The organism is Streptomyces rubellomurinus, assembly GCF_000961885.1.
GTDB classification, from domain to species: domain Bacteria; phylum Actinomycetota; class Actinomycetes; order Streptomycetales; family Streptomycetaceae; genus Kitasatospora; species Kitasatospora rubellomurina.
In genome coordinates, this window is the sequence record NZ_JZKH01000015.1 from 1 (window position 1) to 56,116 (window position 56,116).

Annotated in this window: 49 protein-coding genes, 4 pseudogenes and 1 riboswitch (1 of these 54 cut by a window edge); of the genes and pseudogenes, 20 read left to right on the forward strand and 33 right to left on the reverse strand. The window is 72.8% G+C overall.

The annotated features are described in order from the left end of the window. From VM95_RS10005 to VM95_RS10015, 3 genes are all read right to left on the reverse strand, one after another. Positions 1–1,939: type I polyketide synthase (locus VM95_RS10005; protein ID WP_045694295.1), on the reverse strand; the 1,939-nt coding region annotated here is incomplete at its 3' end. 297 nt (positions 1,940–2,236) lie between these two features. Then, on the reverse strand, positions 2,237–3,001 hold the full coding sequence (locus VM95_RS10010) for a thioesterase II family protein (RefSeq protein ID WP_045694297.1): 765 nt from the start codon (positions 2,999–3,001) through the stop codon (positions 2,237–2,239). A gap of 33 nt (positions 3,002–3,034) precedes the next feature. Then, entirely contained in the window at positions 3,035–4,540 is a 1,506-nt protein-coding gene (locus tag VM95_RS10015; protein WP_107072909.1) for a DHA2 family efflux MFS transporter permease subunit, read from the reverse strand. A gap of 944 nt (positions 4,541–5,484) precedes the next feature. On the opposite strand from VM95_RS10015, the gene VM95_RS10020 reads away from it, so the two are divergent. Continuing rightward, positions 5,485–6,117, forward strand: coding sequence for an RNA polymerase sigma factor (locus VM95_RS10020; protein WP_244178703.1), 633 nt, complete (start codon positions 5,485–5,487; stop codon positions 6,115–6,117). A gap of 43 nt (positions 6,118–6,160) precedes the next feature. Here VM95_RS10020 and VM95_RS10025 read toward each other — a convergent pair whose 3' ends face one another. Continuing rightward, positions 6,161–6,427, reverse strand: a complete 267-nt coding sequence (locus tag VM95_RS10025) for a hypothetical protein (RefSeq protein ID WP_157882029.1) — start codon at positions 6,425–6,427, stop codon at positions 6,161–6,163. Between the two features lie 159 nt (positions 6,428–6,586). Further along, positions 6,587–7,240: a DUF7691 family protein gene (locus tag VM95_RS10030; protein ID WP_045694418.1), complete on the reverse strand. Its 654-nt coding sequence runs from the start codon at positions 7,238–7,240 to the stop codon at positions 6,587–6,589. A 215-nt stretch (positions 7,241–7,455) separates the two neighbouring features. On the opposite strand from VM95_RS10030, the gene VM95_RS10035 reads away from it, so the two are divergent. Together VM95_RS10035 and VM95_RS10040 are read left to right on the forward strand one after the other, a co-directional pair. Then, on the forward strand, positions 7,456–8,901 hold the full coding sequence (locus tag VM95_RS10035) for an alkaline phosphatase family protein (RefSeq protein WP_157882030.1): 1,446 nt from the start codon (positions 7,456–7,458) through the stop codon (positions 8,899–8,901). A 33-nt stretch (positions 8,902–8,934) separates the two neighbouring features. Further along, on the forward strand, positions 8,935–9,567 hold the full coding sequence (locus tag VM95_RS10040; protein WP_045694306.1) for a hypothetical protein: 633 nt from the start codon (positions 8,935–8,937) through the stop codon (positions 9,565–9,567). On the opposite strand, the gene VM95_RS10045 is transcribed toward VM95_RS10040, so the two are convergent. Continuing rightward, positions 9,483–11,120, reverse strand: coding sequence for a multicopper oxidase family protein (locus VM95_RS10045; RefSeq protein WP_157882031.1), 1,638 nt, complete (start codon positions 11,118–11,120; stop codon positions 9,483–9,485). The genes VM95_RS10040 and VM95_RS10045 overlap by 85 nt on opposite strands. 306 nt (positions 11,121–11,426) lie before the next feature. Here VM95_RS10045 and VM95_RS10050 point away from each other — a divergent pair, with 306 nt between their 5' ends. Together VM95_RS10050 and VM95_RS10055 are read left to right on the forward strand one after the other, a co-directional pair. Next, entirely contained in the window at positions 11,427–12,878 is a 1,452-nt protein-coding gene (locus tag VM95_RS10050) for an amino acid permease (protein WP_045694310.1), read from the forward strand. 158 nt (positions 12,879–13,036) lie between these two features. Further along, positions 13,037–14,308: a threonine/serine exporter family protein gene (locus VM95_RS10055; protein ID WP_052707256.1), complete on the forward strand. Its 1,272-nt coding sequence runs from the start codon at positions 13,037–13,039 to the stop codon at positions 14,306–14,308. Position 14,309: 1 nt separating this feature from the next. Here the strand turns inward: VM95_RS10055 and VM95_RS10060 are convergent, their stop codons facing one another. The 6 genes from VM95_RS10060 to VM95_RS42345 form a co-directional block, all read right to left on the reverse strand. Further along, entirely contained in the window at positions 14,310–15,023 is a 714-nt protein-coding gene (locus VM95_RS10060; RefSeq protein ID WP_045694312.1) for an IclR family transcriptional regulator, read from the reverse strand. A gap of 200 nt (positions 15,024–15,223) precedes the next feature. Then, positions 15,224–15,366: riboswitch (SAM riboswitch) on the reverse strand. Positions 15,367–15,506: 140 nt separating this feature from the next. Next, positions 15,507–16,628, reverse strand: a complete 1,122-nt coding sequence (locus VM95_RS10065) for an NHL repeat-containing protein (protein ID WP_045694315.1) — start codon at positions 16,626–16,628, stop codon at positions 15,507–15,509. Positions 16,629–16,876: 248 nt separating this feature from the next. Beyond that, positions 16,877–18,256, reverse strand: coding sequence for a phenylacetate--CoA ligase family protein (locus VM95_RS10070; protein WP_045694318.1), 1,380 nt, complete (start codon positions 18,254–18,256; stop codon positions 16,877–16,879). 52 nt (positions 18,257–18,308) lie between these two features. Then, entirely contained in the window at positions 18,309–19,232 is a 924-nt protein-coding gene (locus VM95_RS10075) for an aldo/keto reductase (RefSeq protein ID WP_244178708.1), read from the reverse strand. Positions 19,233–19,716: 484 nt separating this feature from the next. Further along, positions 19,717–22,479: an ATP-binding protein gene (locus VM95_RS10080; RefSeq protein ID WP_244178704.1), complete on the reverse strand. Its 2,763-nt coding sequence runs from the start codon at positions 22,477–22,479 to the stop codon at positions 19,717–19,719. Between the two features lie 126 nt (positions 22,480–22,605). Next, complete coding sequence (locus tag VM95_RS42345) at positions 22,606–22,764, reverse strand: hypothetical protein (RefSeq protein WP_157882032.1); 159 nt, start codon at positions 22,762–22,764, stop codon at positions 22,606–22,608. A gap of 12 nt (positions 22,765–22,776) precedes the next feature. Between VM95_RS42345 and VM95_RS40110 the strand changes: the two genes are divergently transcribed. Next, a complete protein-coding gene (locus VM95_RS40110) occupies positions 22,777–22,887 on the forward strand; it encodes a hypothetical protein (RefSeq protein WP_078859753.1) in 111 nt (36 codons plus the stop codon). 90 nt (positions 22,888–22,977) lie between these two features. Here the strand turns inward: VM95_RS40110 and VM95_RS10085 are convergent, their stop codons facing one another. Beyond that, complete coding sequence (locus VM95_RS10085) at positions 22,978–23,421, reverse strand: MarR family winged helix-turn-helix transcriptional regulator (RefSeq protein WP_045694320.1); 444 nt, start codon at positions 23,419–23,421, stop codon at positions 22,978–22,980. 115 nt (positions 23,422–23,536) lie between these two features. On the opposite strand from VM95_RS10085, the gene VM95_RS10090 reads away from it, so the two are divergent. Both VM95_RS10090 and VM95_RS10095 read left to right on the forward strand, forming a co-directional pair. Continuing rightward, positions 23,537–23,941, forward strand: a complete 405-nt coding sequence (locus tag VM95_RS10090; RefSeq protein WP_045694321.1) for a nuclear transport factor 2 family protein — start codon at positions 23,537–23,539, stop codon at positions 23,939–23,941. An 87-nt stretch (positions 23,942–24,028) separates the two neighbouring features. Next, positions 24,029–25,501 carry an FAD-dependent monooxygenase gene (locus VM95_RS10095; RefSeq protein ID WP_045694322.1) on the forward strand — a complete coding sequence of 491 codons (1,473 nt, stop codon included), beginning with the start codon at positions 24,029–24,031 and terminating at the stop codon, positions 25,499–25,501. On the opposite strand, the gene VM95_RS45125 is transcribed toward VM95_RS10095, so the two are convergent. The 6 genes and pseudogenes from VM95_RS45125 to VM95_RS10125 form a co-directional block, all read right to left on the reverse strand. Beyond that, on the reverse strand, positions 25,473–25,814 hold the full coding sequence (locus tag VM95_RS45125) for an L-rhamnose mutarotase (RefSeq protein ID WP_052707257.1): 342 nt from the start codon (positions 25,812–25,814) through the stop codon (positions 25,473–25,475). The two genes, VM95_RS10095 and VM95_RS45125, sit on opposite strands and share 29 nt — an antisense overlap. Next, positions 25,811–26,464, reverse strand: a complete 654-nt coding sequence (locus VM95_RS10105; protein WP_045694324.1) for a LutC/YkgG family protein — start codon at positions 26,462–26,464, stop codon at positions 25,811–25,813. Before VM95_RS10105 ends, VM95_RS45125 begins: the two co-directional genes overlap by 4 nt. Beyond that, the gene (locus VM95_RS10110; protein WP_045694327.1) at positions 26,461–27,999 is read right to left on the reverse strand and encodes a LutB/LldF family L-lactate oxidation iron-sulfur protein; all 1,539 of its coding nucleotides are present in this window, start codon (positions 27,997–27,999) and stop codon (positions 26,461–26,463) included. Before VM95_RS10110 ends, VM95_RS10105 begins: the two co-directional genes overlap by 4 nt. Beyond that, positions 27,996–28,736 (reverse strand): (Fe-S)-binding protein, encoded by a 741-nt coding sequence (locus VM95_RS10115; RefSeq protein ID WP_045694330.1) that lies wholly within the window; start codon positions 28,734–28,736, stop codon positions 27,996–27,998. The genes VM95_RS10110 and VM95_RS10115 overlap by 4 nt, the downstream gene beginning before the upstream one ends. Beyond that, positions 28,737–29,024, reverse strand: a pseudogene (locus VM95_RS10120) (aldo/keto reductase); the annotation flags it as partial. A 99-nt stretch (positions 29,025–29,123) separates the two neighbouring features. Beyond that, positions 29,124–29,384: pseudogene (locus VM95_RS10125) on the reverse strand (fuconate dehydratase); the annotation flags it as partial. A gap of 191 nt (positions 29,385–29,575) precedes the next feature. Here VM95_RS10125 and VM95_RS45130 point away from each other — a divergent pair. The 4 genes from VM95_RS45130 to VM95_RS10140 all read left to right on the forward strand — a co-directional run bounded on the left by VM95_RS45130 (position 29,576) and on the right by VM95_RS10140 (position 34,751). Then, positions 29,576–29,707 carry a hypothetical protein gene (locus VM95_RS45130; RefSeq protein WP_279616823.1) on the forward strand — a complete coding sequence of 44 codons (132 nt, stop codon included), beginning with the start codon at positions 29,576–29,578 and terminating at the stop codon, positions 29,705–29,707. Continuing rightward, the gene (locus VM95_RS10130; protein ID WP_244178705.1) at positions 29,704–32,601 is read left to right on the forward strand and encodes a helix-turn-helix transcriptional regulator; all 2,898 of its coding nucleotides are present in this window, start codon (positions 29,704–29,706) and stop codon (positions 32,599–32,601) included. Before VM95_RS45130 ends, VM95_RS10130 begins: the two co-directional genes overlap by 4 nt. A gap of 115 nt (positions 32,602–32,716) precedes the next feature. Further along, a complete protein-coding gene (locus VM95_RS10135; protein WP_045694337.1) occupies positions 32,717–33,820 on the forward strand; it encodes an alpha/beta fold hydrolase in 1,104 nt (367 codons plus the stop codon). 88 nt (positions 33,821–33,908) lie between these two features. Then, on the forward strand, positions 33,909–34,751 hold the full coding sequence (locus VM95_RS10140; RefSeq protein WP_045694340.1) for an alpha/beta fold hydrolase: 843 nt from the start codon (positions 33,909–33,911) through the stop codon (positions 34,749–34,751). A gap of 122 nt (positions 34,752–34,873) precedes the next feature. On the opposite strand, the gene VM95_RS10145 is transcribed toward VM95_RS10140, so the two are convergent. Continuing rightward, the gene (locus tag VM95_RS10145) at positions 34,874–35,872 is read right to left on the reverse strand and encodes a phosphotransferase family protein (protein WP_045694342.1); all 999 of its coding nucleotides are present in this window, start codon (positions 35,870–35,872) and stop codon (positions 34,874–34,876) included. A gap of 54 nt (positions 35,873–35,926) precedes the next feature. Next, the gene (locus VM95_RS10150; protein ID WP_045694345.1) at positions 35,927–38,665 is read right to left on the reverse strand and encodes an AAA family ATPase; all 2,739 of its coding nucleotides are present in this window, start codon (positions 38,663–38,665) and stop codon (positions 35,927–35,929) included. Between the two features lie 1,098 nt (positions 38,666–39,763). Between VM95_RS10150 and VM95_RS45590 the strand changes: the two are divergent. Beyond that, positions 39,764–40,180, forward strand: a pseudogene (locus VM95_RS45590) (N-terminal phage integrase SAM-like domain-containing protein); the annotation flags it as partial. A gap of 430 nt (positions 40,181–40,610) precedes the next feature. Further along, positions 40,611–41,015 carry a tyrosine-type recombinase/integrase gene (locus VM95_RS10155; RefSeq protein ID WP_045694346.1) on the forward strand — a complete coding sequence of 135 codons (405 nt, stop codon included), beginning with the start codon at positions 40,611–40,613 and terminating at the stop codon, positions 41,013–41,015. A 151-nt stretch (positions 41,016–41,166) separates the two neighbouring features. Here VM95_RS10155 and VM95_RS41375 read toward each other — a convergent pair whose 3' ends face one another. Together VM95_RS41375 and VM95_RS10160 are read right to left on the reverse strand one after the other, a co-directional pair. Continuing rightward, complete coding sequence (locus VM95_RS41375; RefSeq protein WP_107072911.1) at positions 41,167–41,301, reverse strand: thioredoxin domain-containing protein; 135 nt, start codon at positions 41,299–41,301, stop codon at positions 41,167–41,169. Positions 41,302–41,471: 170 nt separating this feature from the next. Then, positions 41,472–42,395: a nitrilase-related carbon-nitrogen hydrolase gene (locus VM95_RS10160; protein ID WP_208615432.1), complete on the reverse strand. Its 924-nt coding sequence runs from the start codon at positions 42,393–42,395 to the stop codon at positions 41,472–41,474. 280 nt (positions 42,396–42,675) lie between these two features. On the opposite strand from VM95_RS10160, the gene VM95_RS10165 reads away from it, so the two are divergent. The 4 genes and pseudogenes from VM95_RS10165 (at position 42,676) to VM95_RS10180 (ending at position 45,936) form a co-directional block, all read left to right on the forward strand. Beyond that, entirely contained in the window at positions 42,676–42,948 is a 273-nt protein-coding gene (locus VM95_RS10165) for a MerR family transcriptional regulator (protein WP_078859754.1), read from the forward strand. 177 nt (positions 42,949–43,125) lie between these two features. Then, complete coding sequence (locus VM95_RS10170) at positions 43,126–43,539, forward strand: ATP-binding protein (protein WP_208615433.1); 414 nt, start codon at positions 43,126–43,128, stop codon at positions 43,537–43,539. Between the two features lie 223 nt (positions 43,540–43,762). Continuing rightward, a complete protein-coding gene (locus VM95_RS10175; RefSeq protein WP_045694349.1) occupies positions 43,763–44,161 on the forward strand; it encodes a hypothetical protein in 399 nt (132 codons plus the stop codon). A gap of 475 nt (positions 44,162–44,636) precedes the next feature. Beyond that, a pseudogene (locus tag VM95_RS10180) lies at positions 44,637–45,936 on the forward strand (PP2C family protein-serine/threonine phosphatase). Between the two features lie 173 nt (positions 45,937–46,109). Here VM95_RS10180 and VM95_RS42350 read toward each other — a convergent pair. Next, positions 46,110–46,340 (reverse strand): hypothetical protein, encoded by a 231-nt coding sequence (locus VM95_RS42350; RefSeq protein WP_157882033.1) that lies wholly within the window; start codon positions 46,338–46,340, stop codon positions 46,110–46,112. A gap of 1,132 nt (positions 46,341–47,472) precedes the next feature. On the opposite strand from VM95_RS42350, the gene VM95_RS10185 reads away from it, so the two are divergent. Continuing rightward, the gene (locus VM95_RS10185; protein ID WP_107072915.1) at positions 47,473–47,754 is read left to right on the forward strand and encodes a helix-turn-helix domain-containing protein; all 282 of its coding nucleotides are present in this window, start codon (positions 47,473–47,475) and stop codon (positions 47,752–47,754) included. Positions 47,755–47,891: 137 nt separating this feature from the next. On the opposite strand, the gene VM95_RS10190 is transcribed toward VM95_RS10185, so the two are convergent. The 3 genes from VM95_RS10190 to VM95_RS10200 all read right to left on the reverse strand — a co-directional run bounded on the left by VM95_RS10190 (position 47,892) and on the right by VM95_RS10200 (position 50,554). Continuing rightward, positions 47,892–48,272 carry a CBS domain-containing protein gene (locus VM95_RS10190; RefSeq protein WP_045694352.1) on the reverse strand — a complete coding sequence of 127 codons (381 nt, stop codon included), beginning with the start codon at positions 48,270–48,272 and terminating at the stop codon, positions 47,892–47,894. Between the two features lie 160 nt (positions 48,273–48,432). Continuing rightward, positions 48,433–49,980: a DEAD/DEAH box helicase gene (locus VM95_RS10195; protein WP_045694353.1), complete on the reverse strand. Its 1,548-nt coding sequence runs from the start codon at positions 49,978–49,980 to the stop codon at positions 48,433–48,435. Between the two features lie 370 nt (positions 49,981–50,350). Next, complete coding sequence (locus tag VM95_RS10200; protein WP_045694354.1) at positions 50,351–50,554, reverse strand: cold-shock protein; 204 nt, start codon at positions 50,552–50,554, stop codon at positions 50,351–50,353. A 507-nt stretch (positions 50,555–51,061) separates the two neighbouring features. On the opposite strand from VM95_RS10200, the gene VM95_RS40125 reads away from it, so the two are divergent. Beyond that, positions 51,062–51,289, forward strand: a complete 228-nt coding sequence (locus VM95_RS40125) for a hypothetical protein (protein WP_078859755.1) — start codon at positions 51,062–51,064, stop codon at positions 51,287–51,289. Positions 51,290–51,811: 522 nt separating this feature from the next. Here VM95_RS40125 and VM95_RS42355 read toward each other — a convergent pair. The 6 genes in view from VM95_RS42355 to VM95_RS10225 are tightly spaced (at most 45 nt apart) and all read right to left on the reverse strand, a layout consistent with a single transcriptional unit that may run on beyond the window. Continuing rightward, positions 51,812–52,516: a TauD/TfdA family dioxygenase gene (locus VM95_RS42355; RefSeq protein WP_045694356.1), complete on the reverse strand. Its 705-nt coding sequence runs from the start codon at positions 52,514–52,516 to the stop codon at positions 51,812–51,814. Beyond that, positions 52,446–52,634 (reverse strand): DUF255 domain-containing protein, encoded by a 189-nt coding sequence (locus VM95_RS45440; RefSeq protein WP_078859756.1) that lies wholly within the window; start codon positions 52,632–52,634, stop codon positions 52,446–52,448. The genes VM95_RS42355 and VM95_RS45440 overlap by 71 nt, the downstream gene beginning before the upstream one ends. Positions 52,635–52,679: 45 nt before the next feature. Beyond that, positions 52,680–53,483, reverse strand: coding sequence for a methyltransferase domain-containing protein (locus tag VM95_RS10210; RefSeq protein WP_052706769.1), 804 nt, complete (start codon positions 53,481–53,483; stop codon positions 52,680–52,682). After that, positions 53,480–54,850 carry a cytochrome P450 gene (locus VM95_RS10215; RefSeq protein ID WP_045694358.1) on the reverse strand — a complete coding sequence of 457 codons (1,371 nt, stop codon included), beginning with the start codon at positions 54,848–54,850 and terminating at the stop codon, positions 53,480–53,482. Before VM95_RS10215 ends, VM95_RS10210 begins: the two co-directional genes overlap by 4 nt. Next, positions 54,847–55,905, reverse strand: coding sequence for a terpene synthase family protein (locus tag VM95_RS10220; protein WP_045694361.1), 1,059 nt, complete (start codon positions 55,903–55,905; stop codon positions 54,847–54,849). Before VM95_RS10220 ends, VM95_RS10215 begins: the two co-directional genes overlap by 4 nt. Next, positions 55,902–56,116, reverse strand: partial view of a transmembrane-type terpene cyclase gene (locus VM95_RS10225; RefSeq protein ID WP_045694363.1) — the 3' portion only. 481 nt of this gene lie beyond the right edge of the window; 215 of the gene's 696 nt are visible here — the last part of the coding sequence; its start codon lies beyond the right edge, outside the window; its stop codon occupies positions 55,902–55,904. The genes VM95_RS10220 and VM95_RS10225 overlap by 4 nt, the downstream gene beginning before the upstream one ends.

The following is a 56,116-nucleotide window of genomic DNA, read 5'->3' on the forward strand; positions in this document are numbered from 1 at the left end:
CGAACAGCGCCGGCTGGACCACGTCCACCCGCTCGAACGACGGCGCACCCGCCTTGCCGCGCAGCACGTCCTCCAAGTTCCAGTCCACGAACTCGGCCAGCGCCTCGCCGCACGCGGCGATCTCCGCCGCGAACACCGGCGAGGAGTCCAGCAGTTCGACGGCCATGCCGACCCACTGCGCCCCCTGGCCCGGGAACACGAACACCGGCTTGACGGCCGGGCCGCCGACCTGGCCCTCCAGCACGTTCGCGGCCGGCTCCGCCGAGCTGAGGTCGCTGAGCCCGGTGAGCAGGGCGCCCCGGTCGGCGGCCACGACGACCGCGCGGTGGTCGAGTTGGGCGCGCATGGTGGCGCGGGTGAAGCCGATGTCGAGGTGGTCGAGCTCGGGGCGGGCGATCATGTGGGCCCGCAGCCGGTCGGCCTGCTCGCGCAGCGCGGCCTCGCTGCGCGCCGAGAGCGGGACGAGCACCGGCGTCCGCACGCCGCCCGCCGGCACCGCACCGCAGTCGGCGCCGCCGTCGACAGAGGCCTCGGCCGGCTCCACGGCCGGGGCCTCTTCCAGGATCACGTGCGCATTGGTGCCGCTGACCCCGAACGAGGACACCCCGGCGCGGCGCGGCCGCCCCTCGACGACGGGCCAGTCCCGGGCCTCGGTCAGCAGGGCGACCTCGCCCGACGCCCAGTCGACGTGCGGGGACGGCGCGTCCACGTGCAGGGTGGGCGGCAGCGTCTCGTTGCGCAGCGCCATCACCATCTTGATCACGCCCGCGACCCCGGCGGCGGCCTGGGTGTGGCCGAAGTTCGACTTGATCGAGCCGAGCCACAGCGGCCCGTTCTCGCGGTTCTGGCCGTAGGTGGCGAGCAGCGCCTCGGCCTCGATCGGGTCGCCGAGCGGCGTTCCCGTCCCGTGGCCCTCGACGGCGTCGACGTCGGCGGTGGTCAGCCCGGCGCTGGCCAGCGCCTGCCGGATCACCCGCTCCTGCGACGGGCCGTTCGGCGCGGTGAGGCCGTTGCTGGCGCCGTCCTGGTTGACGGCGCTGCCGCGCACCAGGCCGAGGATCCGGCGTCCGTTGCGGCGCGCGTCGGACAGCCGCTCCAGCACGAGCAGGCCCATGCCCTCGGCCCAGCCGACGCCGTCGGCGGCGGCCGCGTACGCCTTGCAGCGCCCGTCCGGGGAGAGGGCGCGCTGGCGGCTGAACTCCACGAAGGCGCTGGGCCGGGCGAGGGTGGTGGCGCCGCCGACCACGGCGAGCGAGCACTCGCGGTTGCGCAGGGCCTTGCCGGCCAGGTCGATCGCGACGAGGGAGGAGGAGCAGACGGTGTCGACGGTGACGGCGGGGCCCTCGAAGCCGAAGGTGTAGCTGATCCGGCCGGAGGCGACGCTGGGCGAGGAGGCGATGGAGAGGTAGCCCTCGATCTCCGGGCGGCGGTCGCTCTGGCCGGCGACGAACTGGTAGTCGGAGAACATGAGGCCGCAGAAGACGCCGGTGTCGCTGCCCTTGAGGGTCAGCGGGTCGATGCCCGCGTCCTCGAAGGCCTCCCAGGCGCCCTCCAGGAGCAGGCGCTGCTGCGGGTCCATGGCCAGGGCCTCGCGCGGCGAGATGCCGAAGAAGTCGGCGTCGAAGTCGGCCATGCCGGGGAGGAAGCCGCCGTGCCGGGTGTAGGCGGTGCCGGGGTGGTCCGGGTCCGGGTCGTAGAGGTTGTCCAGGTCCCAGCCGCGGTCGCCGGGGAACTCGGAGATTCCCATCCGGCCCTCGGAGACCAGCGACCACAGGTCCTCGGGCGAGGCCACGCCGCCGGGGAAGCGGCAGCTCATGCCGACGATCGCCAGGGGCTCGGCCGCGCGGTCGAGCAGCTGTTGGTTCTGCCGCCGCAGGCGCTCGGTCTCCTTCAGCGACTTGCGCAGGGCTCCGACGACGTCGGGCTTCTCGAGGGCCATGCTGTTTCCCCCACCTTCGGACTCATGCCGTCGACCTTGTGGTCGATTGGTAGATCCGACGGTGGGCTGTCCAGATACAGCCAATCTCGAAGATTTTCCGACGCCAGGTGTAGCCGTCCCGAACTCCGGGCAGTCTGACTGTTTGTCATGTCCCCAGAGAAGGGGAATCCTCCCCTCCGCTACGGCGCCGCGGACCCGGCCGTCCGGATCCGCGGACGCGAAGGGCCCGCGTCCCCCCTCCGACCGGACGGGGGCACGGGCCCTCTCGACGCTTCAGCTCGCCCCTGCGCCTCGCGCCTACGCCTTCGTGGAGAGCGCGTCCTCCACCGACCGGCGGACGGCGGCGGTCAGCCCGTCCCCGTTCCCCTCCGTGAAGAAGAAGTGGCCGCCCCGGTGGACGTCCAGGCTGAACTCCCCGGTGGTGGCCCGGCGCCAGCCGGCCGCCTCCTCCTCGGACACCTTGGGGTCGACGTCACCGATGTGGACGTGGATCGGCACCGCGACCCGCGCCTGCGGCGAGCTGCAGTACTTCTCGGCGATCCGGTAGTCCGCCTGCATCGGCGGCAGCACGATGTCGATGATCTCCTCGTCCTGCAGCAGCTCGCTCCCCATGCCGCCGAGCTCGACCATCTCCCGGAGGAAGTCGTCCCGGCTCTTGAGGTGGGTCTGCTCGTCCTTGCGCAGCGTCGGCGCGACCCGGCCGCAGGCGAACAGCGACAGCGGAGCCCGGCCCGCGGCCTCCAGCCGCTGGGCGACCTCGAAGCCCACCAGCGCGCCCATGCTGTTGCCGAGCAGGACGACCGGCAGGTCCGTCCAGCCGTCCAGCTGCTCGGCGATGTCGGCGGCCAGCTCCGCGATGCTGTCCCGGAACGGCTCGCGCCGCCGGTCCTGCCGCCCCGGGTACTGCACCCCGTAGACGTCGAACTCGCCGAAACCGCGCGCGAACTGGAAGTAGGAGTTCGCCGATCCGCCGGCGTGCGGAAAGCAGACCAGTGCGGCCTTCGGCTCGTCCGCCGAACTCAGCTTGCGAATCCAGAGGTTGAAAGCGTCTGCGTCGACCATTTCTCGTTCTCCCCGCTCAATTGCGTCTCGTGCTCATCCTGCCGCACCGCCTGACACGACGTCATCGGCCGTTTCCCGCGCGACGGCCGGCGCCTCGGGCGCCGCCGCCTTCTCCGGGAACTTGACGAACAGTACGCAGGCGAGCGCCCCCACCGCCAGGAAGGCGCTGGGCAGCAGGCTGGTCTCGCTCAGGGCCTTGGCGTACGGCTCGTGGAGGAAGTCCGGCACCGCGCTGGGGCTGCCCTCGAAGCTCTTCGCGTGGCCGCCGGCGCCCGGCAGGTGCGCCGCGATCCGGTCGACCAGGAGGGAGCCGACCACGGCGCTGCCGAGCACGGAGCCCATCTGCCGCATGGTGTTGTAGATGCCGGAGCCCGCACCGGCCTGGTGCACGGGCAGGTTGCGGGTGGCGGTGGCGGCGAGCGGGCCCCAGCACATGGCGTTGGCGATGCCGGTCACGCCGGCCACGGTGGAGAACACCCACAGCGGCGAGTCGGGCGTCATCAGCACGGCGAACACCGCGATCGCGACGGTGAAGACGGTGAAGCCCATGGTGGTGAAGATGCGCGGGTGGAGCTTGTCGGACATCTTGCCGACGAACGGCGCGGCGACGCCCGTCATGATCGCGAGCGGCGCGAAGACCAGCGCCGACTCCGCCGCGGTGAGCCCCCGCACGCCCTGCAGGTAGAAGTAGGCGGGCACGGTCCACGCGGTCACCGCGGCACCCATGCAGGCGATGCCGATGTTGGCGAGCGAGAAGTTGCGGTCACGGAACAGGGAGAGCAGCAGCAGCGGCTGGTTCCGGGTGCGCGCCTGCGTGAAGACGAACAGCGCGAGCACGGCCAGGCCGCCGCCGATCATCAGCCAGATGCCGGCGTCCCAGTCCTTGTTGTTGCCCTCCTGCAGGCCGTAGACGAGCAGGAACATGCCGGCGCAGGACAGCAGGATGCCGACCGGGTCGAACTTGTGGTCCTCGGTCGGCAGCGTCGGCACCAGCTTCCAGGCCAGCGCGAAGGCCACGATGCCGATCGGCACGTTGACCAGGAAGATCCACTCCCAGCCGACCGAGTCGACCAGCAGACCGCCGACGACCGGGCCGAGCAGCAGGAAGATGCCGGAGGACCCGCCCCACACGCCCATCGCGGCGCCGCGCTTGTCCGCCGGGAAGATCTTGGTGATCACGGCCATCGTCTGAGGTGTCATCAGCGCGGCGCCGAGACCCTGCACGGCGCGCGCGGCGATCAGCATGCCGATGCTGCCCGACACGCCGCACCACAGGGAGGAGAGCGTGAAGACCGCCAGGCCGATCAGGTACACGTTCTTGGCGCCGAAGCGGTCGCCGAGGCGCCCGGTGAACAGCAGCGGCGCCGCATAGGTGAGCAGGTAGGCACTGGTCACCCAGATGACCTGCGAGACGCTCGTGTCGAAGGATTCCGTGATCGCGGGGTTGGCGACCGCGACCACGCTCATGTCCAGGATGATCAGGGAGAACCCGGCGATCAGCGCGCCCAGCGCCGGCCAGGGGTTTCGTTCAACGATCACGGTTGCCTTCCCAACGGTACGGTTGCGACCTTCCGGGACCACCATGCCCGCCCCAACGAGCCGGTTGCGCCCCTTTTGCCGCAACCCAGATCCCACGAGACATCGTCTGGGTACACATGCAGCGACTTTCTGTCATGGATGTGGCGGATCTCACATCACCCCCGGTCAAGTGGGGAGCGGCCCGGCCGGCCGCCCGGCGGGCGGTTCGCCCCGCGCGCCCCCCGATGGTTCTTGACCGACCCTTTGACAAAGACATCTCAATTATCCGCACACCCCGGGACTCCGCACCGCGCCGACCAGCAAAGCTCTTTCGGCGAGCCGGAGTTACTCGCCGGTTCAGTTCGGCGAGGGCAAGCCGGTGCGCAAAGAATTCGCGGCAAAGCCGCCGACGATCCCCCTGACAAGCCGTCTCGCCCGACCAAACGAGAAAGCACGTCAACTAACCGTCGACCCACCGCGCCAGCCCCTCGGGAAATACGGAACATCACCGATCCGGAATACCCTCAGGCCCAGGTCACGGGCCTGTTCCCGGCCCGTACGACCGTCCGGTCCAGACCAACTCACGACCTGCCACATCCCGTTGATCAGAGGACCTTTGACGAGCACACCAAGTGTTCGACATACTCGACGAAGACTGGGGGGTCCACGGTTCAACCGGCGTCCTCGGGGTTCAGGGACGCGACAGGGCCCAAGGGCCCTACCCGGGGCTGACGGAAACGGCAATTGTCGGTGCTCGGCGATAAGGTCGGAATCGACGATGAGGGGGAATACGAAAAAGCCGTCGCGGATCCGTGAGGGGATCCGTTAATTCCACGTGACGGTCAGGGATGCTGCACCGCTTGACCCGGGCGCGGTGAGTGCGTTCGGCGGGACATCAGCGTCAGCCGCTGGGTCGACACCACACATGGACCAGCGGTGACGAGAAGCAGACAAACGGGGGATGTATGCGTACACCTACCCTGAACGAACTAGTTGACGATTGCATAGCCGGAAACCAGGACAGCTGGAGCCGGATCGTCGAGCGCTACACGCCGCTGATCTGGGCGATCGCCCGGGGGCACCGGCTCAGCACGGCCGACTGCGAGGACGTCAGCCAGACCACCTGGATGCGCGTCATCCAGCACCTGGGAAAGCTGCGCGATCCCGAGAAGCTGTCCCAGTGGATCGCGGTGTCGGCCCGTCGGGAGAGCCTGAAGCACATCGAGAAGTCCGGCCGCACCTCGCCGGTCGGCGACTCCCCGGTGTTCGACCAGTCCGAGCCCAGCGAGAACCACCCGGAGGAGATCGCGCTCGCCAAGGAGCGCGACAACGAGGTGCTGCTCGCGTACTGCGCGCTCTCGCCCAAGTGCCAGGCCCTGCTCGGGCTGCTGGTGACCGACCCGCCCATGTCCTACGACGAGATCAGCGCGACGCTGGGCATGCCGCGCGGCTCCCTCGGCCCGATCCGGTCGCGCTGCCTGGCCCACCTGGCCAAGCTCCTCCAGCGTGAGACCGAACGGTCCGAGCGGGCCAAGGAGTTGGCGGACACGATCACCCGCTCCGGGATGCGGACCTACGCCCTGGAGCTGCAGCGCTGACCGCGCGCGAAGGCGCCTCCCCCACCGGGAGCGGCACGGCCCCTCAGGCCTCGACCGCTCCGGTGGCCGGAGGCGCCTTCGGCGTCTCCACGGCGTCCCACTCGAGCGCGTCACCGTCGAACCCGTCCGCCGCGTCGCACGTGTCGTCCGCGCCGGCGGTCCCGACCCGGCCCTGCGCGAACATCGACGCGAACAGCGCCTTCGCGGCGTCGGCCACGCCGGCCGGGGGCGGCCCCACCGCGTCCGCGAGCCTGGCGAGGAGCGCCTCGTCGCCCGGTTCCGTCGACATCGCGTCGTCCGACTCGCTCACGCTCACCCCTCACGCTCCGTAACTAGTTCATTGCTCAACCATGAATGGCCAGAATATACCTGCAGGTGAAGGGATTCAACGCCCGCGGAACCGGGTACACCGCCCCAGCAGCCCGAACGGTTCGAGCCACCGCGGGAGCGCCCACCGGCCACCGGCCGGTCAGCCCACGATCGAGAAGAAGATCGTGTCCTGGCTGTACCAGTCGAGGTGCTCCGTCGCGTACTCCCAGTGCTCGGACTCGGACTCGAACATCTTGATCAGCTCCATCACGTCGTACCGCAGCCCCCGGTCCAGCCGGTCCAGCACGGCCCGGTACGCCGCGGCCGCCGGCCCGGCCTGGGCCAAGGGGAACATGCCGATGTGCGGACCGTCCACGGGGTGGGGGATCCGGAACGGGATCTCCGGCGGTGGCCCCGAGAACAGGTGGTCGTGGAACAGCAGCTCCTCGCTCACCCCCAGCTTGCGCAGCTCCTCGTCCAGACCGCTGAAGAAGGTCCCCGGCCGGGAGTAGACCCCGAGCTCGCTGGGGTCGGAGGCGTTGCGGTCGATGATGAGCTGCAGGGCGGCGTAGTACGCGCCGGCCGCGTACGACCCCTCCGAGTCCGCGTGGCCGGCCAGCAGGTGGTCGAGCGCCTCGGGGATCGACAGGCCCCAGTCGAGCTCCTGGTGGTCGAGGTCGGCCTGGCGCTGCCGCGCCTTCTCGTGCGCCCGGTCGAGGCGCCGCCGCTGGTCCGGCGTCAGCCGCCCGGCCGCGCCGAGGAAGGCCACGACGTCGGCCCGGTCCGCCGTGCTGTAGGTGATGATGCGACTCATGGCCGCCATGCTGCCAGCCCCGGCCGACACCCCGGCCGGGGAGGTGCACGCCCGGTCCGACGGAGGGTCGCCATCGGATCGTGGGCGTCCGATCCGCCGCTGTTCATGCCGTGGACACCTCACTTTGACGTTACTCGCCAGTACAAGCATCCTGCACGGTGGACAGTGTCCACTCGGCGGGGACGGCCCCCGCCGGTTCTCATTGAGGGAGCGTCATGGCACGGCTCACGATCGGGCGCTGGGGACGGCGCCTGATAACCGGGGTGGCGGTGATGACGGCCGCGGCCTCGCTGGCGCCGGCCTCCGCCTCGGCCCACGACAACGACGGCCACCGGTCCAAGACCCCCAGGATCGGCCACGTGTGGACGATCATCCTGGAGAACAAGTCCTACGAGGCGACCTTCACCGGGCTCAACCAGAACAGCTACCTGTGGAACACGCTCCCCCAGTACGGCGAGGTGCTGCGCCAGTACTACGGGACGGGCCACTACAGCCTGGACAACTACATCAGCCTCGTCTCCGGCCAGGCCCCGGCCCCGGACAACCAGGCCGACTGCCCGCAGTACACCGACGTCAGCCCGGGCACCCCGGCCGCCGACGGCCAGACCAACGCCACCAAGGGCTGCGTCTACCCGAACTCCGTCTACACCCTCTTCAACCAGCTGGACGACAAGAACCTCAGCTGGAAGGCGTACATGCAGGACATGGGCAGGACGCCCGGCCGCGAGGACGTCCACCGCTGCGGCATTCCCGGCGACCCGTCCGGCAAGGGCGTCCCGCAGCCCGGCGGCTCCACCGCCCAGGACCAGTACGTCGCCAAGCACAACCCCACGGCCTGGTTCCACGCGCTGATCGACGACCCGCAGGAGTGCGCCAACGTCGTCCCGCTGGACGGCCTCCCCGCCGAGGGCGACCACCCGGCCATGAGCAGCCTGGCCGACGACCTCAAGAGCGAGGACACCACCCCGGCGTTCTCCTGGATCACGCCCAACAACTGCTCCGACGCGCACGACGCGACCTGCAAGGGCGACAACGGCTCCGGCGACCCGAACAACCACCAGGGCGGCCTGTACGCCTCGGACCTGTTCCTGCAGCGGGTCGTCCCGCAGATCATGGCCTCACCCGCGTTCCAGCACGACGGCCTGATCCAGGTCGTCTTCGACGAGGCCTTCCCGCCCTACAAGATGTACGGCAACTCGGTCGCCGACTACACCGGCAACCAGGACCCGAAGCTCAACACCCCCACCGACACCGCCCAGTCGGTCGTCGCGTGCTGCAACGAGCTGCCCGGCCCGAACACCACCCAGCCCGGCTTCCAGGCCTTCGGCCAGGACACCACCCCGGGCGGCGGCATCACCGGCGCGGTCCTCATCTCCCGCTACATCAAGCCGGGTTCGGTCAGCGACCAGCCGTACAACCACTACTCCTGGCTGCGCAGCATGGAGGACCTGTACGGCATCGACCACGGCGGCACGGACGGCCACGGCCACCTCGGCTACGCGGCCGCGGACGGCCTGCGCCCGTTCGGCGGGGACGTCTACAACAACCCCGGCGGCAAGGCCCTCCCGCCGGCGCCGTTCGCCAGCACCGTCTACCCGGCCACGGCCCGGGCCGACGAGCCCCAGAACCCGGTCGTCAACCCGGCCCCGGCCAAGAAGTGACCGACCGGACCTCGTGAAGGACCCACTGCACCGATGAACGCCGCACGCACCGCGGCGCCCCGCCGGGCCGGCCTCCGCCGGCCCGGCTCCGGGCGCGCCCGCTCCGCCCTGCGCCCGGCGGCGCTCGCCTGCGCCGCCCTGGCCCTCGTCCTGACCGGCTGCACCGGGGAGTCCTCCCCCGAGCACAAGAACGCCGCCGACACCATCAAGGACCTCGGCGCCGTCCCGATCCCCACCCCGCCCCCGGCCCGCCCGACGCCCGTCGCCGACGAGCAGCACCTGCAGCTGGTCGCCATGGGCGACACCGTCCAGGCCAAGCTGCCCGAGGGCGGCGCGGTGGTCAGCGCCTCCGGCCCCACCCAGGGCGACACGGCCGAGCCGGACGCCTCCGGGAAGGTCCCGGAGCGCACCACCGGCACCATCACCGTCACCGTCCGGCAGGCCACCGCCCCGGTCACCATCAGCGCCGCGGACTTCTCCTCCCGCGACGACCAGGGCGCCGACATCCCGCTGACCGCCACCGGCCCGGCCACCGTCACCGCCGCCCCCGGCGGCACCGCGACCCTCACCCTCACCGGCACCTACCAGGCCGGCGCCGCCCAGCTCACCTGGCGCCACGACGGCAAGCCCGTCACCGTCTGGGATTTCACCATCGAACTCGACTGACCGGCCCCGGTCTCGACGTATTCGACCAGCTGCATCATCCCGAGGTCCTCGTGCTGGAGCTGGTGGCAGTGGGCGACGGTGCGGCCGGTGAAGTCCTCGTACTTCACCAGGAAGGTCACGCTGTCCCCCGGCGACCCGCCGGCCAGGCCGATGGTGTCCTGCCAGACCGGCGGGTCGAGCCGGACGCCGTTGCGGTGGGTGACGAGCACGTGGTTGGTGTGCAGGTGGAAGGGGTGGTTGAACTCCGGCCGGTCCTCGTCCGTGCGCACCGTCCACCGTTCGACGGTGCCGAGCGCCAGGGTGTGGTTGACGTGGTCGGGGTCGAACAGGCCGTAGGCGGGGTCGCGGGTGAGGTCCCCGCCCGGGTCGGCGGCGGGGGTCGGGTGGCTGCCGAGCATCCGGTAGGCGTTCGGGAACGGCTGGCCGAAGACGCCCGGGTCGACGTGGAAGACCACCTCGCGGTCCGCGCCCGGGTCGGTGAGGTCGTTCTCGTCGAGGTACGGCTTGCCCTGCGGCAGCGCCGCCGGCAGGTCCATCGGCGGGTCGACCGGGTCGCCCGCCACCTCGACGGTCATCAGCGGGCCGTCGACGCCGTCCGCCCGCAGCTCGTACGTCCCCGGCTCGCCGCCGCGCACCAGCACGTCGGCCCGGTTGCCCATCGCCAGGCCCAGGGTGTCCCGGGCGACGGGCGCGGCGAAGGTCACCCCGTCCTGGGCGATCTGGTACAGCTCCAACGGCCCCGGTTCCCCGTGCACCTGCAGCGAGAGCGCGGTGAACGCCGTCGCCGCGACCAGCCGCCACCGCTGCACCTCGCCGGGGCGCAGCGCGAGGACGGGGTTCAGGGCGCCGTTGACGGTGAGGACGGCCGGGACGGCGGCCAGTGACCCGCCGGTGGTGAAGTCGGGGACGGTGCCGTCCTTGAGCCGGAGTTCGTTGACGCAGACGACGAGGTCGGCGGCCGCCCGGATCTCGGGCACCTCGTCGACGTCGCCCTCGACGACGAGGACCCCGGCCATGCCGCCGACGAGCTGCGTGGCGGTGGCCCCGTGCAGGTGCGGGTGGTACCAGTAGGTGCCGGCGGGGTGCCCGGCCGGGATCTCGACGGTCGTCAGGTACTGCGGCTCGGGCGCGCCCTCGTCGGCCTCCTCGGCCGTGCGCGGCACGAACACCCGCTGCACGTTGTCGGCGTCGCCGGAGGGCGGGACGTGCATCCCGTGGGTGTGCAGGTTGAAGCTGTTGGCGTCGTGCGGCCGGTTGTGACCGCCGTCGTGCGGCGGGTTCGGCGGCAGTCCGTTGACCTGGGTGAGCCGCAGCACGTCCCCGCCGCGCACCCGCAGGGTCGGCCCGGGGATGCCCGCGTTGTACGTCCGGGTGGTGACCGTCCCGTACCCGGGGACGGCGACGTCCGCGAAGCGCACGTCGAGCACCGCCTCGGCGCCGAGCACCGCCGGCTGCGGGAAGTCGGCTCCCGCCGCGACCGTCGCGACCGCCCGTCCGGCCCCCGCGCGGCCAGTCACCCCGGCCGCGGCCGCCACGAGGGCCGCTCTGAGCACCGTCCGCCGACTGATTCCGTCATTTCGTCCCATAAGCGGACAATCTAGATCCCTGCCCCCGGCCGTCCGGGAAGCCGCGCCGCGGCCTCCCCCGGCCGACGGTGCGTCAGATCTGAGCTTTCCGTGCCCCTTTCACACCCGCTCTGAGCTGGCCTTTTGTGTTCGGTGAGCGAACAGTTATCGAAGCCTTGTTCCGATACTCGGGCGTAGAAGTTAGGTTGCACCGCAATGCGCGGGTCTGTCCCCCACCCTCCGGCGTGCGAGCCGAGGGTCACTCCGCGACGGAAAGGCACAGGACACCCTGAGATGAGTGCGGACACCACCAAGCAGGCGGCGCCCCCCACCCCCGGCTCCCAGCCGCCGGCCCCGATCGGGCACGGCGGCGACGGCCACCTGAAGGCCGGCCTCAAGAACCGCCACCTGTCGATGATCGCCATCGGCGGCGTGATCGGCGCCGGCCTCTTCGTCGGCTCCGGCGCGGGCATCGCCTCCACCGGCCCGGGCATCCTGCTCTCCTACGCGCTGGCCGGCGTGCTGGTCGTGCTGGTGATGCGGATGCTCGGCGAGATGGCGGCCGCCGACCCGCAGAGCGGATCGTTCTCGGCCTACGCGGACCGCGCGCTCGGCCGCTGGGCCGGGTTCACCATCGGCTGGCTGTACTGGTTCTTCTGGGTCGTGGTCCTCGCCGTCGAGGCGACGGCCGGCGCCAAGATCCTCAACCAGTGGGTGCCGGGCGTGCCGCAGTGGGCCTGGGCGCTGATCGTGATGGCGGCGCTCACCGCCACCAACCTGTTCTCGGTCGCCTCCTACGGCGAGTTCGAGTTCTGGTTCGCCGGCATCAAGGTGGTGGCGATCGCCGCGTTCCTGGTGATCGGCGGCCTCGCCGTCTTCGGCGCCCTGCCGGACACCGACGCGGTCGGCCTCAGCAACCTCACCGGCCACGGCGGCTTCCTGCCGAACGGCGTCGGCGCGGTCTTCACCGGCATGCTCACCGTCGTGTTCGCCTTCATGGGCAGCGAGATCGTCACCCTCGCCGCGGGCGAGTCGGAGGACCCGGAGAAGGCGGTCAGCAAGGCCACCAACAGCGTCATCTGGCGCATCGGCGTCTTCTACCTGGGCTCGATCCTGCTCGTGGTCACCCTGCTGCCCTGGGACTCCGCCGAGGTCAAGGCCAGCCCGTACGTCGCCGTCCTCAACCACGTCGGCATCCCGCACGCCGGCCAGGTGATGGACGTGATCGTGCTGACCGCCGTGCTGTCCTGCCTCAACTCCGGCATGTACACCGCCTCCCGGATGGCGTTCTCGCTCGGCCAGCGCGGCGACGCCCCGAAGGCCTTCGCGACGGTGAACTCCCGCGGCGTCCCGCAGGTCGCCATCCTGTCCTCGGTGGTCTTCGGCTTCGTCGCCGTCTTCTTCAACTACACCTCCCCGGACACCGTCTTCTCCTTCCTGCTCAACTCCTCCGGCGCCGTCGCCCTGTTCGTCTGGCTGGTGATCTGCTTCTCCCAGCTGCGCATGCGCAAGATCATCGAGCGCGAGACGCCCGAGCGGCTGACCGTCCGGATGTGGCTGTACCCGTACCTGACCTGGGTCGCCATCGGCATGATCGGCTTCGTCATCGCCTACATGTTCACGGACGAGGACGGCCGCAAGCAGATGTACCTCTCGCTGGTCGCCGCCGCCATCGTCCTCGGCGCCGCCGTCCTCGTCGGCCGCCGCCGCCGGGCCGCCGCCGAAGCGGCCCTGCCGAAGGCCTGACCCCTCGCCCCACCCCGCTGGAACGCCGGGCCCGGCAGCCACCCCCACGGCTGCCGGGCCCGGCCCGTTCCACCGCCCCGGCCGGGCTCGGCGGGGCGGGAAACGAACAGACCGGGGCAGATTCGGACCGAACCGGGCGGGGTGGGACGATACCTGCCATGTCCAGCACGTCTCCCCCGGTCACGTCGCCCCCGGTCGGGGGCACCGCCGCCGCCCCGCCCGACCCGCTCCGCCGCCTGCTGCTCGACCTGGGCGACGCCCTGCTCGGCGGCGGCCTGCCCGTCCACGACGTCGAGGAGGAGCTCCGCGCGCTCGGGCAGGCCCTGGGCGCTCCGGAGGTGCGGGTCGCCGCCCTGACCAACGGGCTGTTCGTCGCCCTGGACGCCGACGAGGCCACCCGGTTCCAGCCGGTAGGCGCCGCGCTAAGGTTCGAGCAGACCGCCGACGTCCTGCACCTGGTGCACCGGCTGCGCACGGGCGAGCTCGACGGCCCCCGGGCGCTCGCCGAGCTGGACGCGATCCGGCGGGCGCCGGCCCGCTGGCCCGCCTGGGTGGCCGACCTCGGGGCGCTGCCGGTCGGCGTGGGCGTCTGCCTGTTCCTGCAGCCGGCGGCCGCGAACGTGCTCGCCGCCGGGGCCGGCTCGCTGATCGTCGTGGGGCTGACCGTGCTCGCACGGCGCCTGCCGTACCTGCGGCCGCTGCTGCCCGTCACGGCGGGCTTCCTGGTCGCACTGCTCGTGCTCTCCCTCGCGCGGGCCTCGCTGCTGGACGGGCCGCTGCGGACGATCGTCGCCACGCTGGCGATCCTGCTGCCCGGCGGGCTGCTGGTCACCGGGCTGTCGGAGATCGCGGCCGGCGCGGCCAGCGCCGGGACGGCCCGGCTGGTGTCCGGCGCGGTGCAGCTCGCGCTGTTCCTCGCCGGGGTGGCCGCCGCCGCGACGGCGATCGGCATGCCGGCCAGCGCCCTGGCCAACGTCCGGGTCGCCGAGCCGAGTTGGTGGGTGATCGGACTCGGGCTGGCGATCGCGGTGGCCGGCGTCGTGATCAACGTCAACACCCCGCCCCCGGCCATCCCGTGGATCGCCGCGGTGATCGCGGTCAGCGTCACCGTCCAGGTGGTGGTCGGCTCGGTGCACGGCGCGGCGATCGGCGGCCTGGCCGGCGCGGTCTCCGCGGCGGTCGCCGCCACCCTGGTGCACTGGCTGCCCGGCGGCCCGCTCTGGCAGGTGCTCTACCTCCCGGCGTTCTGGATCGTCGTCCCCGGCTCCTTCGGCCTGCTGAACACCGCGCAGATCGAGGTCGGCAACGGCGCGCAGTCCGTCCTGGCGGCGGTGTCGGCGGTGTTCGGGGTGTCGATCGGCACCCTGATCGGCTCGGTGGTCAGCCGCATCCCCCGCCCCTCCCTCGCCGTGCTCCGGCCGCGCACCTGAGCTACGCCTGCCGCAGCGCCTCGCCGAGGCGGGCGGCCGCCTCGACGACGGCCTGGGACAGGTGCGCGCCCGGGTGCCGGCTGAGCCGTTCGATCGGGCCGGAGACGGAGACGGCGGCCACCACGCGGTTGGAGGGGCCGCGCACCGGCGCGGACACCGAGGCGACCCCGGGCTCGCGCTCGCCGAGGGACTGCGCCCAGCCGCGCCGCCGGACGCCGCTCAGCGCGGTGGCGGTGAACCGGGCGCCCTGCAGGCCGCGGTGCAGGCGCTCGGGCTCCTCCCAGGCCAGCAGGACCTGGGCGGCCGAGCCGGCCTTCATCGGTAGCGTGACGCCGACCGGGACGGTGTCCCGCAGACCGGACAGCCGCTCGGCGGCGGCCACGCAGATCCGCACCTCGCCCTGCCGCCGGTACAGCTGGGCGCTCTCGCCGGTGACGTCGCGCAGCTGGGTCAGCACCGGCCCGGCGGCCGCCAGCAGGCGGTCCTCGCCGGCGGCCGCCGAGAGCTCCGTGAGCCGCGGGCCGAGGATGAACCGGCCCTGCAGGTCCCGGCCGACCAGCCGGTGGCGCTCCAGCGCGACGGCGAGCCGGTGCACGGTGGGCCGGGCCAGGCCGGTGGCGCCGACCAACCCGGCCAGCGTGGCGGGCCCGGCCTCCAGGGTGGTGAGGATCGAGGTGACCTTGTCGAGCACGCCAACGCCGCTCGTGTTCTCCATGGACGGGTACTCCAGTCTCAGAACCCGTGAGCGACCGGGTGGGTGCTGCTCACGGGGGCTCCGCGCGGGGAGCGTGGGGGTGGTCAGCGAGGACGGGCCGGAGAAGTCGGCCGGTCGCCTGCGCCGGGCACGAGACGGGTACGCGGAAGCGCCGGGGCGGGAAGCGCCCGGGCGAAGGACAGCACAGGAAGCACCGTGTCTCCTCATCTTTCCCGCGCCACGTTGGCGACAGGCCGGAGTTGGCACTGATCCCGGACGCCGCGGCGCGCACGTCGCGCGCCGAGTCGAACGGGGAGTTGCCGGGGCTTCGTCGGGCCGGTCCCTCCACCCCTCTGGATGATTCGCGGAGAACCCTACAAGACACCCCCGGCCCGCCACCAAACCTCCCCTTCCCCCACCCCCTGGAGAACGGCGGCCGGAGAACGGCGGTGCACCGGCCGCCGCAGCGGCCGGTGCACCCGGTCCCCGTGTACCGACCGGCGGTCAGTGCAGCACGTCGAGCGCGTTGTCCGCGTCGTTGACGAAGTAGACGGCGTCCCGGTCGAGGTCCAGCGCGAGACCGAACAGCGCCCCCGAACCGGGCGGGCTGCCCTCGTTGTTGATCTGCTTGACGGCCACCTGCTCCCCGGCCGGCGTGGTCTCGACGATGTTGCCGTCCCCGCCGTTGACCGTCAGGACGTCACCCCGGGGCGTGATCGCCATCCCCAGCGGGCCGTTGAGGCTGCCGCCCGTGGTGACGAGCTGCCCGGTGCCGGCGCTGTCCGTCCGGAAGATCGCGTTCGGAATGGCGGTGATCCGGCTCAGCACGGTGTCGGCGACGAAGAGCGAGCCGTCGTGGCCGAGGCCGACGCCGGTCGGGCCGACCACCAGCGCCGCCGGGTCCGTCCGCTCCGGGAAGCCGGAGCCGATCACGGTGGTGGCCACCCGCTGCGGCGGCTCGTCGCCCGCGTCGCACAGGGTGATCCGCAGGACGGTGCCCTGGTCGACCTGCTGGCCGTTGCCCGCGACCGTCCCGTTGAGCACGTTGGTCACGAACAGCTCGCTGCGCTTGCCGATGCTGATCGCGGTCATGTCCCAGGGCCCGTTGATGCCGTCCCCGACGAGGGTCTCGCGCACCGTGCCGTGCTTGTCGAGCACCAGCAGGCAGCCGGCCTGGGCGGTGGCGGACGTGCCGTCCGTGGTGGGCAGGCTGCCGACCACGACCCAGCCGCCGGGCAGCACGGTCAGCGCCGTGGTGAGGCCGACCCCGCCGGGGCAGGGGCCGGGCAGGTTGTTCGGGTCGATCGTGGCGAAGGTCGTCCGGGTGCCGCCCGGGGTGATCTGCACCAGCGTGGTGCCGGTGCCCTGCGCGTTGGCCGAGTTGTTGAAGTTGCTGATCAGGACGTTGCCCCGGTGCAGGTCACCGACGCTCTCCCGGATGGTGAACGTGCCGTACGGGTTCACGTCGCCGTTCCCGGGGACGGTGGACGCGACGGGTGACACGGTGTGCAACCGGTCGAGGAACGCCGACGGGTCGGCGGCGGCCCCGGCGGGGGTCGCACCGGCGGCCAGGCCGACGGTCAGCACCGCCGTCGCCAGCGCGCTCGAACAGGCCCGAAGTCTCATGTGTACTGCCTTCTGGAGGGCGGGCCGGACGGCCGGAGCCCGGCGTCCGACCCGCGCGAGTACTCGGATCGCCCCCCGGGCCTGTCGGACAAGCCCCGGCCGCCACGCTAGGCACCCGCCGCCGCGGCCCGCCCGGCGACGTGCGCCGAATGCCGGGCACCCGGGTGACGACCCACCCTCCCTCAGGCCCCGCCCGCCGTCAGGCCCTGCCTCCGTCAGGCCACGCCCTCCCTCGGACCACGCCTCCGTCAGGCCGGTGCCGCCGTGCGGCGGTCCACCACCCGGGCCGTCTTCCAGCTCACCGGACCCGCCCCGCCGGCGCTCTCGGCCATCGGCCCGTGAACGACCGCCACCGGCACGCCGAGGGCGGCCGACGCCTCCTCCACGGTGCGGTCGACCGCGGCCCGGGGCGGCTCGAAGCCGGGCGGCAGCACGAGGGTGATCCCGTCCGTGTCGGCCCCGGCGGGCCGGTCGATGACGATCCGGTAGTCGGTGTGGCCGCGCAGGTGGCGCAGCAGCAGGTCCTCGACCTCGTACGTGGTCACGGCGGTGCCGTTGACCAGCACCGGGTCGCCCGCCCGGCCGAGCACGTCGAGCCGGTCCGCCGGGATCGCCGCGCCCGGCGCCGCCGGGTGGACGCGCACCAGGTCGCCGGTCCGGTAGCGCAGCAGCGGCTTGGCGCCCTGGTAGAGGTGGGTGACCACGAGCTCGCCGCACCGCACCCCGGCCGCGTCGGCCTCGGCCGGCCGCAGCGTGACCGGGTCCAGGACCTCGTAGTGGTTGATCAGCGGGGTGAGGTACAGGCCGCCGTCACCGGCGCCGGCGCCCAGGACGGACGCCTCCTGCGACCCGTACAGCACGTTGTGGGCCTCGGCGCCCCAGAGGTGGCCGATGTTGTCCAGCAGCGCGGGCGGCGCGACCTCGCCGGTGAGCATCAGGACCTTCACCGGGAAGTCGCGGCGCGGGTCCGTGCCCGCTTCGAGGGCGGCGGCCGCCAGCGAGAGCGCCATGCTCGGCGTGCAGATCAGCCCGGTGATCCCCAGCTTGCGCATCACCCGCAGCGCGCGGTCGAAGCCGACCAGCGGGGAGAGCGGCCACAGCTTCGTCACCGCGATGCCCAGGTTGCGGCACACCTCGCCGAAGGTGTCGCCGTTGGCGTGCAGGTCGTTCGGGCCGCTGATCCCGACGACCTGGTCCGCGCCGAACCGGCGCAGAATCGTTTCGCTGTGGAAGGTCAGCGCCATGTTGGTGTGCAGGCTGTCGACGTTGCCGCGCGGCGCGGGCGTGGAGGCGCCGGTGGTCCCGGTCGTCTCGTAGTACACCCAGGCCTCGGACAGCGGCCGGGAGAGCACGTCGAGCTGGTGCGTGCGCAGGTCGTCCTTGGTGGTGAAGGGGATCCGGGCCAGCGTCTCCGGGTTCAGCGACGTGATGGCGTCCGGATCGATCCCGCCCAGGCGGGCGCGGTACATCGGCGACCGCTCGCGGACGTAGGCGACGGTCCGGCGGAAGCCCTCCAGCTGATGGCGGCCCAGCCGCTCCTCGCTCCAGCCGCCGGAGACGAACTCGGCGTACCGCGCGTGCAGGGCCGTGGCGAGCTCGGCGAGTTCGGGATGGAAAACGGTGTACACGGGGTGGTTCCCTCTCTGGTCGACGGCCCGTCGGGCGCGTCGTGCGGTCCGGTCAGCGGAGCATCTGCGCCCGGCACCGGTCGAGGCGGAAGCCGGCCACGGCCTCGGCGGGCGAGAGCTCCTCGATCCGCCGCAACTCGTCCGAGGACAGCGACAAGTGGACGGCGCGGGCGTTCTCCTCGACGTGCTCCGGCCGCTCGGCCCCGGGGATCGGCACCACGTCGGCGCCGCGGGCCTGGACCCAGGCGAGGGCCAACTGGTTGACGGTGGCGCCGCATTCGCGGGCGAGGTCGCGCAGCGCCGCGACCAGCAGCAGGTTGCGGTCGAAGTTCTGCTCGGCGAACCGCGGGTTGCGCCGCCGGTCGTCGTCGGCGGCGAGGTCGTCGAGCGTCCGGAAGCCGTCCGAGAGGATGCCCCGGGCCAGCGGCGAGAACGCGACGATGCCGATCCCCAGCTCCCGGCAGGTCGGCGCCACCTCGGCCTCCAACTCCCGGCTCCACAGGCTCCATTCGCTCTGCACGGCGGACACCGGGTGCACCGCGTGCGCCCGCCGGATCTCCTCCGGGCTCGCCTCGGACAGCCCGACGTGGCGGACCTTGCCCTCCGCGACCAGCCCGGCGAGGGCCAGCATCGTCTCCTCCAGCGGCGTGGCCGGATCGATCCGGTGCACGTAGTAGAGGTCGATGTGGTCGACGCCGAGGCGGCGCAGGGACTGCTCGCAGCTGCGCCGGACGTAGTCCGCCCGCCCGTTCACGGAGCGCTCGTTCGGGTCGTCGGTGCGGACGATGCCGAACTTGGTCGACAGCACGACCCGGTCGCGCCGGCCCCGGACGGCCCGCCCGACCAACTCCTCGTTGCGGCCCCGGCCGTAGATGTCGGCGGTGTCCAGCATGGTCACGCCGAGGTCCAGCGCGCGGTGGACGGTGCGCAGCGCCCGGCGCTCGTCGACCGGCCCGCGGAACTCGCTCAGGCCCATGCAGCCCAGCCCCTGGGCCGGCGCGGCCAGCGTGCCGAGCGCCCGGGCGGGTAACACCCGCCGCTCGGCCTCGGCACCGCCGACGGCTGCGCCCGGGCCCCCCGCACCGAGCACGAGCCGCGCGTCCGGCGACGCGGGTCTCAGTGGCGTTCCGACTTCCGATCGAGACATGCGGATCCCCTCCCACTCCGGGCCCGATCTGGGCTCACGCAAGTGAAACGGTGATTTCTCGAACGCGCGTTCAGGACTCGCCGAGCCGTGCAGGGACCTGCCACCGACGCGTCCGCGACAGCGGCCACCACGGCTCCCGCGACAACCACAGGCCACATCCGTATCCGGGCCGAACCCCCCTCCACCACCCGGCGTCACCGACGGCGCACCGTCCGGCGCCGGCACCACTCAGCCGGTCACGGGTCGATGCCAACAGGACACGCCGGCACGGAAGTTGCGCCACCGGGCGAAGCCGACGCGGGAGCAGCGCGCCTCAGCCCTGCGCCCCCGGACGCAGGAGGCCGCGGGCCCGGGCCGCCAGGCCGTCCGCACCGCAGCGTCCGGCCAGCTCCAGGCCCCGGGTGAGCGCGGTGCGGGCGGCCGGGGCGGCGGCGCCCAGCGCCTCGCCCAGGTCGACCAGGGCGATCGCGTGCTCGTAGCGGGCCGGCGAGCGCTCCAGGTGCCGGACGGCCTCCGTCAGCAGCTCCGCCGCGCGCGGCGGCTCGTGCACCGCGGCGCACAACCGCAGGGCGCTGCCGACCGCCGAGGCCGTCCCGGCCTCGCGGGCCCGGCGCACGGCCTCCTCGGCGAGCTCGCGGGCCCGGTCCGGCCGGTCGGGGGCCACCGCGCGCGCCAGGTGCCCGAGCCACGGCGCCCACACCGTGTTGCGCCACCCGCGCGCGTCCAGGGCCGCGCCGGCGGCGGTCAGCACCTCCGCCGCGCCCGGCGCGTCGCCCCGGGCCAGCAGCAGGCGGCCGTACAGGGTGGGGGCGTCGGGCAGCACCATCACGGACGGGTACGGCGGGCCGTAGGCGTGCTCGCGCGCGAGCTCCAGGGCCTCGTCCAGCCGGCCGCGCGCGGCCAGGGTCTCGGCCAGTGCCCCGACCGCGTCCCAGTGCAGCGGGGTGCCCGGGCCTATCCGGGCGGCGCTGCGCAGGGCGCGGCGCAGGTGGTCCTCGGCCTCGGCGAGCACGCCGCAGCGAAAGCGCAGCATGCCGGTCAGCAGGTGGGCGAAGCCGAGGTGGCCGCCGCTCCAGCCGGCGACCTCGTACGCCCGCACCGCCTCGGTGAACAGCTCCTCGGCCCGGTCGACGCGGTCGGCGTACAGGTAGCTGAGGCCCAGGATCCCGGGCAGTTCGAAGCCCCAGGTGGTGTTGGTCCAGCCGAGGCTGCGGGGCAGCCGGCCGCCCGGGAGGGCGGACTCGGCCAGCGCGAGCGCCCGCGCGCGGTCGGCGCCGCGCAGCGTGAGGTCCCAGCAGCGCAGCACGGCCACCGCGTGGGCCAGGCCGTCGCGTTCGAACACGGCCTCGCCCCGGGGCGCCGGGCCCGTGCCGGGGTCGGCCGCGTCGACGTCGGTGAAGGCCAGGCCGACGGTGTCCAGCATCCGGTGGAACCGCGCGAGCCGGCGGGACAGGCCGGGGCCGTCCTCGTCCTCGGAGCGGAACGAGGAGAACATGAAGTGGGCGACCTCCAGGCGCAGTCGGCCCGGGCCCTGCGGGGTGCGCGCCGCCTCCTCGGCGCACAGCGCGGCGGCCTCGCCGAGCCGGTTGCTGTGGGCGAGGGCCTGGGCCAGCCGGAAGGTCGCGTCCACCCGCAGTCCCGGGTCCAGCCCGTACGGGTCGGCGAGCGCCAGCCGCAGCTGGTTGACCGTGGTCGCCGGGTCGGTGAGCAGGGCCGAGCAGCCGAGCTCGTAGAGCACCGAGGCCCGGTCCTGGTCGGCGGGCGGCTCGCTGATGGCCCGGCGCAGGCAGCGCTGCGCGGCCCCGGGCGCGCCGATGGCCAGGTGCTCGCGGGCCGCCCGGCGCAGCTTGTCGACGATGCTGCCGTCCTCCTCGGGCAGGATCTCCAGCAGGTGCCGGGAGGCCGCCAGCAGGCCGAGGCCGGCGTTCTCGATCTCGACGGCGGCGACTCCGTGCATCCCGGTGCGGGTGGCGGGCGGCATCGAGCGGTAGACCGAGGCGGCGACCAGCGGGTGGACGAACTCCAGCCGACCCGCCGACGTGCCGGTCAGCACCCGGTGCCGGCGCAGCTCCTGGACGGACTGGGCGGCGGTCTCCGGCCCCTGGGCGCAGATGGCGGCGGCGAGGTCCGGACGGATGTCGGTGTCCAGGACCGATGCCGCCCAGGCGAAGCGCAGCGCGGTCGGGCCGAGCCGGTCCAGCCAGTGCCGCAGCGTCATTCCCCGTGCGGTGGCGGCGAGTTCGCGCAGCAGCCCGGTGCTCTCCTCGACCGGGTCGAGTCGCTGGTCGGCCACTTCGCGCAGCAGGGCGGCGGTCTCGTACGGGTTCCCGCCGGTGACCGCCCAGACGTGGCGGCAGAAGGCATCCTCGGCCTGCGCGCCCAGGGCCGCGCGGACCAGGTGCGTGACGGAGGCGGGCTGGAGCGGGCGCAGTTCGTGGCGGCGGTCGGCCCGTTCGGTGAGGCCGCGCTGCAGCGCCAGGGCGTCGTCGGGGAACTCGTCGCGGCAGGCGAGCACCAGCAGGGCGGGCAGCTCCCGGGCGCGGACCGCGAAGCCGGCCAGCCAGCCGAGCGACTCCGGGTCGGCCCAGTGCAGGTCGTCGACGAGCACGGCCAGCGGCGAACGCAGCTGCACGAGGCGGGTGAGGACGAAGTCCAGCCCGTCGCGCACCCCTTGCGGATCGAGCTGCCCGCCGGGCGGCCGCAGTCCCGCGGCCGGGCCGACGATGTCCTCCCACGGCCCGAAGACCTCCGCCCGCTCGTCGGCGGACAGGGCCGACAGCACCGGCCGCACCAACTGGCGCACCACGTGGAACGGTTCGTGGCACTGCCGCTGCCCGCCCCGGGCGAACAGTACGGTGCAGCCCGCGCGTTTCGCCGTCCGCCGCACCTCGGTCAGCATCGCGGTCTTGCCCAGCCCGGCCGCGCCGGTGTACAGCAGCAGCTCCCCCACCCCGGTGCCGGCGGGCCGGGTGAGCGCCTCGATCGCCTGCACCGCCGACCGGACCTCGGCCTCGCGCTCGTGCAGTTCCCCGTCCCGCCCGGCCCCGCCGCCTCCTCCGGCCTTCCCCTCGGCCACCGCAGCCTCCAATTCGCCCTGCCCGGTTCGTCGTTGCCGAGGCTACTGCCGATCGGGGCGACTCCGGTACGAGCTTGACAGCGGCCGGGCCGACCGGACGCCGCAGGGGCGGAGGGCGGTGCCGGTTCAGGCGGTGCCGAGGGGGTTGAGGAGGGTGAAGCGCCAGTCGCCTTCGGCGTCCCGGGCCCTGGGCGCGGAGCGGGCGCCGGCCCCGCCCGGGCCCGCCGGGACCGAGGCCGGGCTGACCACGGCGCTGCTGCGCCAGCTCCTCGGCTCCTCGCCCACACCGAGCTACCCGTGTCCGCGATCGGGCGCGCGCTCGGCTTCACCGAGGCCACCAACTTCGGCAAGTTCTTCACCCGCGAGACCGGTCGCACCCCGGGCGACTTCCGCCGCGCCCAGCGCTGAGCGCCCGGGTCCGCGGCAGGTCCAGGATCTCGGCACTCGTCCGTCAGCGGGCGCCCGGCGGGCGTCCCGCAGCGGTCGCCCGGTCGCGGATCAGGTGAAGGGGCCGTCCGTGACGAAGCGCTGGAGCTGGTGGGCGAAGGCGCGGGCCTCGGCGGGCGGCCAGGAGGCCAGGGAGGCCTCGATGTGCGCGGCGAGGCGGCGGCGGGTGGCGTCGACGGTCCGCTGCCCCGCCTCGGTCAGGGCGAGCAGGGTGGCGCGCCGGTCGTGGGGGTCGGGTTCGCGGCGCAGGAGGCCGGCGTCCTCCAGACGGGTGGCGCGGCGGGTGACCCCGGAGCGGTCCAGGCCGATCTCGCCGGCGAGGTCGGCGGCGCTGCGCGGGCCGGTGCGGGCCAGTCCGCTGAGGACGGGGTAGGTGATCTCGTCCACGGCCTCGCCCAGGCCCTCGGTCAGGCGCCGGTACAGCCGGGTCCGGGTGTCGCGTCGGAGCAGCGCTGCCAGCGCGTCGGCGATCTCGTGTCCTACGTCGTTCGGCATGCCCCCAGATTAGCGTGCGCGGCGCACGCAGCCTGTAGTACTCTTCAAATGCGTGCTCGACGCACGCAAATCTCGTCCGGGAACCCCTGTTCCCGGCCCTTCCGTGAGGACTGCCATGACCGCCACCGCCTTCCGCACCGACGTCGCCTCCGCCATGACCGACCTGCTCTTCACCCCGGAACTGGCCCTGTCCGAGGCCGTGGACCGGCACTTCGCGCCGGACTACCGCCAGCGCACCGACGGCAGCTGGGCCGACCGGAGCGAGTTCACGGCGCACATCGCCCACCTGCGCGGCATCGTCGCGGGCGGCCGGATCCAGGTGCTGGAGGAACTCGTGCAGGGCGACCTGTACGCCGACCGGCACATCATCGACGTCGACAAGACCGACGGCTCCACCGTCCGCGTGGAGGTCTACCTCTTCGGCGAGTTCGCCCCCGACGGCCGGTTCCGGCGCATCGAGGAGACCACCCTGCTGCTCCAGGGCGCCGACAGCGACCGCACCATCGGCAGCGCCCGCTGACCGTCCGGTCTCCCTGAGCGGCGCCCGCCCGCGCCCCGCCGCCGTCCGTCCCAGCAATGCCCATGTGAATGAGAGGAAGTGCTTGTCATGCTCGACGTGCTCGTCGCCGGGGCCGGCCCGGTGGGGCTCTGGCTCGCCGCGGAGTTGCGCCTGCACGGGGTGGAGGTGGCCGTCGTGGAACGCCGGGCGGCACCGGACGGACGGTCGCGCGCGGTCGGCATGCAGGCCGGCACGCTGGACACCTTCGCCACCCGCGGACTCGCGGAGCGGTTCATCGAACGCGGCACCCCGGTGCCCACCGGCCACTTCGGGGCGGCGACCACCCGGCTGGACTTCGCCACGCTCGGGGCGGCGCACCCGTTCATGCTGGCGCTCGGCCAGTCCGTCACCGAGCAGCTCCTGGAGCAGCACGCGGTCGCCGTGGGCGCCGAGGTGCTGCGCGGGCAGGAGGTCGTCTCGCTCACCCAGGGCCCGGACGCCGTCGAGGCGGTGGTCCGGGCCGGCGGCACCCACCGGACCGTACGGGCCCGCTGGGTGGTGGGCTGCGACGGCACCCGCAGCGCGGTGCGCCAGGCGGCCGGCATCGGCTTCCCCGGTCAGGGCACCACACTGACCGGGTGGCTCGCCGACGTCGAACTCGACGATCCGCCCACCGGGCCGCTCGCCGCCACCGGACCGGCCGGTTCGTTCCTCGTGGCCCCGATCGGCGACGGCGTCCACCGGCTGGCGGGCCTCTCCACGGCCACCATGCACCACGGCACCGGCGAACCGCTGACCCTGGACGAGGTGCGCGAGCAGGCCCGCGCACTCCTCGGACGGGACCTCGGCATCCGCGACCCCCACTGGCTGTCGCGCTACGGCAACGCCACCCGCCAGGCCGCGCGGTACCGGGCCGGACGGGTCCTGGTCGCCGGCGACGCGGCACACATGTTCTTCCCGGCCGGCGGGCAGGGCATGAACCTCGGCATCCAGGACGCCACCAACCTGGGCTGGAAGCTGGCCGCCACCCTCCAGGGCCGGGCGCCCGACGGGCTGCTCGACAGCTACGACACCGAGCGCCGCCCGGCCGCCCGCGCCGTCATCGACAACACCCGCGCGCAACTCGCCCTGTTCGCCGCGGCGAGCCCGGAACAGCTCGCGCTGCGCGACGTCTGGTCCGAGGCGCTGGCCGAACCGGAGACCAACCGCCGGTGGGCCCGCCGCATCGCCGGCTTCGACGACCCGCTCCCCGCCGACCCCGCACCCGGCTCGCACCCGCTGACCGGCACCCGGCTCGCCGGCCTCGCCCTCGACACACCCGGCGCACCCACCGCCCACCCGCTGATGCACCACGGCCGGCCGCTGCTGCTGGACCTCGCCGGGACGCGGACGCCGTGCCCCGCGGACGGCCTGGAACAGCGGACGGCCACCGTCAACACCACGGCGGCCGCGCCGATCTGGCGGGACGTCACCGCCGTCCTCATCCGCCCGGACGCCCGGATCGCCTGGGCCACCACCGACCCCGACCCGCGACGCCGGGCCGCGGACTGCCTCACCGCGCTGCGCACCCTGCACCGCTGAGCGCGCCGCCGCCCTCCGGGCGCAGCAGCCAGTTCGGGTCGGGTTCCTCCTGGACCTGGTGGCGGATGCCCACCAGCCTGCCCCCGCCGGGCAGTTCGCGCAGGGCGGCGATGCGGTCGGCGACGTCGGGAGCCGTCAGGTCGGTCCAGCCGACGACCCCGGCGAACAGCTCGCAGTCGCTGCACCGGATCGTCCAGGACGAGACCCCCGCCGCTCGGACCGCAGCCGTCCGCTCGTCCGGCACCGCGCGGTGGGCGGCCTCGTACTCCTCGATCCGCTCCGCGCGGACCCGGGTGTGCAGCGCGATCCTCATGACTGCGGCTCCGGGTGGGTGGCGTCGACGACGATGACGTCGAGGGTGCGGGGGCCGTGCACGCCCTCGACCCGGTCGAGTTCGATGTCGCTGGTGGCGGACGGGCCCGAGACGAAGGTCAGCGGCCGGGTCGGGTCGAGGCGCGCGAGGGCGTCGGGGACGTCCTCGACGATCTGCTCGGCCCGGACGACGCACAGGTGGTAGTCGGGGACGAGGGTCAGCGCGCGGCGCCCCTGACCGGGGCCGGTGTCCAGCACGATGGTCCCGGTGACGGCGATGCCCACGGCGGCGAGGGTGACCGCGCCGTCCAGCGCGTCGAGACCGGCGGTGTCCAGGGGTTCGTGCTGCCACTCCCAGTCGCCCGGCGGAAGCAGCTCGACGGGGAACTCCCCCGGCAGGGCCAGGCGGCGCACGCCGCGGGCGGTCAGCGCGGCGCCGATGGCCGCGGGCAGGCCGGCCCGGTCGGTGCGGGCGACGGTGGCGCGGTAGTCGGCGACCCGCTCGGCGAAGAGCGCCACCCGGTCCTGCCCGGGCTCCAGGTGCGACCGCCGGTACGACCGGGGAATCGGGACGTCCTCGGGCGTCTCGGTGCCCGGGACGTCGACGAGCGCCGCGCGGATGCGGCCGAGGATCGCCTCGCGGCTGGTCATCGGTCCTCCCCTTCGTTTTCCCCGAACTGCTTGCTCTCGGGTGCCGTGTTCGCGCGCTCCTTGCCCGCGCGCTCCTTGCCCTCAGGCCCCCTGTTCGCGCGCCACCAGCTGCGGAAGGACTGCGCGGGCGGCGCCGGGGTGTCGCGGGTGTCGGACCAGCCGTGCAGCGGTCCGGGCAGCCACCCGATGCGTCCGCCCCGGGCGATCGCCCGGCCCCCGAGCGAGGCCGCCTTCTGCGCGGCGGCGAGCAGCCGGGGCGAGTCGAGAACGGCCGCGGCGGCCTTCATCACCACCCCCTCGGCGGTGGGCAGGCGCTTGCCGGACCGCCCGGCCTCGACGACCTCGGCCCGCAGGTGCGTGAGGACTTCGGGGATGTCGATCTTCACCGGGCAGGCGTCGTAGCAGGCCCCGCAGAGGGTGGAGGCGAACGGCAGCGAGGCCGCGTTCTCGACCCCGACGAGCTGCGGGGTGAGGACGGCGCCGATCGGGCCGGGGTAGACCGAGCCGTACGCGTGGCCGCCGGTGCGCTCGAAGACCGGGCAGACGTTGAGGCAGGCCGAACAGCGGATGCAGGCGAGGGCCTGGCGTCCGACGGTGTCGGCCAGGGTGTCGGTGCGGCCGTTGTCGAGCAGCACCAGGTGGAAGTCCCGCGGCCCGTCGCCTTCCGTCCGGCCCGTCCAGGTCGAGGTGTACGGGTTCATCCGCTCACCGGTGGCGGAGCGCGGCAGCAGTTGGAGGAACACCTCCAGGTCGGTCCAGGTGGGGACGACCTTCTCGATGCCCATGACCGTGATCAGGGTCTCGGGCAGCGTCACGCACATCCGGCCGTTGCCCTCCGACTCGACCACCACCACCGTCCCGGTCTCCGCGACGGCGAAGTTGGCGCCGGACACGGCCACCTTGGCGCGCAGGAACTTCTCCCGGAGGTGGCGGCGGGCCGCCTCGGCCAGTTCGGCCGGGTCGTCGCCGAGGCCGTCCGGCGCCGGCTGCCCCCACTGCGCCATCGTCGCGGCGAACAGGTCGCGGATCTCGCGGCGGTTCCGGTGGATCGCGGGGACGAGAATGTGGGAGGGGCGGTCGTCGCCCAACTGCACGATCAGCTCGGCGAGATCGGTCTCGTACGCGGTGATCCCGGCCCCGGCGAGGTGTTCGTTGAGGCCGATCTCCTGGGTCGCCATGGACTTGACCTTCACCACCTCCCGCTCGCCGGTGGCCCGGACCAGCTCGGTGACGATCCGGTTGGCCTCGGCGGCGTCCGACGCCCAGTGCACGGTGCCGCCCGCCGCCGTGACGGACCGCTCCACCTGCACGAGGTAGCGGTCGAGATGGCGCGCGGTGCGCTTCTTGATCGCGGCGGCGGCGTCGCGCAGCGCCTCCCAGTCGTCCAGCTCCGAGGCGACGGCGAGGCGCTTGTCGCGGATGGTGCCGGTGGCCCGCTTCAGGTTGGCCCGCAGCTGGGTGTCCTTCAGCGCCCGGCGGGCGGCGTCGGGGAAGGCCGGGGAACCGAGCCAGACGACGCCCCTGTTCTCGTTCATCGGGCCCCTCCTTCGACGGCGGCGAGGATCTCGGCCAGGTGCACGCCCCGCACCGGGCTGCCCTGACGGGAGAGTCCGCCGCCGATGTGCATCAGGCAGGAGTTGTCGGCGGCGCACAGCACCTCGGCGCCGCTGTCCAGGACCGCTCGCGCCTTGTCGGCGAGCATGGCGCCGGAGGTCTCGGCGTTCTTGAGGGCGAAGGTCCCGCCGAAGCCGCAGCAGGAGTCGGCGGCCGGGAGGTCGACGAGCTCGATGCCCTCGACGGCGCGCAGCAGTCGGTGCGGCCGGTCGCCCAGGCGCAGCCCGCGCAGGGAGTGGCAGGTGGGGTGGTAGGCGACCTTGTGGGGGAAGCGGGCACCGACGTCCGTCACCCCGAGGACGTCGGTGAGGAACTCGGTGAACTCGTGGACCCGGGGCGCCACTTCTGCGGTCCGGCGCTGGAGCGCCGGGCTGCCGTACTGCGCGGCGAGGACGGGGTGGCCGTCGCGGATCATGCCGACGCAGGACGGCGACGGCGTCACCACGGCGTCGTACTCGGCGAAGGTCCTGGCGAAGCGCTCGACCAGCGGCACGGCCTCGGGGCGGTAGCCGGTGTTGAAGTGCATCTGCCCGCAGCAGGTCTGCTCCTGCGGGAACTCGACGGTGTGGCCGAGGCGCTCCAGGACGGTGACCACGGCCCGGCCGGTGCCGGGGAACATGGTGTCGTTGAAGCAGGTGATGAACAGGGCGATCCGCATCTAGCCGGCCTCTCCGGGGGTCGGGACGTCGACGGGCAACAGCGCGCGCTCCTTCAGCTCCGCCCACAGCCCGTCCGGGATCGGGTGGTCGAACATCGCGGCGGCGTCCCGCACCTCGGTGGCGCTGCGGGTGCCGACCAGGACGGACGCGACCGCCGGGTGGCCGAACGGGAAGCGCAGCGCGGCAGCCCGCAGCGGCACGCCGTGCCGCTCGCAGACGGCCTTCAACCGGAGGGCCCGGTCGACGAGTTCGGCCGGGGCGGCGGTGCGGTCGAAGGTGGCGGACGGCGACCCGGGCGCCGCGCTCGGAGAGCAGGAGCGCGGTGGCCAGGCCGATGCCCGAGGCGCCGCCGGTGACCAGCGCGGTCAGGCCGTGGAGGTCGGTGGTCATCCGTGCTCCTTCGTCGTGGCGGCGGCCAGGTCCGCGGCCCAGAACGCGCCGTCCGGGTAACGATAGGTGTCGATGGCCGCCCGGTGCATGGCGGCGGAGAACCCGGGCTCGGTCGGCGCCAGGTAGTGGCCGTCACCGATCCGCACCGGGTCCACGAAGTGCTGGCGCAGGTGGTCGACGTACTCGATGACGCGGTCCTCGGTGGTCCCGGAGAGCGCGACGTAGTCGAACATCGACAGGTGCTGGACCAGCTCGCAAGGAATCTGCGCGCCCCGACCCTACGGTTCCTCACCTGTCCTCACGTGAGCGCCCCGAACGGCCGGGCCCTGGTCACGCACCCGACCCGGGTACGGGCCAGGGTTCGGCACTGGCTCGACGGGCCCGTGGTCCCGGGATCGTGGTCCACGGACGCCGACCGGCGTCCGGGGCGGCGAAGGGGCGTACGAGCGTGGACGTGCGGGCCGCGGTCGTCGCCGCAGCACGCGGCAACCCGCTGGCTCTGATGGCGCTGATGGCGCTGATGGAACTGATGCAGCTGCCGCGCGGTGAGAGCGGAACCAGGAAGGGACAGGGGACATGACCGGGTCGCAGCGATCGGGCGTCACCACGGCGATGGTGGGCCGCGAGAGCGAGCAGGCGGAGCTCGTGGCGTTCGTGCGGTCCGCCACGGGCCGGGCGCTCGTCCTGCGGGGCGAGACGGGGGTCGGCAAGAGTGCGTTGCTGAGCCACGCCGCCGCGCTGGCGGAGCAGGAGGGCCACACCGTCGTCCGGGTCGCCGGTGTCGAGGCGGAGTCCGAGCTGCCCTATTCCGGGCTGCACCAGCTCCTCCATCCGCTGCTCGCCGAGGTCGCGCGGCTGGAGGACGGGCCCCGGGCGGTGTTCGACGCCGTGTTCGGCGGAGTGCGGAGCGATTCGCCCTCGGTCATGGCGCTCGGCATCGCCGTTCTCAGCCTGCTGTCGCTCTCGGCCGCGCAGCGGCCGCTGCTGCTGGTCCTCGACGACGGGCAGTGGCTGGACGACGCCAGTGCCGAGGTGTGCGGCTTCGTGGGCCGGCGCCTGGCCGGCGGCCCGGCGAAGCTGCTGGTGGCGGTCCGCACCGACCTGACCTCGCCGTTCGACACCGCCGCGCTGCCCGAACTGCCGGTCGCCGCGCTCGCCGCCGAGGAGGCGGCCCGTCTGCTGGACGACCGGTACCCGGAGCTGAGCCGGCGGGTCCGCCGGGTCGTGCTGGAGCAGGCCCGGGGCAACCCGCTGGCCCTGGTCGAGCTGCCCGCCCACCTCGCCGGCCGCTCCGGCGACCTCCCGGTCGAGGACCTGATCGGCCGGCACGGCGTGCCGTTGCCCCGGCGGCTGCAACGGCTCTTCGGCACCCGCATCGCCGCCCTCGACGAGCGGGTGCGGGCCGAGCTGCTGAGGGGCGCGCTCGACGGCGCCGGGTCCCCGAGCGGCACCGACGCCGTCCCCGGTGCCCGTTACGGCATGCGTGACGCCGACGCGGCGGTGGCCGCGAAACTGCTGGACGTCGACGTGGTCACCGGCGACTACGTCTTCCGCCACCCGCTCGTGCGGCCCGCCGTCGTGCAGATGGCCACGCCCCACCAGCGCCGCGCCGCGCACCTGGCACTGGCACAGGTCCATCGGGAGAACCTCGAACGCCGGGCGACCCACCTGGCGGCGGCGACGCTCGATCCGGACGACGGCGTCGCCGACGTCCTGGAGACGGCGGCCGGGTCGGCGACCCGGCGCGGCGGCGCGCTGGCGGCCGTGGCCTGGCTGACCCGGGCCGCCGAGCTCAGCGCGAACCACGCCGACCGCTCCCGGCGGCTGGCCGACGCGGCCTTCGTCGCCGCTCACGCCGCCCGCCCCGGCCCGGCGCACCGGCTGGTCCGAGCGGACCTCGCGTCCGGCTCGACGGAGTCGCCGGCCTCGGTGCTGGCGGCCGCCTACCGGGCGCTCTACGAGGACGGGGACGTCCGCTCCACCCACCGCCAGGTCTCGGCCGCGATCGAGAAGCTCCGGGACGGCGGGACGGCCACCGCGTCGACCGATGGCAGGACCGAGCCCGCCGAGGTCCTCACCCGGCTGGTGATCCTCCTCCTGGCGGTCAGTCAGTTCAGCGGGGAGCGTGCGGTGTGGGAGAGCACGCACGGACTCCTCGCCTCCCTGGGCGACCTCGTCACCGGGCACGCGCGCCTCTACAGCGCCACGTGGAGCGATGTGACCAGGCACGGAGCGGGCCGGGCCGAGCAGGTGCGAGGGGCCGCCGCGACCCTGTCGGAGCTGGAACCCTGGGACGTCTCCCGGCTGGGCGCGGCCGCGTACCACCTCGACGTCCTGAGCGACTACCGCCCCCACCTGCAGCGCGTGGTGGACCGCGAGCTGGAGACCGGGGCCGTGGCCACCGGCATGGTCATGCTGCACCAGATCATGCTCGACCAGATGGCGGTCGGCGAGTGGGCCCTGGCCGAGGACACCGGGCAGCGCGGCCTGAGCCTCGCGGTCGAGCACGGCCACCACCTGTTCGCCGCCCAGAGCCGCGCGTACCTGGCCCAGTTGGCGGCGCTGCGCGGCCAGGTCGGGCGGGCGCGGGACCTGCAGGCCGAGGTGGACGCCTGGGCCCGCCCGCGCGGGCTGGGGTTCCTCACCCAGCTCGCCGACGCCGCCGGCGCGACCGCCGCGCTGAGCTCCGGCGACTACGAGAGCGCGTACCTCCACGCCATCGGCATCACCCGGCCGGGCACCTTCCGGCCGTACGCCCACCAGGCCTCGCGCACCCTGCTCGACCTCGTCGAGGCCGCCCGGCACACCGGACGCGTCGCGCAGGCCCGGGCGCACGCCCTCGCCGCCCGCGACGCCGGTCTGCCGGACGTGTCGCCCCGCCTGGGCCTGATCACCTACGGCGCGCTGGCGATGACGGCCGAGGACGAGCGGGAGGCCGCCGAGATGGTCACCCGGGCCGAATCCCACCCGGACGCCGCCCGCTTCCCGTTCGAACTGGCCCGGATCCGGCTGGCGCACGGCATCCGGACGCGCCACGTCCAGGGCCCGGCGGCGGCACGGCAGTTCCTGGTCCCGGCGGCCGAGGCGTTCGAGCGGCTGGGCGCGGCCGGCTGGACCGAGCGGGCCCGGGCCGAACTGCGCGCCACCGGGGCCCCGGCCCGCGCCTCGACGCTGAACCTGGCCTCGCTGACCTGGCAGGAACGCCGCATCGCCGACCTGGCCGCCGGCGGCCTGACGAACAAGGAGATCGGCGAGCGGATGCACCTGTCCCCGCGTACCGTCAGCTCGCACCTGTACCGCGTCTTCCCCAAGCTGGGCATCACGGCCCGAGCGGCGCTGCGCGACGCGCTGAGCCGTGGCGACGCGCCGAGCCGGACCGACGCGCCGAGCCGTGGCGACGCGCCGAGCCGGCCGCCCGCCGAATTCCCGATGAGGACCGGCGGGCTGCCGAAGATGCGCACGACCTCCTCGTAGTGGGCCGTGAGCGCGGCGAGCCCGTCCCGTGCGTCTCGACGTCATATGACCGATGCGCCGGGCCGCCTGCCGAAGAACAGTGGAGGCACCAGCGGGCCTCCGGGAAGGATCGGACATGATCAACAGGCGTACCTTCACCCAAGCGGTCGGTCTCGGCGTGGGCGCCACGGCCGCGTCGCTCGGCGCGGCATCGATCGCGCCCGCCGCCTTCGCGGCCGGTTCCGACCGGCCCGACCGACCTGAACGACCCGACCGGCCCGACCGGCCCGGCCGCCCGGCCCCGGTCATCCCGGCCATCGCCCCGGGCACCCACACCGCGTTCACCGACCTGAAGCGGGTCCAGGCCGGCGTGCTCGACATCGGCTACGCCGAGGCCGGGCCCCGGCACGGGCCCGTGGTCATCTGCCTGCACGGCTGGCCCTACGACATCCACAGCTACGTCGACGTGGCGCCGCTGCTGGCGGACGCCGGCTACCGGGTGATCGTGCCGTACCTGCGGGGCCACGGCAGCACGACCTTCCTGTCCCCGACGACCGTCCGCACCGGGCAGCAGGCCGCGATCGCCCTCGACATCATCGCCCTGATGGACGCCCTGAAGATCCACAAGGCGGTGCTGGCCGGCTTCGACTGGGGCTCGCGGGCCGCCGGCACCATCGCGGCGCTGTGGCCGGAGCGGGTCAAGGCCCTGGTGGCGGTGAGCGGTTACCTCATCGTCAACATCCCTTCGCAGCAGAACCCGCTGCCGCCGAAGGCCGAGCGCACCTGGTGGTACCAGTACTACTTCGCCACCGACCGCGGCCGCATCGCCATGGAGACCCGGCAGAACCGGCACGACCTGTGCCGGCTGGTGTGGGACGAGGTCTCCCCCACCTGGAAGTTCGACGACGCCACCTTCGAGCGCACCGCCGCGGCGTTCGAGAACCCCGACTACGCCTCCGTCGTGATCCACAACTACCGCTGGCGCCTGGGCCTGGCCGACGGCGAGCGCCGCTACGACCGCTACGAGCAGCTGCTCGCCGCCCGGCCGGCCGTCACCGTGCCGACCATCGCCCTGGACCCCGCCCTCGACCCGTTCCTGCCCACGACCGACGGCACCGGGTACCGGAAGTTCTTCACCGGCCGGTACGAACACCGCGTGCTCACCGGCACCGGCCACAACGCGCCGCAGGAGGCGCCGACCGCGTTCGCCCAGGCCGTCGTGGACGCCGACCACCTGTGACCCACCCGGACGGGGGTGTCCCAAACTCGCCTCGTCCACCCCGCCGATGACAGCACATCCGCCAGCTGACACCCACTGGAGCGTTTCCATGTTCAGCCTCAAGAACGGCCGCCTGCGCCGCCTCCTCGCCGGTGCCGCCGGCGCCGCCGCCGTCGTCGGCGCGTTCGCCGTCGTCGGCCCCGCGAACGCCGCGACCCAGGACTCGGCCGCCGACCGGGCCCCCAAGCCGACCATCGTCCTGGAGCACGGTGCGTTCGCCGACGGCTCCAGCTGGGACGGCGTCATCGCCAAGCTGCGCCGCGACGGCTACCCGGTGGTGGCCGCCGCCAACCCGCTGCGCGGCCCGGCCTCCGACGCCGCCTCGCTGCGCAGCCTCGTCGACCACCTCAAGGGCCCGGTCGTCCTGGTCGGCCACTCCTACGGCGGCTCGGTCATCAGCGAGGCCGCCGTCGGCGAGCCGCGGGTCAAGGCCCTGGTCTACGTCGCCGCGTTCCTGCCCGCGCCCGGCGAGTCGGCGCTGCAGCTGACCAACCGGTTCCCCGGGTCCACCCTGCCCGGCACGCTGGACCAGGTGCCGTTCACCACCGCAGACGGCAGCGCCGGCACCGACCTGTACATCCAGCAGGACAAGTTCCGGGCCCAGTTCGCCGCCGACGTCCCGGCCGACCGGGCCGCGCTGGCGGCCGCCTCGCAGCGGCCCGTCGCCCAGGCCGCGCTGACCGAAAAGGCCACCACCGCCGCCTGGCAGACCGTCCCCAGCTGGGACATCGTGACGACCGAGGACCTCAACATCCCGGCCGCCGCCCAGCGGTTCATGGCCGAGCGCGCCCACGCCCGCACCACCGAGGTGGCCGCCTCCCACTCCGTCGCGGTCTCCCACCCCGACCTGGTGGCCGGCGTCGTCGAGAAGGCCGCCCGCGCCACCCGCTGACGACACCTCACCAACCGGCCCCCCGCCGTCACCCCCCGCCCTCCCGGGCCGTCCTCCCCGATCCGGTCCGATCCGATGCGGTCCGGACCGGGGCGGGGCGGGGCCGGGCGGGGCGGCACGGCTCAGCCCGGTGCGGCCATCAGGGAGATGACATAGGCATCCAGCCGCTCCTCCACGGCTCGTGTCGTCAGCTCGGTCCGCCCTGCCTCCCGCCACGGCTGCGCCACCCACTGCACTTCCTCCGAGAACGCCAGTGGCTCCCGCACCTGCCAGTACAGCCGCTCGTCCGCGGCCGCGGCCAGCATCCCGCCGGCCTCCTGGTACGCCTCGGTGAAGCGCAGGCCCCACACCGGGCCGTACAGCAGCGCGAGATTGGTGGAGCAGTGCGCCACGTCGAGGTCCGCCGGCCCCCAGGAGGCCGCCGCCCAGTCGACGACGCCGGTGATCCGGGCACCGGCGGCACCAGTAACAGCAGCGGCACCGGCAGCACCGGCCGGATCCTCGGACGGCAGGTCGAACAGCACATTGCCGGGCTGGAAGTCCCGGTGCAGGAACCGCCCTTCGTAGCGCGGCGCCGGCCTGCGGATCACCTCGATCGCGGCGGCCCAGACCGCGGCATCGGCACCCTCGGGGACCACGACCGTGTCGGCGGTCGTCAGCGCCACGTACTCCCGGGGCCGGACGGCCGGCCGCACCGCGTGGATCGCCACGAGTTGACGGGCCAGCAGGGACAGACGCGTCTCCAGTCCCTCCTCGTCGAGGACCGGCCGGCCCGGCAGGTGGGTCATGAGGAGCGAGGGGTGCTCGCAATGCGCCGCTACCGGATCGACGGCGACGAGTCCGGGAGCCGGCACACCGGTGCCGGTGAGCGTGGTCAGGGCGTCGGCCTCCCGGTGCAGGAGGTCCTCGGCCGGCCCCTGCCGGGTCGGGTCGACGAAGGAGCGCAGCACCAGGTGCCGGATGCCTCCGTCCCGCCTGCCGATGGTCAGCCTCCGCATGTCGGCGGTGGCACCGCCGTGCAGCACCTCGGCTCCGAGGATCCGCTCGCCGGCCTCCAGGTGCCGGCACACCCAGGCCAGCGTCAACGGTCTTACGTTCACCGGCTCGTGATGATGGGTCACCCCGCCATCTCATCACCCGGACGGCGACATCCGCGAACCCTTTCGGGCCCGGGGCTACGGCCCGGACAGAACGCCGTCGATCTCTCGACGGGAGGAGATCCCCAGCTTGGCGAAGACCTTGCGCAGGTGCCACTCGACCGTGCGCGGGCTGAGGAACAGGTGCGCGCCGATCTCCGCGTTCGGGTGCCCGGCGGCCGCGAGGCGGGCGATCTGCGCCTCCTGCGGGGTCAGCACCGGCGCGCAGACCTTCCGCTTGCGCACCGTCTCACCGGTGGCGAGCAGCTCCCGCCGGGCCCGCTCGGCGAAACCCTCCATGCCCATGCGCGTGGCGGCCTCGTACGCCGCCCGCAGCTCGGTACGGGCCTGGGCGCGCCGGTTCCGGCGGCGCAGCCACTCCCCGTACAGCAGTCGGGCCCGGGTCTCGAACACGCCGAGCCCGCCGCGGCCGTAGTGGTCGACGGCCTCGCGGTAACGGTCCTCGGCCAGCTCGGGTGCTCCGGTCAGGGCCTCGGCGACCGCGTGCGCGCCCAGGGCCCAGGGCGTGCCGGCCCGGCTCCAGTCGGCGAGCCGCTCGCACGCCCCGGCCGCCACGGCCGGCTCGCCGGCCCGGGTCGCGGCCTCGACCAGCTCGCTGCACGTCCAGAAGTGCACCACGAGGTCCTGGTGCACGCCGCCGCGCAGCGCCGCCTCCATGGCGAGCGGATAGTTGCCCAGGCCGTTGTGGAGCACGGCCCGCTCGCAGGCGGCCACCCGGAGGAGCCGGCCCAGGCCGCGCTGCCGGCCGTCCCGTTCCATCGCCTCCAGCAGTTCCAGGGCCGGTCGCTCCCGTCCCCGGTACGCGGCGATCATGGCCGCCGAGGCCGTGCGCGTCACCGCGCCGGTGGCCTGCTCGATGGCTGCGGCCTCGGCCAGCAGGCCCTCGGCTTCGTCGAGACGCCCCGCGTGGCCGAGCGCGCCCGCCAGGTAGGGCAGGGCCGTCGAGAGGACCGACAGCGTGCCCGTCGTCCGGGCGAAGCGGACCGTCCGCTCGCTGACGTCCAGCCAGGCCTGCAGGTCGCCCAGCTCCGCGGCGGCGTTCGTGGCCGCCCACAGGACGGACGGCTCCTCCTCGTCGGTGAGGGAGCGCAGCGCCTGCGCCAGCAGCGGGAAGGCGGCGGCCTGCCCGTCCGTGGTCCGGGCGACCAGGGCACGGAGGAAGACTCCGGCCGGCTCGTCACCGGGTGCCAGGCCACGCGCGACCTCGGCCGCGCGCCGTATTCCGCCCTCGTCGTGCGGCCAGGCCCAGATGGCCGCGTCGAACGCCGCGAGGCAGGTCTCCCGCGCGACGGCCGGGTCGAGGTCCCGGAACCGGTGCGCCGCGTCGAGCAGCGGCTGCACCGCGCCCTTCCCCGAGTCGGTCATGGACGACGCCTTGGCCCGCAGCCGGCCGGCATGGGCCTGCTGCAGCCGGTCCAGCGGCCCCAACTCGGCGGCGGCGAGCAGGTCGGGGACCCGGGCCGGCAGGCCCGCGGCGACGTTGGCCGCCGCGGCCGCCAGCGCGCGCCGCGCCCGCTCCCCCGGGTCGGGCGTGAGCGCCGCGGCACGTTCCAGGAAGGAGGCGGCGGCCGCCCGGCCCCCGCGCGCCAGGGCCCGGTCGGCGGAGCCCTCCAGCACGGCGGCGACCTGCTCGTCCGGCCCGACCGCGGCGTGCGCCCGGTGCCAGGCCCGCCGGTCGGGGTCGCGCCCGGCGTCGGTGACCTCGGCCAGCGCCGCGTGCGCCGCGCGCAGCGCAGCGGCATCCGCGCCGCGCCACACCGCCGAACGCACCAGCGGGTGCCGGAACCGCACCGAGGCGCCCAGGGTGATCAGGTCCGCGGCCTCCGCCGGCGCCGCGGCCTCCGGCCCGATGCCCAGCAGGCCCAGCGCACGCCACAACAGCGGCCCGTCGCCGACCGGTTCGACCGCCGCGACCAGCAGCAGGGCGCGGGTGTCGTCCGGAAGGGCGTCGACGCGCCGGCGGAAGCCGTCCTCGAGCCGGGTCGCCAGCGGGCCGGCGCCGGGGCCGCCGAAACCGAACGCCAGCTCCGCCCGTGACAGGCCCCGGGGCAACTCCAGCAGGGCGAGCGGATTCCCGCCGGTCTCGGCGACGATCCGGTCCCGCACCCGGGCGTCCACCGGCCCCGGCAGCACACCGTCCAGCAGCGCCCGGGCGTCGGCATCGGCCAGCCCGCGCAGCGGGAGGTCCGGCAGGCCGGAGAAGCCCTCGTCCCTCCCGCCGTCGGTGATCCGCTCGGCGAACACCAACGCCACCGATTCGGCGTCCAGTCGGCGCCCGACGAACGCCAGGATCCGCTGGGACATCAGGTCCAACCACTGCGCGTCGTCGACCAGGCACAGCAACGGCGACCGGGCCGCCGCCTCGGCGAAGAGGCCGAGCACCGCCATCCCGACCAGCAGCATCTCGGGCGGGTTCCCCGCACTCAGGCCGAACGCGACACCCAACGCGTCCCGCTGCACCTCCGGCAGCCGGTCGAGGTGCGACAACAGCGGGGCGCACAACCGCTGCAGGGCCGAATAGGCGAACTCGGCCTCGTCCTCGACCCCGGCCGCACGCACGACCTGCCACGACGCCCCCGGCCCGGCCTGCCCGGCCAGCCCGGCCAGATGGTCGAGCAGCACCGACTTGCCGACCCCCGCCTCCCCCCGCAGCACCACCACCCGGCTGCGCCCGCCACCCACCTCCCGCAGCAGACGCTCCAGCACCCCCACCTCCCGGGCACGCCCGAGCAGTTGGTGTCCCACGCGCCGCGCCATGCCACCTCCGGAAAGCAGCCCCTCCCGCAGGAACCGCACCCATCCTACGAAGCCCGGCACCGGCCGAGGCCTGGTTCCAGCGCTTGTGGTCGTCCTCATCCAGCCCGAGCCAGGGCCTCAACTCCTGTCGATGCGCCGAACCGAGCTGTCACCGAGGGCACGGGCGCGGGCGAACCGCCACGCGGGGCCGGGGTGATCGCGGGCGGCGAGCAGAAGCCCACCGGCAGCGTCGCCCCTGCCGGCCAGGGCACCCCCGTCGACGCCGACACCTGCCACCCGCACAACCAGCCGGCCGAACAACAGAAAGAGCCGGCACTCGGTTTCCCAAGTACCGGCTCTCACAACCGACATCACTGTCGGGACGACAGGATTTGAACCTGCGACCCCTTGACCCCCAGCAGGAAGGGTTTCCCTATTCCTACCTGAAATGCGCTCTCGCACACGTCGCGCGCGTGCAGATGAGCATGTTTCGCGCACCTCGTGCGCCAGCGCGCATGACGTGTGGTCCCCAGCTGGTCCCCAGGTCAGAGGCTTGACGGAGGGTCCGGGTGGCGTTCATGTCTCCAGGGTAGCTCCGCTCCGAGCGAGGATCCAGCGATTTCTGAGGATCGCCGAGGATCGCCGAGAAACTCATCAGACAGTGGCCATGAACTGCCGGTAGAAATCAGTCCGATCCGGGCCGAACGCCAGCCATAAACTAGCCACCGAAAATCCCGGACTCACCCATTCCCTGCGGGCTCGAAGAATTCTCGGCGTTGGCCGTGGCGTATTCCGGGGACCGGTCCGAGACTCGGCTCCCTCGCACCGCACCTGCTCCGGGTTGTACGAGCCCCACAACCCACGGCCGACCGACAGACGCCTTCTCCCGACCTGTGACCACTCCTCCGAGCAGCAACCCCGTGCGGGCAGAATCGGCGCGATCAAGCTGCCCTACCCACCGCACATGCTCCGCGATCACCCTCGCGGCGTGTCGCCAGCGCGTGTCCCGACCAGTCGATCTTGCCCGTGCACCACGCCCCGCCCCGCACGCTCTGCCGCCACACCCACCACTCCCGCAACTCTGGACACGCCATCATCACCAGGTTCGAGGAGGACTCCATGGCGCAGCATCCCAAGCGGGGCAGGGTGTACCGCAGGTGCGGATGCAAGGACGGCACCAGCGGGAAGCAGTTGGGTTCGTGGTGCCCGCAGCTGGCCGCCGACACCACGCATGGTCGGTGGACGTACGCGGTGGACCTGGCGCCGGAGGACGGCAAGCGCCGGACTCGGCGGCGGGGCGGGTTCGCGAGCCGGGCGGAGGCGGCTCGGGAGATGGCGCGGGTGCTGGATGCCGAGTACCGAGGCGTGTACGAGGACCGCACGCTGCGGGCCGGGCTGTTCCTGTACGAGTGGCTGGAGTCGAAGCGGCCGGCGCTGGCTCCGAACACCTGGGCGGGCTACCGGGCGTGCATCGAGCGTGACCTGGTGCCCGCGTTCGGCGGCATGCTGCTGCTCGATCTGCGGCCCAAGCACATCGACGCCTGGGTAGGCGCGCAGCTCGCCGCCGGCCGCAGACGCACCACCGTTCACCACGCGGTGGCCATGTTGCGCAACGCCCTGAACCACGCGGTGCGCACCTGGCGGCTGCGCTACAACCCGGCCAAGCACTCCGTACCCGCCAAGCCCCGCGCCGCGGTGCGCACATGCTGGACCCCGGACCAGGCCGCGGCGTTCCTGCGGCACAACGCGGAGCACTACGCCGACCGGCTCACCGACCTGTTCGAGGTCATGCTCGGCACCGGCATGCGCCGCGGTGAGATCCTCGCCCTGCACTGGTCCGACGTGCACCTCATGGACAGTCAGCTCTACGTCCGCTGGACCCTCACCGCCGTGAACAACGGGAAGATCCACCTCGGTGAGCCCAAGACCGAGGCCAGCCGCGCCTGGATCAGGCTCCCCCAGGGTCATGGCCGCCCTCCACCGCCAGGCCGCCCTCCAGATGGCCGCCCACCCGCAGGGCAAGCTGGAGGGGCTCGTCTTCGCCCGTCCGGACGGCGAGCCCCTGCGCCCGCAGTGGGTCCTCGACCAGCTCCGCAAGCGCAGCGCCGAACTCGACCTGCCGAAGATCGGCCTTCACGACATCCGGCACACCGCGGCCAGCATCATGATCGCCGCCGGCATCCCCCTCGCCGTCGTCTCCAAGACCCTGCGCCACTCCAACCTCGCCATCACCGTCGACCTCTACGGCCACCTCCTCAAAGAATCCGCCGACGACGCCGTCAAGGCGCTCGCCGCCGCTCTCGACCAAGCGGACGCCCACCAGCGGAACGGCAGTCGCCAAGATGGTCCTACCGTTCGCTTGGCCGCATAGGTGTAGCGGGCGGTCGGCCGCGCGCGCAGCCGGGGCCGGGAGCTCGAGCGCGCTCTCACACAGTCCCCGGTTCTGCTCGTCGTCGACAGTGTGGAGGCGGACGGACCTACTACCGGAACGGGACCGGGCCGCGACTCGCTCACGGTCGCCCTCAGCTGATGAGCATGACCTCTGCCCGGTGGACCGCCTCGATGTCCGACCGCTCTTCCCGGTCTGCATTCGCCGAGGCGAAGCGCTTGTTCGGGTGGTTGGCCACGCCCTCGTCCTCGAACCGCTTGTCCGCCATGACACCTGGGGCCAGAACTTCGCCAGCGCGCGAGTCACTCAAGCCCGTGCCGATCCGTGACCAGTCGGTTCGGCTGCAGTTCCCGGTGGTCTGCCGTTACGGCGCCTCTTCTTGATCGGTTGATCAGCCCATCGAACGGGTCTGCCTGGGTGGTGATCAGCTCGCGGGCTTCAGGACGGGGTTGAGGGTGAGGCGACTGTCGGTGGGGTGGTGGCCTTCGGGGCTGAAGGGCGGGACGGCAGCGGGCAGGCAGTCGGCGATGAGCAGGCAGTCGTGGTGGCGGTCCTCGGCGGTGGCGGCGACGAGGGGTTCGCCGTCGGGGCCCAGATGCCGGAGTTGCCCTGGTACTGCCAGGAGCCTGCGGGGACCTGTTCCCAGCCGCGGCGGTTGGCGTAGGCGATGAACAGGCGCCAGATGCTGGTCATGGCGAGGATGATGTGGCGGGTGGCGTCCTGGTAGGGGACCTGGCTCATGGCGCCGTCGGCCAGACGGAAGTGTCCGTCGGCGGCGGTGGGCCCCAGGACGACCTGCGCGCCGCGCTCGGCCAGGTACTGGTACAGCGACGGGAACTCGCACTCGTAGCAGTTGAGTACCCCCACGCCGATGCCATTCATGGTGACCACGGGTGGCAGGTCCTGTCCGAAGGAGTAGTTGCGGCGCTCGGCGGCGCCATACAGGTGGGTTTTGCGGTAGTTCGCCGCCACCAGTCCGTCGGCCGCGATCACACTGATCGAGTCGTAGAAGTCCCTTCCGTCGCGTTCGGGGTAGGGCAGGACGACGGCGAGGCCGTTCTCTTTGGCGGCCAGCCTGGCGCGTTCGACCGAGGGGCCCTCGCGGTGCTCGGCCAGCTCGCGGCACTGCCCGGGGTCGATGGCGTAGCCGGTGGTGTACTTCTCCGGGAACACCACCGCCTGGCAGCCGTAGTCTGCCGCCAGCGCGGTCACCTCGACCAGGAGCTTCAGGTTCTGCTCCACTGCCTGTCGGCTGCCAACCGGGCCCTGGCCCTGGTACAGGGCCGCCACCCGCAGCCCTTCGCCGAAAGCGGGCGCCGTGCGCGAAGCAGAGCGGAAGACGACGCGGACGGGCTGGGTCATCAGCACAAGATCCCTTGGTAGAGGACGGTCCACGTGACCGCCACTCCAGGAAGAACGATTCACCGCACCGCCGGACGCCAAGATCCTCGTCGGCACGAGCCGTCGGCGATCGACCCTCGCACCCGATCGCAGGCCTCGGCGCGGGCCGTCCACGGGGAAATCGTGGGTGACCGCTGTCAAGTGGGCGGCCCGAGCAGCTCTATATGGTGCAGGGACGGTACGGGCGAGAGGTCAGGCCACGACCGCAGCGGCTTGGTTCTCCGGGGCGGCCAGGGCCACCATGAAGCGCTCGGCGTCAAGGGCGGCCTGGCTACGCGCCCTTGGTGAACACGGCCTCATCACCCCACTGCGCTCCGACGGCGGCCACCGCCGCTTCTCCCGCTACCAACTACGCATCGCGATGCGCGCCCGCGACCTCGTCGACCAGGGCACCCCCATCGACGCAGCCTGCCGCATCATCATCCTCGAAGACCAACTCGAAGAAGCCCTGCGCATCAACGAACAGCTCCGCGCGGGACACTCGGACCGACAGTCGCCGGCAGTCAGCATCTGACCCGCGAGCCGCCGCTCTCTCTTCCTGCCCCCGCCGGCTCCCCCGGGGTGTGCGTGCGGGGCCGGACGGGGGGGGTAGGCGCACTCTGCAGCTGTTGCTGCTTCGAGAGAGGTAGTGATGCGGCAGATGGCGTGCGAGAACGAGACCCGGCCCCTGGAGGTCCGTCGGGAACTGTCGATGAGGGTGTTCGTCGACGGTCAGCCGCTCGCGTGGGCCCGCCGCACCGCCCGGGACTTCCTGGCCCGGGCCCGTGACGCCCACAGGGTCGCGGTCTCAGATCGGGTGATGGACACCGTTCAGCTGGTCGTCTCTGAGCTGGCGACCAACGCCCGCACGTACGCGCCGGGGCCGTGCCTGCTGGAGCTAACGATCACCGACAGCGCCGTGGAGGTCAGCGTGTGGGACAGCGAGCCCACCCTCCCCATGGCACACGCCCCCGACCCGGCCCGCATCGGCCGCCACGGCCTGGAGAGCGTGGCGGCCGTCAGCCTGCGCTTCGAGATCCGCCGCGAGATCGTTGGCAAGCGCGTCACAGCCGCCGTCGCCCTCGCGGACGCCCCGGCGGGGAACCCGGAAGGCCCGGTGACATGACCAGCAGGCCCGGCCGGCATCTGCATCCGGGCGGCCGCTTTCAGGGACCACACTGTCGCCCCGAACCACCGCGGATGCGCCATGTCCGGGACCAGCCCACCACCAGGCCCCACAGCCCCCACCTGAACTGCGGTCTTGCCCGGCTCGACTCCCGCCTCGGATACCGTGTCCCTGCACGGGGTGCCATAACGGATGTGGCGCCCCCTACGGAGGTAACCAGCGTATGAGTTCCAAGCGCAGCCAGAATCCAGCCCTGCCCGTCCTCGACGATGCATACCGACTCGCGTCGGTCAAGGACACCGAAGAGTCCACCCGCGACTTGGCCGCACGGCTGGCCACAACCGAGCTGCGCCGCGTCTCCCACCCCGGCCGGGTCACCTGGGACCCCATCGATCAGGCCGATCCAGTACCGGCCCCGCCGACTGTGGTCGACGGTGACGGGGACCTGTGGCTGCGGGACCGGAGCACCGGCACCTGGACCATGCCCGAATTCGACCCGAAGACGTTCCCGGCCCGCTGCGGCGAGGTTCTGACATGGAACGAGCTCGCCTGTGAGTACGGCCCGCTGACCGCACTGGCCAACGACCGCCACATCGGCGGCGGCGGCGGCCGCCGCCGCTGACCGCGTAGCCCTCTGAGCAGACCGCGCCCCTGCAAGGCACCGACCCGGCCCCGACAGTAGCCCTTCTCCCCGACCAGGCGCGGATCGGGCAACACGGTCCGGCGGTTGTCCTGGCCGTGTTCCCACTTCGAGGTGCTGCGTGCGCCGGCGGGCGAGCGAACCGCCGCCACGGGATGCCTGACCTGACTGGTGATGCCCTGGGAGCAAGCCCGCAGCAGCGGCCGAGGCGGAGCACACCTGCTCCCTGGTGGGGCCGCTGAGATGCACTGATCTTCACGGCGCTGAGCGGTCGCGGTCGGCGACGGGCATGCCTACGGTTGAACGCAGGACGCGCCGATGCGTCCGGCTCCGGGTTGCGCCAAGCGCCGAAGGTGCGGTCGTCCAACAGGGTCATCGAAGATGGGCCGGGTGGATCCGGACGACGGATCCGGGTGGAACGGACGTGTCGGACCACAGTCCCCGAGTCGATACCGAGATGGACCGGATCGTCGGAGGTCTACGGGACATGGTCCACACGCAGCGCCGTTTCCAGGACCTGCTGGACGCGGTGATGGCGGTGGGCCGGGACCTGGACCTGCCGGTCGTGCTCCGCCGGGTGATCACCACCGCGATGGGCCTGGTCGACGCCCGCTACGGCGCACTCGGCGTACTGAGCGACGACGGCGAACACCTGGAGGAGTTCATCCCCGTCGGGCTGAGCCAGCAGCAGGTCACAGCTCTGGCCGGGGTCGCGCTCCCGCAGGGGCGCGGACTCCTGGGACATCTCATCAAGCACCCCGAACCGCTGCGTGTCGCGGACATCGGCGGCCACCCGGACGCGGTCGGCTTCCCACCGGGCCACCCGCCGATGCGGACACTGCTCGGGGTGGCAGTCACCGGACGCGGGCGGGTCTACGGCAACCTCTACCTGTGCGAGCGGCGCGACGGGCAGCCCTTCGACGACAACGACCAGGACATCCTCGTAGCGCTCGCCGGCGCGGCCGGCCTCGCCATCGAGAACGCCCGCCTCTACCGACAGGTCCGCGCCAACGCCGAGTACTTCCAGCGCCTCCTCCTTCCCGGCCTGCCCGATGTGACGCCCTTCTCCGTCGCCGCGATCTACCGCCCCGCCGCCACCCCGGACCACGTCGGCGGAGACTGGTACGACGCCCTGATGCTCCCGACGGCGCCTGCGCCCTGGTCATCGGCGACGTCGCCGGACACGACCTGAAGTCCGCCGCCACCATGGCCCAGACCCGCAACATGCTGCGCGCCCTCCTCTACGACCGCTGCACCCCGCCCAGCGCCGTCCTGGCGCAGCTCGACCGCACCCTCCAGGCGATCACCGGCAACCCGATCACCACCACCTGCCTCGCCCGCATCGAACCCGCCGAGGACGGCTGGACAGTCCACTGGAGCAACGCCGGACACCCGCCACCGCTCCTGATCAGCCCGACGGCACCACCGGCTACCTGCACGCCGACCCCGGCCTGCCCCTCGGTGTCGACCCCGACGTGCCCCGCCCCGACCACAAGCGCCCACTGCCCGGCAACGCCACCCTCGTGCTCTTCACCGACGGCCTGGTCGAGCACCCCCACCGCCCCCTGGACGCCGGCCTCACCGCCCTCGCCCAGGTCGCCGCCGCCCACGCCGCTCTGCCCCTCGCAGACCTGTGCCGCACCCTGGCCGACGCCCACCTCGGCGACGGCCACGACGACATCGCCGTCCTCGCCCTGCGCACCCCGCCCGCCGGACCGACCCACGGGACGCCGACGACGCACTCCCAGGCCCGATAAGAGGACCGGCTCCGTTCACGTGTTTCTCGTGAACGGAGCCAGAAGACTCACCCCGCCCGCGCGTCGGCCCGTTGCCCGGTATCGCCGATGGTCCCTGGCCACCTGATCCGGGCCGCCTTCACACGTGGAAGCGATCTCGGCCGCTGCGCGGGAGTGCGGCGGACCGGCTCCGCCTATCGGGTCTCCGGCGGACGGTCACCGTGCTGCCCGGTGGTGTCGATGGCATCGCGCAGGGCTGGCAGGTCCGCGATGGCGGCCTGCTCGGCGAAGCGGGCCAGCAGCCGGCGGAGGACCCGCTCGTCCCGGTCGCGGACGGCTTCGGCGATGGCCGCCACAAGCGACGCCTGTGTATGCGGGTCGGGGGTGCGCACCTGCCGCGCTTCCAGCGCTCGCCTCCTGCTCACTCGTCCTCCTGGCCGCCTTAAGCGGCGTCCTCCGTCCTGGCGCGGCTGCGGCGGCCGACCGCCCCGCCCTGTGCGGGGCGAAGAATACCTCCCCGACCGGCATCCAAAAATCTATGCTCGCTGGAGTAGACATTGCCACCCGCCGTGGTTAGTGTTTCTCTCATAGACGAGGTCAAGCGGTACCCGCCAGACATGAACTGGCGGGCAGCAGGTAGAAGTTCGCAGGTAGGAACGGTTGCAGGGCCCTGAAGCCAGGGATGGTCCATCAAGGCGACAGGGTCGGCGGCCGGGCCTGGCGGCCCGCAGGCATCAGGGGTCGCCACCGAGCGGTACCGCAGTTCAGCAGAACGCAGGACACGCCGGGCAGGTGGGCGTGAAGAAGGCGGCGCGGTAGCGGAGTCCCGGAGCCACAGCAGGTGCAGGACGGCGACGGGGCTGGCGACCGGGCCAGGTGGCCCGCAGGCATCAGGGGCCGCCGCCCAGTGGTACCGATTTCGGCAAGTGCCTGACCAGCAGGTGAAGTCGAGTCAGGCAGTACCGGCAGTCGCAGTACGCGGTATCCCAGTGAAGGCGCCAGGCTGCCGGCGCGCGTGCTGGGAGTCCGGCAGTGGGGTTCCAGGCCGAGTGGTTGAGCAGGATGGGCTACGGGGCTGGCTGCCGGAACCGGCGGACCGCAAGGACCGCCACAGCAGTACCGGGTAGTTGGCACCACCACGCAGTTCGCAGTACCAGCAGTTCCGAGCAGTTCGCAGTACCTGGAAGTTGGAAGTGCCCGCAGTTCGCAGTAATCCGGTCAGTACAAAGGATGAACGGAGGGGACAGAGCGCCATCAGGATCGCCCGGCCCGTGAAGCATCACCCGGGCGGATTCCGAAGACCCCCAAAGCAAGGACGGTGGTTTCCGGTCACGCATACGCGATCCCCGCACGCCCCCACCCCCGGGGCGAGGCGGACACAAGGAACCCGGCCACAGGGCCGGCAGATGGTGTAAAACCCTTCGGGGCCCCGGGCGCAACGGCCCGGGGCCCCTCAGCGCGTCCACCGACACAACAAGAAGAGGTGCAGTGACCACGGCAACCATCCGACCGCATACCCCCGACTCCCTCGACGACGACGACTACCCCGCCTACACCATGGGCCGCGCCGCCGAGATGACCGGCACCACCCCCGGCTTCCTGCGCTCCCTCGGCGACCAAGGCCTCATCACACCGTTGCGCTCGGAGGGCGGACACCGCCGCTACTCCCGCTACCAGCTGCGGATCGCGATGCGCGCCCGCGACCTCGTCGACCAGGGCACCGCCATCGACGCCGCCTGCCGCATCATCATCCTCGAAGACCAACTCGAGGAAGCGCTGCGCATCAACGAGCAACTGCGCGCCTCCCAGCACGGCCAGGAACCCGCCGCCGACACCTGACCCGCCCGCCAGGGCAACGAGACCGGCCCGCGGTGGGCGACAACCGCGCACCGCCGGCCGCCCCGCAGGCGAGTCCCCCGTTCCGGTGCATGGCCGACCGGCACCTGCCCCACCGGTCGCGGCCCGACGGGACGGTCCTAGAAGCTGAGCAGGCCGATGGCGTGGCCGTCATGATCCACCACCGGCCACACGGCAAGGCCGCGGGCGCGCATGGCGGCGGCCGCCGCGTCTGCGGGCATCTCGGCGGTGGCGAACGGGGCACGGTCAAGGACGACGTCGCGCACCGGGGTCCGCTCGGTGTACCAGGAGCGGGCCTGGAACGGCGCGAGGTGCAGGCGCGTCAGCAGCCCCGCGCAGCGGCCGTCGTCGTCACGGACCAGGAGGTGGTCGGCGCCGGAGCTCTGCAGGATGTCCATCGCCATGTCGACCATGACGTCGTCGCTGACCTGCAGCTCGGGGCATTTCATGAGGTCGCCGACCGTGGCGGCGATCTCGGTACGTTCGAGGGTGATCGTCATGGGCAGACTCCTTCGCGTATCCACCGCCGGGACCGGCGGTAGGCAGGGCGCTGACGGTGGGACGGCCGGCGGGTGCGCCGGAGCAGGCCGAGAATGTTCGTCGCTTGGCGAGTGGTGGGGCCAGGGACTGCGGCGCCAGTCCCTGGCCCCACGGCACGTCCTAAGCGGCAAGGGCGACGCGGCGCGGTGCCCGGCGGCGGCCGGAGGAGCCCTTGTTCTCGCGGCCCGCGGCGGTTGCGCGGGTGTCGACTCCCGCGTGGGCGGGGCGGCCGCGCCGGCCGCGACTCGTGGACGCGCTGCGGCGGGAGCGTTCGACGACGGGAGCGGCGATCACGGTGGGGATGCCCGTGGGCACCCGGGCGCCGGTGATGCGGGCCAGGTCGTCGTCGCCGGCGCTGACGCGGGTGGTGACGGGGGTGATGGCGGCCGTGGTCATCATGCGGGCCATCTCGCGGCGCTGGTTGGGCAGGACCAGGGTGACGACCGTACCGGACTCGCCGGCGCGGGCGGTACGCCCGCCGCGGTGGAGGTAGTCCTTGTGGTCGCTCGGCGGGTCGAGGTTGACGACCAGGTCGAGGCCGTCGACGTGGATGCCCCGGGCGGCGACGTTGGTCGCGATCAGCGCGGTGACCTGGCCGGTGCGGAACTGTTCCAGGGTGCGGGTGCGCTGCGGCTGGGACTTGCCGCCGTGCAGGGCGGCGGCCTTCACCCCGCAGGCGAGCAGGTCGAGGACCAGGCGGTCGGCGCCGTGCTTGGTGTCGATGAACATGATCACGCCACCCTCGCGGGAGGCGATGTGCGCGATCGTGGCGGCCTTGTCGTAGTTCTGCACGTGCAGCACGTGGTGCTCCATCGTGCTGACCGCGCCTGCGGACGGGTCCACCGAGTGGGTGACCGGATCCTTCAGGAAGCGGCGGACCAGCCTGTCGACGTTGCGGTCCAGGGTGGCGGAGAACAGCATCGTCTGGCCGCCCTCGGCGACCTGGTCGAGGAGCTCGGTGACCTGCGGCAAAAAGCCCATGTCGGCCATCTGATCCGCCTCGTCGAGGACTGTGACGCCGACGCCGTCCAGCTGGCAGTCACCGCGCTGGATCAGGTCCTTGAGGCGACCGGGGGTGGCGACCACGACCTCGGCCCCCTGGTTCAGGGCGTGGGCCTGGCGTCCGATCGACATCCCGCCGACCACGGCCGCCATGCGCAGGCGCACAGCGTGGGCGAACGGGGTGAGGGCGTCGGTGACCTGCTGCGCGAGCTCGCGGGTGGGCACCAGCACGAGGGCCAGCGGACGGCGCGGCTCCGCGCGCCGGCCGGCGATACGGGCCAGCACGGCGAGGCCGAACGCGATGGTCTTGCCGGAGCCGGTGCGGCCCCGGCCGAGGACGTCACGACCGGCCAGCGAGTTCGGCAGCGTGGCGGCCTGGATCGGGAACGGCGCGGTGACGCCCTGCCGGGTCAGCACCGACAGCAGCGCCTTCGGCATGTCCAGCTCGTCGAACGCTTCGACGGCCGGCAGCGCCGGGGTGGTGCTCACCGGCATCGCGAACTCGCCCTGCAGGGAGTGTCCCTGACGCGAGTTCCGGCCGCCGGTGGGCCGGTCGCCGTAGAAGGAGCTGCCGCCGGAGCGGGATCCGTGGGAACTGCCGGAGCGGGCGGAGGCCGAGGATCGGGAGTTGGTGTTCTGGTACGGGGAGCGACTGGAGCGCTTCATGGAAAACCTTCCTGGGGCGGCACGTCACGAGGCGGCTCCGCAGCGCCGGGCGCCGGCAGGAGATCGCGAGGAACGGGCCGAAAGTATGGAGAGGGCCGGGCGTGGACGGTGAAACCGTGCGGCACGTCACCTCAGGACCGCGCTCACCGCCAAGGGCGGGAGCGGAGGATCCTCGAACCGTGGGTGTCACGGCAGGGCGCCGATCCGGACGCGGCGCGGGGCGTCTCGCGTGGGGATGGCCGCCGGTGGCGGAGCCAGGGGGCCGGAAACGGCCGGGGATGTGCGTCGTGGCGCAATGCCGAGGGGCCCGCACCGGGCATCATGTACGCGGTGCGGGCCCCTCGCTGCTAGGCGGGTGCCGTGGCAGAAACTACAGCGGACGAATGTTCTCGGCCTGCGGGCCCTTCTGGCCCTGCGTGACGTCGAACTCGACCTTCTGGCCCTCGAGCAGCTCACGGAAGCCGTTGGCCTGGATGTTCGAGTAGTGGGCGAACACGTCAGCGCCGCCACCCTCCTGCTCGATGAAGCCGAAGCCCTTTTCCGCGTTGAACCACTTCACAGTGCCATTAGCCATAAAAAAATTCTCCTTCAAGGGGCTGTCCGAAGCGTGCACAGTGCGCGCTCCGAGTCGCCGCGATGAGCACCCACCCGGGGAAGAGCCGGGAAACAAAAATGCGCCTGCGAAACATCAGCAGGCGCACACAAAGTTCATGGGAACCACTACTGCAACTAGCATGACTGTAGCAGGTCCGAGCCCGCCGCGGGCGGATATTCCGACCCCAGTTCTGCGGCGCTTCGCGCCGGGCGCCGCCGACCACGAGGCCGCAGGACCGTCAACACGACTGATTGGCAGCGCAGTCGGGCACCAGCTATCAGCACCTTCGGAGCCCGCCGCCCGGCTCCCCGGCGGGCGGGTCGTGCAGGCCCCGAGCCGCCCGCCGGGCCCGCACCGCGACCACCGGCGCCAGCTGTGCCACCGGTGACCATTGCGAGCGGCGTGCGCGAAATTCTTGCCGCGGCCGAAAAAATCGAGCCTGCCGGAAAAATCCCACTCCGCGATTTTCGGCGCATACTGTAGGGGATGACGAAACCTGTAGCAGTTCGCCGCGTCCTACCCACCAGTCCCTTCAAGACCCGGATCGAAGCGCCGCGCAAGCACTTCGCCGTCGGCGACCGCGTCACCCACGACACCTACGGCCTCGGACGCGCCATCGGAGTGGAAGGCGGCGGCGACATCGCGGTACTCGTCGACTTCGGATCGCGACGCGAGCGCATCACCCCGCCCTATGCCGCGATGTTCAAACTCTGAGCCCGGGACGCGCGCGGCTCCCGGCCGGGAACACCGCAGCGCACAGGGTGCGCCCCGGACAGCACACGCCGGCACGGCACCCAGGAGACACACACCCCGGCCGGACCGAACGGCACCCATCGGTCCGAGCCGGAGTCTCACCCGCAATGGCCGGAAAGGCACGCGACGAGTCGCCGTTGGCGGCCGAGGGCGGGCCGGGTTGGCGATAAAATCCGCGCGTGGATGACAAACACCTGTTTGAGTCCGTCTGCGCGGTGCTCTCCGCCCGAGGGTTCGAGCCAGCATCTCCCTGGTGAGACCCGCCGCTGGCGCGGCATCACCCGGACCGGCAAGGCCCGTACGGTCACAGCACGGATACTCTGGCCGGGAATGCTCGCCGGGTTGGCGGCGAGCATTCCCGGCCAGAGTAACGGGCGGTAGACATCCGGCCCTTCGGCCCGCCGCCCCGCGCCACTCACGCGGGTGCCGTGCGCCCACAACGCTGGACCCCACCCGACCCTGACTATAGAGATGACGGCTCGGTCAGGTCCGCCTCCGCAGCGATCTTGGCGCCCAGTGACAGCTGCACCGGACCTTGGTGGATACCGAAAGGGAGGGGCTGGTAGAAGTCGGAGGCATGGTAGGCACGTGGATGCGTTGCCCGGTTGGCCAGGGGCGGATCTCGGTCCTTGGAGCGTTGAGGACGTATCGGTCGTGGAACGCCCTGGCGGCCGCGAGCGCGCGCTCGATGCCGTAGACGGCCTTGTCGAAGCGCCAGCGGACGCTCACGGCCGCAGGGGTGCGCTGCCGGAAGACAGGCGGGTAGACGGCTACCAGCTCGTCCCGGCAGAACGTGAACTGCGGTCGTAGGAGCTCACGCAGCAGAGCTGGGTCCGCGCGCTGGGCTGTTTCGAGCAGCGCCGCGACGTCCACCAGGACACTCTCGCCGCCCGTGTCGGCCGGCTGGGCGCAGTGAAGGAGCAGCAGAGCCGGCGGGACCACGCCGGGGCCGTCGATGAACGCGCCGTCGGTATGGCATCCGACGTCCTTGAGCCCTACGGCCTGGTACTCATCGACAAGGTCGCGCCACGCAGCCGAGAGCTCGTTCACCGCCTGGTCGCCGGTGCCTGTCACCGTTCCGATGACACCGAACTCGTCGCCTCGCGGGTGCAGTTGCCTACGCCCCAGCGCGTTGCCCGGGACCGTCAAAGGGTCCTGGTCCGGCGAGAACGTGTCGACTTTCGCCACCCACGTCCCGCCTTGCCGCTTCTGACAACGCCTCCTCTCCCCGCTCCCACCAGTGCACGGGATTGGTGGCGTGCTGCTGGAGACAAGCCGACTGGGCATGGGCCAGTCGATTCACCATGGCGGCAGTATTCCAGCCCGCTGACCCACGATGGGGACGATGCCGTCAACACGCCGCGACGGCGACGTAGCCGAAGGTCGTGCCGATGCCGGAGAGAGTCTTGCGGAGGATGCGGGTGAGGGCGTCGGTGGCCTGGGCGGTGTGGATGTCGCTGAGGTGCCGGCGCTGGCGGTTGAGGTCGGCGTCGAGGCGGCGGAGGGAGTGCCGTAGGTGTTCGTCCAGGTCGGTGATCTTCTCGATCTGGAAGCCGCTGGCTTCAAGGTGGGTGCGCAGAGCGGTCAGCGGTGTGAGGGAGGAGTGGTCGTGCCGTTCGGGGTCGGGAGCGCGCAGGATCATGTCGCTGATCAGCAGAGGGCTGCCGGGGGTGAGGACACGTCTGAGTTCGGCAAGGGCTCGGCGGGTGTCGGGGATGTGGAGCAGGGACTCGATGGCCCAGGCGCCGTCGAAGGACCGGTCGGGGAAGGGCAGGTCGGTGGCGTCGGCGTACTGGAATCGGGCGAGGTGGCTGAGGCCGGCGGTTTCGGTGCGGGAGGTGGCGAGTTGGACCTGGGTGGTGCTGATGGTGATGCCGGTGACATGGGCTCCGGTGGTGCGGGCCAGGCGCCTGGCTGGGCGGCCTGTGCCGCAGCCGACGTCCAGGAATCGGTGGCCGGGATGGAGCGGCAGTTCGCTGAGGAGGAGGTCGGTGAGGCGGTCGCCGGCCGCGGCGACCGCGGCGGTGTCGTCCTCGGCGGGTTGGTCTGCCGTGGCGTCGGGCCACAGGCCGATGTGGAGATTGCCGCCCCACAGGTGTTCCAGGAGTGGGGTGATGATGTCGTAGTAGGTGCCGATGTGTGCTGTCCGGTTCATGGCTGGGTGTCCCGGGCGTCCGTGGCGTGTGGCGTGGGTGGGGTGTCGAGGGTGACCTGCAGGCTGGTCGGGGTGGTCATGGTGGGTCCGTTCTTCACCGTTCTCAGGCCCGGGACGGCCGCGATAAGGCGCAGGCCCGGGGCGCGGGTGAGGCGGGCGAGGGCCAGGGGGAGTTCGAATTCGGCGAGTTCGGCGCCGGGGCAGCGGCGGGTGCCGGTGCCGAAGGGGAGGTAGTGGGTGCCGGGGGGTTTGTGGTTCAGGAAGCGTTCGGGGTCGAAGCGCTCGGGGTCGGGGTAGAGGTCGGGGCGGCGGTGCACGAGGTGGATGGCGGGGACGAGTTCGGTGCCGGCCGGGAAGCTGTAGCCGTTCCAGTCGAGGTCGGCGGGCGTGACGCGGGCGAGGCCGGCCGGGACGACGGAGCCGTGGCGCAGGGTCTCGGCGCAGACGGCGTTGAGATACGGAAGCTTCACGGTGTTGGCCGGTGTAAGGGCGGTGCCGAGCCGGGCGAGTTCGGTGTGCAGGCGGTGGCGTACGTCGTGGTGGAGTTCCAGTTGATACAGAGCCCAGGCCAGGGCGCTGGCGGTTGTGTCGTGGCCGGCGATGAGCAAGCTCATGATGTGTCCGCGAATCTGCTCGTCGGCGGGGGCCGCTTGGCTGGTGGCGAGGTGGAAGACCAGGTCGTTGCGGTGGGCGGCGGGCGCTTCGCGTGCGGCGGCGGCCTCTTGGGTGACGAAGTCCTGGACCTGCTGGACCAGGCTCCCGATCTGCCGTAGGAGGCCCTCGGGGTCGCTCCCGGAGGTGGCCGCCGGTTCGTACATCAGGTCCATGATCTCGGTGAGCAGGTGGACGCAGTGTTCGTGGCGGTGCGGTGCCAGTTCCCCGAAGGCGGCACGGACGATCAGCCGCAGTGTGATGTCGCGGGTGACGTCGATCAGGGGCTTTCGGCGTCCTCGCAGGTGGTCCAGTACGGTGATGATGATGGCGTCCAGGGCGGGGCCGAGGGCGCGCAAAGGTTCGCCGTGCAGGGGCGGGGCCAGCAGGAGCCGGATGGTGCGGTGGGCCTCGCCGGTGAGGTAGGGCAGGGCCTGGGTGCCGATGACGGGGCGGAAGTAGAGGGTGCCGCGGGCGTGCCAGGTGGTGCGGTCGCTGATGAACAGCTGCCGGATGGCGGTGGGGTCGCCGACGTAGACGCGGGGCGCGGTGTCCTCGGTATGGAGGGTGAAGACCGGTCCGTAGGTGCGGGCGTACGCCTCCCAGGAGGCGAGCAGGTGCTCCGTTTCCATGGCGCGCAGCTGGGGAGCGGTGAGACGGGGACCGTCGGGCAGGTGCGGGCAGGAGCCGTCGGCCGCGGGGGCGCGGTCGGTCACAAGGGCCTCCCTTCGGCATTGCGGGCGAACCCTTCGGCCGGACATCCGCCCGGTGGCAGGCTGCCCAGGTCGGTGTAACGCGGGCTGGTGCGGTGATAGGAGTGGTTGCCCCGCACGACATCGAGGTAGGCGTCGGCGCAGCGCAGGGCGTCCGCGGCGCTCGCTCGGGGCAGCCCCGCCAGGTCGAGCTGGCGCGGCAGGTCGCGGCGCGCGGCGGTGATGAGGTCGGCGCCGTCGGCGATCATCCGGTCGACGTGGGCCGCCGCTTCCCGCGGTGTCCAACCGCGGTGGTGTTCGAGAATGGTGACGGCGTTGTGGAGGTAGCCGCTGGCTCGCTCGCGGTCGGCGGAGACCCGGTCGTTGCACAGGGCGGTGGTGTCGCAGACCGCGCTATACAGGGTGCGGAAGGCCGGCAGGCGGTGGACGGCGTCAGGCAGGTCCACGGCGCAGGCGACCTCGCACAGGTCGAGGTACCAGGGCACGCCGAACATCTCGCGGCGGCGCTCGTGGTACTCCGCCGGCTCGGGCAGGCGGTGGACGGCCCGGTCGACGGTCTCGCCGTAGAAGCCCCACAGCCAGTTGGCCAGGTGGGCGCAGAACCGCGCGGTCCAGGCCGGTGAGCGGATCGGCGCCAGCTGCCCCCACAAGGCGGCGGCCGCGTCGGCCATGGCGCGGTGCCCGCCGCGTCCGACCGGTTCCCTGCGGGCCGGGCTGTGTGGGGCGGCGGGAGTGAAGGGAGCGAGCAGCGCGGTGACGGCGCTCAGGCAGGCGCCGGGGTCGTCTCGTGCGGGACCTGCGTCGAACTCCTCGTCGATCAGCAGCGACCAGCCGGTGAAGCGGGTGATGAGGACGAGGACGTCCAGGGGCGCGGACGGGTAGTACAGGCCGATGCAGTACGCGACTCGGGAGCGGCGGACGTTGGCGCGCGCCTCGGGGGATCGGCACAGGCCGAACTCGTCGAGCCAGTGCCACATGTCCTGCTCGGCCTTCTCGGCACCGGGGTTGAGGCGGATCGCGGCCGGGAACAGGGGGGCAGGGCTGCCGTTGCCGGTCATATGTCGGGCTCCCCGTGAGGTGTTGGCCGAGTGCCGACGGGAAGCCCGCCGGCAGCACGGTCGGCGTCTCGCTCTGCGCGGGCAATGCCGGTCAACGAGCGCAGGTACGCCGCTTGCAGTACCACCTGCGCTACGCCGAGGCACAGGTTGAGCTGTCGGTGGCCGCCCCCAGGTGGCGCTGCGACGGCGCCGACGCTGAGCGCCGTCAAGG

Excerpts from the sequence above, each read along its gene's own strand:
- VM95_RS10010 (WP_045694297.1), bottom strand. The coding sequence starts at position 3,001 with ATGGTCGACGCAGACGCTTTCAACCTCTGGATTCGCAAGCTGAGTTCG.
- VM95_RS10020 (WP_244178703.1), top strand. The coding sequence starts at position 5,485 with ATGCGTACACCTACCCTGAACGAACTAGTTGACGATTGCATAGCCGGA.
- VM95_RS10030 (WP_045694418.1), bottom strand. The coding sequence starts at position 7,240 with ATGAGTCGCATCATCACCTACAGCACGGCGGACCGGGCCGACGTCGTG.
- VM95_RS10035 (WP_157882030.1), top strand. The coding sequence starts at position 7,456 with ATGGCACGGCTCACGATCGGGCGCTGGGGACGGCGCCTGATAACCGGG.
- VM95_RS10040 (WP_045694306.1), top strand. The coding sequence starts at position 8,935 with ATGAACGCCGCACGCACCGCGGCGCCCCGCCGGGCCGGCCTCCGCCGG.
- VM95_RS10050 (WP_045694310.1), top strand. The coding sequence starts at position 11,427 with ATGAGTGCGGACACCACCAAGCAGGCGGCGCCCCCCACCCCCGGCTCC.
- VM95_RS10055 (WP_052707256.1), top strand. The coding sequence starts at position 13,037 with ATGTCCAGCACGTCTCCCCCGGTCACGTCGCCCCCGGTCGGGGGCACC.
- VM95_RS10060 (WP_045694312.1), bottom strand. The coding sequence starts at position 15,023 with ATGGAGAACACGAGCGGCGTTGGCGTGCTCGACAAGGTCACCTCGATC.
- VM95_RS10065 (WP_045694315.1), bottom strand. The coding sequence starts at position 16,628 with ATGAGACTTCGGGCCTGTTCGAGCGCGCTGGCGACGGCGGTGCTGACC.
- VM95_RS10075 (WP_244178708.1), bottom strand. The coding sequence starts at position 19,232 with ATGGGCCTGAGCGAGTTCCGCGGGCCGGTCGACGAGCGCCGGGCGCTG.
- VM95_RS10085 (WP_045694320.1), bottom strand. The coding sequence starts at position 23,421 with ATGCCGAACGACGTAGGACACGAGATCGCCGACGCGCTGGCAGCGCTG.
- VM95_RS10090 (WP_045694321.1), top strand. The coding sequence starts at position 23,537 with ATGACCGCCACCGCCTTCCGCACCGACGTCGCCTCCGCCATGACCGAC.
- VM95_RS10095 (WP_045694322.1), top strand. The coding sequence starts at position 24,029 with ATGCTCGACGTGCTCGTCGCCGGGGCCGGCCCGGTGGGGCTCTGGCTC.
- VM95_RS45125 (WP_052707257.1), bottom strand. The coding sequence starts at position 25,814 with ATGAGGATCGCGCTGCACACCCGGGTCCGCGCGGAGCGGATCGAGGAG.
- VM95_RS10105 (WP_045694324.1), bottom strand. The coding sequence starts at position 26,464 with ATGACCAGCCGCGAGGCGATCCTCGGCCGCATCCGCGCGGCGCTCGTC.
- VM95_RS10110 (WP_045694327.1), bottom strand. The coding sequence starts at position 27,999 with ATGAACGAGAACAGGGGCGTCGTCTGGCTCGGTTCCCCGGCCTTCCCC.
- VM95_RS10115 (WP_045694330.1), bottom strand. The coding sequence starts at position 28,736 with ATGCGGATCGCCCTGTTCATCACCTGCTTCAACGACACCATGTTCCCC.
- VM95_RS10130 (WP_244178705.1), top strand. The coding sequence starts at position 29,704 with ATGACCGGGTCGCAGCGATCGGGCGTCACCACGGCGATGGTGGGCCGC.
- VM95_RS10135 (WP_045694337.1), top strand. The coding sequence starts at position 32,717 with ATGATCAACAGGCGTACCTTCACCCAAGCGGTCGGTCTCGGCGTGGGC.
- VM95_RS10140 (WP_045694340.1), top strand. The coding sequence starts at position 33,909 with ATGTTCAGCCTCAAGAACGGCCGCCTGCGCCGCCTCCTCGCCGGTGCC.
- VM95_RS10150 (WP_045694345.1), bottom strand. The coding sequence starts at position 38,665 with ATGGCGCGGCGCGTGGGACACCAACTGCTCGGGCGTGCCCGGGAGGTG.
- VM95_RS10155 (WP_045694346.1), top strand. The coding sequence starts at position 40,611 with ATGGCCGCCCTCCACCGCCAGGCCGCCCTCCAGATGGCCGCCCACCCG.
- VM95_RS41375 (WP_107072911.1), bottom strand. The coding sequence starts at position 41,301 with ATGGCGGACAAGCGGTTCGAGGACGAGGGCGTGGCCAACCACCCGAAC.
- VM95_RS10160 (WP_208615432.1), bottom strand. The coding sequence starts at position 42,395 with ATGACCCAGCCCGTCCGCGTCGTCTTCCGCTCTGCTTCGCGCACGGCG.
- VM95_RS10165 (WP_078859754.1), top strand. The coding sequence starts at position 42,676 with ATGAAGCGCTCGGCGTCAAGGGCGGCCTGGCTACGCGCCCTTGGTGAA.
- VM95_RS10170 (WP_208615433.1), top strand. The coding sequence starts at position 43,126 with ATGAGGGTGTTCGTCGACGGTCAGCCGCTCGCGTGGGCCCGCCGCACC.
- VM95_RS10175 (WP_045694349.1), top strand. The coding sequence starts at position 43,763 with ATGAGTTCCAAGCGCAGCCAGAATCCAGCCCTGCCCGTCCTCGACGAT.
- VM95_RS10185 (WP_107072915.1), top strand. The coding sequence starts at position 47,473 with ATGGGCCGCGCCGCCGAGATGACCGGCACCACCCCCGGCTTCCTGCGC.
- VM95_RS10190 (WP_045694352.1), bottom strand. The coding sequence starts at position 48,272 with ATGACGATCACCCTCGAACGTACCGAGATCGCCGCCACGGTCGGCGAC.
- VM95_RS10195 (WP_045694353.1), bottom strand. The coding sequence starts at position 49,980 with ATGAAGCGCTCCAGTCGCTCCCCGTACCAGAACACCAACTCCCGATCC.
- VM95_RS10200 (WP_045694354.1), bottom strand. The coding sequence starts at position 50,554 with ATGGCTAATGGCACTGTGAAGTGGTTCAACGCGGAAAAGGGCTTCGGC.
- VM95_RS40125 (WP_078859755.1), top strand. The coding sequence starts at position 51,062 with ATGACGAAACCTGTAGCAGTTCGCCGCGTCCTACCCACCAGTCCCTTC.
- VM95_RS45440 (WP_078859756.1), bottom strand. The coding sequence starts at position 52,634 with ATGGTGAATCGACTGGCCCATGCCCAGTCGGCTTGTCTCCAGCAGCAC.
- VM95_RS10210 (WP_052706769.1), bottom strand. The coding sequence starts at position 53,483 with ATGAACCGGACAGCACACATCGGCACCTACTACGACATCATCACCCCA.
- VM95_RS10220 (WP_045694361.1), bottom strand. The coding sequence starts at position 55,905 with ATGACCGGCAACGGCAGCCCTGCCCCCCTGTTCCCGGCCGCGATCCGC.